Annotated in this window: 49 protein-coding genes and 5 pseudogenes (1 of these 54 cut by a window edge); 29 read left to right on the top strand and 25 right to left on the bottom strand. The window is 59.8% G+C overall.

All coding sequences use genetic code 11. The features are described from left to right. The 3 genes from QA640_RS32350 to QA640_RS32340 form a co-directional block, all read left to right on the top strand. Window positions 1-750, top strand: partial view of an NADP-dependent oxidoreductase gene (locus tag QA640_RS32350; protein ID WP_283036883.1) — the 3' portion only. The gene continues 255 nt to the left of window position 1, outside the view; 750 of the gene's 1,005 nt are visible here — the last part of the coding sequence; its start codon lies beyond the left edge, outside the window; it ends in the stop codon at window positions 748-750. Window positions 751-1,152: 402 nt separating this feature from the next. Beyond that, complete coding sequence (locus QA640_RS32345) at window positions 1,153-2,394, top strand: adenylate/guanylate cyclase domain-containing protein (RefSeq protein ID WP_283036882.1); 1,242 nt, start codon at window positions 1,153-1,155, stop codon at window positions 2,392-2,394. Then, on the top strand, window positions 2,385-2,921 hold the full coding sequence (locus tag QA640_RS32340; RefSeq protein ID WP_283036881.1) for a tetratricopeptide repeat protein: 537 nt from the start codon (window positions 2,385-2,387) through the stop codon (window positions 2,919-2,921). Before QA640_RS32345 ends, QA640_RS32340 begins: the two co-directional genes overlap by 10 nt. A gap of 42 nt (window positions 2,922-2,963) precedes the next feature. Here QA640_RS32340 and QA640_RS32335 read toward each other — a convergent pair whose 3' ends face one another. Then, window positions 2,964-3,605, bottom strand: coding sequence for a tyrosine-type recombinase/integrase (locus QA640_RS32335; protein WP_283036880.1), 642 nt, complete (start codon window positions 3,603-3,605; stop codon window positions 2,964-2,966). 336 nt (window positions 3,606-3,941) lie between these two features. Between QA640_RS32335 and QA640_RS32330 the strand changes: the two genes are divergently transcribed. Then, window positions 3,942-5,435: an adenylate/guanylate cyclase domain-containing protein gene (locus QA640_RS32330; protein WP_283036879.1), complete on the top strand. Its 1,494-nt coding sequence runs from the start codon at window positions 3,942-3,944 to the stop codon at window positions 5,433-5,435. 193 nt (window positions 5,436-5,628) lie between these two features. On the opposite strand, the gene QA640_RS32325 is transcribed toward QA640_RS32330, so the two are convergent. After that, a complete protein-coding gene (locus QA640_RS32325; RefSeq protein ID WP_283036878.1) occupies window positions 5,629-5,835 on the bottom strand; it encodes a hypothetical protein in 207 nt (68 codons plus the stop codon). Between the two features lie 4 nt (window positions 5,836-5,839). Further along, window positions 5,840-7,828 (bottom strand): hypothetical protein, encoded by a 1,989-nt coding sequence (locus tag QA640_RS32320; RefSeq protein WP_283036877.1) that lies wholly within the window; start codon window positions 7,826-7,828, stop codon window positions 5,840-5,842. Between the two features lie 581 nt (window positions 7,829-8,409). On the opposite strand from QA640_RS32320, the gene QA640_RS32315 reads away from it, so the two are divergent. The 8 genes from QA640_RS32315 (at window position 8,410) to QA640_RS32280 (ending at window position 15,506) form a co-directional block, all read left to right on the top strand. Continuing rightward, window positions 8,410-8,646 (top strand): hypothetical protein, encoded by a 237-nt coding sequence (locus tag QA640_RS32315; protein ID WP_283036876.1) that lies wholly within the window; start codon window positions 8,410-8,412, stop codon window positions 8,644-8,646. 124 nt (window positions 8,647-8,770) lie between these two features. Beyond that, a complete protein-coding gene (locus tag QA640_RS32310; RefSeq protein ID WP_283036875.1) occupies window positions 8,771-9,262 on the top strand; it encodes a DUF305 domain-containing protein in 492 nt (163 codons plus the stop codon). A 100-nt stretch (window positions 9,263-9,362) separates the two neighbouring features. Continuing rightward, entirely contained in the window at window positions 9,363-10,436 is a 1,074-nt protein-coding gene (locus QA640_RS32305; RefSeq protein WP_283036874.1) for an alpha/beta hydrolase, read from the top strand. Then, on the top strand, window positions 10,436-11,905 hold the full coding sequence (locus tag QA640_RS32300; RefSeq protein WP_283036873.1) for a YncE family protein: 1,470 nt from the start codon (window positions 10,436-10,438) through the stop codon (window positions 11,903-11,905). Before QA640_RS32305 ends, QA640_RS32300 begins: the two co-directional genes overlap by 1 nt. A gap of 35 nt (window positions 11,906-11,940) precedes the next feature. Further along, window positions 11,941-12,468 (top strand): RNA polymerase sigma factor, encoded by a 528-nt coding sequence (locus tag QA640_RS32295; protein WP_283036872.1) that lies wholly within the window; start codon window positions 11,941-11,943, stop codon window positions 12,466-12,468. Beyond that, window positions 12,465-13,238, top strand: coding sequence for an anti-sigma factor (locus QA640_RS32290; RefSeq protein ID WP_283036871.1), 774 nt, complete (start codon window positions 12,465-12,467; stop codon window positions 13,236-13,238). The genes QA640_RS32295 and QA640_RS32290 overlap by 4 nt, the downstream gene beginning before the upstream one ends. A 419-nt stretch (window positions 13,239-13,657) precedes the next feature. Next, window positions 13,658-14,035 carry a hypothetical protein gene (locus QA640_RS32285; protein ID WP_283036870.1) on the top strand — a complete coding sequence of 126 codons (378 nt, stop codon included), beginning with the start codon at window positions 13,658-13,660 and terminating at the stop codon, window positions 14,033-14,035. 550 nt (window positions 14,036-14,585) lie between these two features. Further along, complete coding sequence (locus QA640_RS32280) at window positions 14,586-15,506, top strand: radical SAM protein (protein WP_283036869.1); 921 nt, start codon at window positions 14,586-14,588, stop codon at window positions 15,504-15,506. 6 nt (window positions 15,507-15,512) lie between these two features. On the opposite strand, the gene QA640_RS32275 is transcribed toward QA640_RS32280, so the two are convergent. Next, window positions 15,513-16,352 (bottom strand): PhnD/SsuA/transferrin family substrate-binding protein, encoded by an 840-nt coding sequence (locus QA640_RS32275; RefSeq protein WP_283036868.1) that lies wholly within the window; start codon window positions 16,350-16,352, stop codon window positions 15,513-15,515. Window positions 16,353-16,425: 73 nt separating this feature from the next. Continuing rightward, complete coding sequence (locus QA640_RS32270; protein ID WP_283036867.1) at window positions 16,426-17,571, bottom strand: acyl-CoA dehydrogenase family protein; 1,146 nt, start codon at window positions 17,569-17,571, stop codon at window positions 16,426-16,428. A gap of 333 nt (window positions 17,572-17,904) precedes the next feature. Between QA640_RS32270 and QA640_RS32265 the strand changes: the two genes are divergently transcribed. The 5 genes from QA640_RS32265 to QA640_RS32245 are packed head-to-tail and all read left to right on the top strand — an operon-like array spanning window position 17,905 to window position 22,610. Next, on the top strand, window positions 17,905-18,717 hold the full coding sequence (locus QA640_RS32265; protein WP_283042949.1) for a nucleoside phosphorylase: 813 nt from the start codon (window positions 17,905-17,907) through the stop codon (window positions 18,715-18,717). Then, entirely contained in the window at window positions 18,714-19,418 is a 705-nt protein-coding gene (locus QA640_RS32260; protein WP_283036866.1) for a TIGR04282 family arsenosugar biosynthesis glycosyltransferase, read from the top strand. Before QA640_RS32265 ends, QA640_RS32260 begins: the two co-directional genes overlap by 4 nt. A gap of 5 nt (window positions 19,419-19,423) precedes the next feature. Beyond that, the gene (locus QA640_RS32255; protein WP_283036865.1) at window positions 19,424-20,788 is read left to right on the top strand and encodes a glycosyltransferase 87 family protein; all 1,365 of its coding nucleotides are present in this window, start codon (window positions 19,424-19,426) and stop codon (window positions 20,786-20,788) included. Continuing rightward, on the top strand, window positions 20,779-21,864 hold the full coding sequence (locus QA640_RS32250; protein ID WP_283036864.1) for a radical SAM protein: 1,086 nt from the start codon (window positions 20,779-20,781) through the stop codon (window positions 21,862-21,864). Before QA640_RS32255 ends, QA640_RS32250 begins: the two co-directional genes overlap by 10 nt. Then, on the top strand, window positions 21,828-22,610 hold the full coding sequence (locus QA640_RS32245; RefSeq protein ID WP_283036863.1) for a glycosyltransferase family 2 protein: 783 nt from the start codon (window positions 21,828-21,830) through the stop codon (window positions 22,608-22,610). Before QA640_RS32250 ends, QA640_RS32245 begins: the two co-directional genes overlap by 37 nt. Before the next feature lie 39 nt (window positions 22,611-22,649). On the opposite strand, the gene QA640_RS32240 is transcribed toward QA640_RS32245, so the two are convergent. The 3 genes from QA640_RS32240 to QA640_RS32230 all read right to left on the bottom strand — a co-directional run bounded on the left by QA640_RS32240 (window position 22,650) and on the right by QA640_RS32230 (window position 24,969). Beyond that, entirely contained in the window at window positions 22,650-23,393 is a 744-nt protein-coding gene (locus tag QA640_RS32240) for a methyltransferase domain-containing protein (RefSeq protein ID WP_283036862.1), read from the bottom strand. A 24-nt stretch (window positions 23,394-23,417) separates the two neighbouring features. After that, on the bottom strand, window positions 23,418-24,074 hold the full coding sequence (locus QA640_RS32235) for a DoxX family membrane protein (protein WP_283036861.1): 657 nt from the start codon (window positions 24,072-24,074) through the stop codon (window positions 23,418-23,420). Window positions 24,075-24,216: 142 nt separating this feature from the next. Next, entirely contained in the window at window positions 24,217-24,969 is a 753-nt protein-coding gene (locus QA640_RS32230; RefSeq protein WP_283036860.1) for a hypothetical protein, read from the bottom strand. A 726-nt stretch (window positions 24,970-25,695) separates the two neighbouring features. Here QA640_RS32230 and tenA point away from each other — a divergent pair. Next, window positions 25,696-26,370, top strand: a complete 675-nt coding sequence (tenA, locus tag QA640_RS32225; protein ID WP_283036859.1) for a thiaminase II — start codon at window positions 25,696-25,698, stop codon at window positions 26,368-26,370. Between the two features lie 1,022 nt (window positions 26,371-27,392). Beyond that, window positions 27,393-27,840: pseudogene (locus QA640_RS32220) on the top strand (MaoC/PaaZ C-terminal domain-containing protein). Window positions 27,841-28,027: 187 nt separating this feature from the next. On the opposite strand, the gene QA640_RS32215 reads toward QA640_RS32220, so the two are convergent. The 4 genes and pseudogenes from QA640_RS32215 to QA640_RS32200 all read right to left on the bottom strand — a co-directional run. Continuing rightward, window positions 28,028-28,489: a DUF3237 family protein gene (locus QA640_RS32215; RefSeq protein WP_283036858.1), complete on the bottom strand. Its 462-nt coding sequence runs from the start codon at window positions 28,487-28,489 to the stop codon at window positions 28,028-28,030. Window positions 28,490-29,447: 958 nt separating this feature from the next. Continuing rightward, window positions 29,448-29,972, bottom strand: a pseudogene (locus QA640_RS32210) (transposase zinc-binding domain-containing protein); the annotation flags it as partial. 9 nt (window positions 29,973-29,981) lie between these two features. Then, on the bottom strand, window positions 29,982-30,857 hold the full coding sequence (locus tag QA640_RS32205) for a tyrosine-type recombinase/integrase (RefSeq protein WP_283036857.1): 876 nt from the start codon (window positions 30,855-30,857) through the stop codon (window positions 29,982-29,984). A 230-nt stretch (window positions 30,858-31,087) separates the two neighbouring features. Then, window positions 31,088-31,234, bottom strand: a pseudogene (locus QA640_RS32200) (NAD(P)-binding protein); the annotation flags it as partial. Between the two features lie 602 nt (window positions 31,235-31,836). Between QA640_RS32200 and QA640_RS32195 the strand changes: the two are divergent. The 3 genes from QA640_RS32195 to QA640_RS32185 all read left to right on the top strand — a co-directional run bounded on the left by QA640_RS32195 (window position 31,837) and on the right by QA640_RS32185 (window position 36,635). Beyond that, on the top strand, window positions 31,837-32,610 hold the full coding sequence (locus tag QA640_RS32195; protein WP_283036856.1) for a 5-oxoprolinase subunit PxpA: 774 nt from the start codon (window positions 31,837-31,839) through the stop codon (window positions 32,608-32,610). 64 nt (window positions 32,611-32,674) lie between these two features. Then, window positions 32,675-33,247, top strand: coding sequence for a hypothetical protein (locus tag QA640_RS32190; RefSeq protein ID WP_283036855.1), 573 nt, complete (start codon window positions 32,675-32,677; stop codon window positions 33,245-33,247). A gap of 721 nt (window positions 33,248-33,968) precedes the next feature. Then, window positions 33,969-36,635 (top strand): EAL domain-containing protein, encoded by a 2,667-nt coding sequence (locus QA640_RS32185; protein ID WP_283036854.1) that lies wholly within the window; start codon window positions 33,969-33,971, stop codon window positions 36,633-36,635. Between the two features lie 490 nt (window positions 36,636-37,125). Here the strand turns inward: QA640_RS32185 and QA640_RS32180 are convergent, their stop codons facing one another. From QA640_RS32180 to QA640_RS32165, 4 genes are all read right to left on the bottom strand, one after another. Then, window positions 37,126-38,208, bottom strand: coding sequence for an adenylate/guanylate cyclase domain-containing protein (locus tag QA640_RS32180; protein WP_283036853.1), 1,083 nt, complete (start codon window positions 38,206-38,208; stop codon window positions 37,126-37,128). A 39-nt stretch (window positions 38,209-38,247) separates the two neighbouring features. Further along, on the bottom strand, window positions 38,248-38,577 hold the full coding sequence (locus tag QA640_RS32175) for a hypothetical protein (RefSeq protein ID WP_283036852.1): 330 nt from the start codon (window positions 38,575-38,577) through the stop codon (window positions 38,248-38,250). Window positions 38,578-38,796: 219 nt separating this feature from the next. Next, window positions 38,797-39,642 carry a Ku protein gene (locus QA640_RS32170; RefSeq protein WP_283036851.1) on the bottom strand — a complete coding sequence of 282 codons (846 nt, stop codon included), beginning with the start codon at window positions 39,640-39,642 and terminating at the stop codon, window positions 38,797-38,799. A 121-nt stretch (window positions 39,643-39,763) separates the two neighbouring features. Further along, a complete protein-coding gene (locus QA640_RS32165) occupies window positions 39,764-40,048 on the bottom strand; it encodes a hypothetical protein (RefSeq protein WP_283036850.1) in 285 nt (94 codons plus the stop codon). Between the two features lie 304 nt (window positions 40,049-40,352). Here QA640_RS32165 and QA640_RS32160 point away from each other — a divergent pair, with 304 nt between their 5' ends. The 5 genes from QA640_RS32160 to QA640_RS32140 all read left to right on the top strand — a co-directional run bounded on the left by QA640_RS32160 (window position 40,353) and on the right by QA640_RS32140 (window position 43,067). Then, the gene (locus tag QA640_RS32160) at window positions 40,353-40,598 is read left to right on the top strand and encodes a hypothetical protein (RefSeq protein WP_283036849.1); all 246 of its coding nucleotides are present in this window, start codon (window positions 40,353-40,355) and stop codon (window positions 40,596-40,598) included. Between the two features lie 174 nt (window positions 40,599-40,772). Continuing rightward, complete coding sequence (locus QA640_RS32155; RefSeq protein WP_283036848.1) at window positions 40,773-41,459, top strand: Crp/Fnr family transcriptional regulator; 687 nt, start codon at window positions 40,773-40,775, stop codon at window positions 41,457-41,459. A gap of 146 nt (window positions 41,460-41,605) precedes the next feature. Next, a complete protein-coding gene (locus QA640_RS48390) occupies window positions 41,606-42,028 on the top strand; it encodes a hypothetical protein (RefSeq protein ID WP_349253645.1) in 423 nt (140 codons plus the stop codon). Window positions 42,029-42,605: 577 nt separating this feature from the next. Next, window positions 42,606-42,800 (top strand): hypothetical protein, encoded by a 195-nt coding sequence (locus tag QA640_RS32145; RefSeq protein WP_283036847.1) that lies wholly within the window; start codon window positions 42,606-42,608, stop codon window positions 42,798-42,800. A gap of 117 nt (window positions 42,801-42,917) precedes the next feature. Further along, complete coding sequence (locus QA640_RS32140; RefSeq protein WP_283036846.1) at window positions 42,918-43,067, top strand: hypothetical protein; 150 nt, start codon at window positions 42,918-42,920, stop codon at window positions 43,065-43,067. Window positions 43,068-43,295: 228 nt separating this feature from the next. Here the strand turns inward: QA640_RS32140 and QA640_RS32135 are convergent, their stop codons facing one another. From QA640_RS32135 to QA640_RS32100, 8 genes and pseudogenes are all read right to left on the bottom strand, one after another. After that, window positions 43,296-43,685 (bottom strand): hypothetical protein, encoded by a 390-nt coding sequence (locus tag QA640_RS32135; RefSeq protein WP_283036845.1) that lies wholly within the window; start codon window positions 43,683-43,685, stop codon window positions 43,296-43,298. 51 nt (window positions 43,686-43,736) lie between these two features. Beyond that, window positions 43,737-46,865: a type I restriction endonuclease gene (locus QA640_RS32130; protein ID WP_283036844.1), complete on the bottom strand. Its 3,129-nt coding sequence runs from the start codon at window positions 46,863-46,865 to the stop codon at window positions 43,737-43,739. After that, window positions 46,862-48,193, bottom strand: a complete 1,332-nt coding sequence (locus QA640_RS32125) for a restriction endonuclease subunit S (protein WP_283036843.1) — start codon at window positions 48,191-48,193, stop codon at window positions 46,862-46,864. Before QA640_RS32125 ends, QA640_RS32130 begins: the two co-directional genes overlap by 4 nt. A gap of 23 nt (window positions 48,194-48,216) precedes the next feature. Beyond that, a pseudogene (locus QA640_RS32120) lies at window positions 48,217-50,051 on the bottom strand (class I SAM-dependent DNA methyltransferase). 509 nt (window positions 50,052-50,560) lie between these two features. Further along, window positions 50,561-51,574, bottom strand: coding sequence for a restriction endonuclease (locus QA640_RS32115; protein WP_283036842.1), 1,014 nt, complete (start codon window positions 51,572-51,574; stop codon window positions 50,561-50,563). 129 nt (window positions 51,575-51,703) lie between these two features. Beyond that, a complete protein-coding gene (locus QA640_RS32110) occupies window positions 51,704-52,114 on the bottom strand; it encodes a hypothetical protein (protein WP_283036841.1) in 411 nt (136 codons plus the stop codon). 76 nt (window positions 52,115-52,190) lie between these two features. After that, entirely contained in the window at window positions 52,191-52,745 is a 555-nt protein-coding gene (locus tag QA640_RS32105) for a TIR domain-containing protein (protein ID WP_283036840.1), read from the bottom strand. Continuing rightward, window positions 52,745-53,611 carry a macro domain-containing protein gene (locus tag QA640_RS32100; protein WP_283036839.1) on the bottom strand — a complete coding sequence of 289 codons (867 nt, stop codon included), beginning with the start codon at window positions 53,609-53,611 and terminating at the stop codon, window positions 52,745-52,747. Before QA640_RS32100 ends, QA640_RS32105 begins: the two co-directional genes overlap by 1 nt. A 1,100-nt stretch (window positions 53,612-54,711) precedes the next feature. Between QA640_RS32100 and QA640_RS32095 the strand changes: the two are divergent. After that, window positions 54,712-55,431: pseudogene (locus QA640_RS32095) on the top strand (IS630 family transposase); the annotation flags it as partial. 208 nt (window positions 55,432-55,639) lie between these two features. After that, window positions 55,640-57,025, top strand: a complete 1,386-nt coding sequence (locus QA640_RS32090) for an FAD-binding protein (RefSeq protein ID WP_283036838.1) — start codon at window positions 55,640-55,642, stop codon at window positions 57,023-57,025. Between the two features lie 127 nt (window positions 57,026-57,152). Here QA640_RS32090 and QA640_RS32085 read toward each other — a convergent pair whose 3' ends face one another. Next, window positions 57,153-57,575: a GFA family protein gene (locus tag QA640_RS32085; RefSeq protein WP_283036837.1), complete on the bottom strand. Its 423-nt coding sequence runs from the start codon at window positions 57,573-57,575 to the stop codon at window positions 57,153-57,155. Window positions 57,576-57,671 lie beyond the last annotated feature (96 nt).

Below are 57,671 nucleotides of genomic sequence, written 5' to 3'. Positions count from 1 at the left end.
CTTAGGCCTGGCGATCTAGTCCAGAGCATGTACGGTTGGCGGGAGGCCTTTAATGCTCCGGCCAACAAAGTCCGCAAGTTGGATGCTCACGGCTTGCCGGCCGAAGCCTTCTTGGGGGTAGCCGGGGTGCCAGGCTTAACGGCATATGTTGGCTTGCTGCACATTGCGGGCCTCCGAGAGGGCGACGTCGTCTTTGTTTCCGGTGCCGCGGGTGCCGTGGGTTCAATGGTCTGCCAGATCGCAAAACTTAAAGGCCATAAGGTAATCGCCTCCGCCGGAGGAGCAGAAAAGACTGCGTTTGTGAAAGACGAGCTCGGGGTTGATGAGATAATCGACTACAAATCCGTTTCAGACCTGACTGCGGCGCTCACCTTAGCCGCTCCAGACGGCATCGATGTCTATTTTGACAATGTTGGCGGTGAGCACCTGGACGCGGCGCTCGCTAACGCAAGGACATTTGGCCGGTTCGCACTGTGTGGCATGATTTCTGACTACAATGCTGCTTCGCAGCCGAACGGTTCGCGCAACTTGTTTATGGCTGTGACCAGAAGTTTGCGCCTGCAGGGCTTTGTCATCTTGAACCACATGAATTTGCAACCTGCCTTCGCAAGAGATCTGGCAGCTTGGCATGCAGCAGGTAAGATCAAGTGGCGGCAGACCGTCTTTCATGGGGTCGAACAGGCATCGAATGCCTTCCTTGGGCTGTTTAGGGGTGAAAATACAGGAAAAATGCTCGTCAAACTGAGTTGAACCAAACCCGCGTGAAGAGCCGCGACGTCTGCCCATGTGCCCTTCGCGCCGTATTGCACCGCCACCAAACCTCGATCGCTTACGGGGCATAGCGGACGTCGACGCGCGGTCGTCTATCGCAAAAGGGCGACGTTCGAAGCGGTCAAAAAATGCGGCGCGTCGAACATACTGCGGCGCGGCAATCAGGGTGACAGTGCTTCCCACCCAGATTGTCGCGCTATAAACATACACTGTGTCGAAACGCCGCGACGGTTTCGCATCCGATATTCTGCTGCCGTGATATCTTTGCTGGTGGGCCCTTGAGTTCCACGCAAATCGGCCCGACGTTCGCGCAGAAGCGGTGCTGTCCCCGTTTGCGTGCGGTGAGCCGCAGAGGGTTTATTCGCCGGGAGGGAAACCCGGATGGCTTCGGATCAGGTCAAGCGCAAGCTCGCCGCCATACTCGCTGCCGATATCGCCGGGTATAGCAGGTTAATGGGTGCGGACGAGGCCGGTACGCTCGCGCGCCTGAAGGAATATCGCCGAGAGCTGATTGATCCCAAGAACAAGCAATATCGTGGTCGCGTGGTCAAGACGACGGGTGATGGCATCCTCATCGAGTTTCCGAGCGTGGTGGATGCGATATCCTGCTCGATCGAGGTCCAGCTGGGCATGTGCGAACGCAATGCCGATATCCCTCCGGAGAAACGCATCGAATTCCGCATTGGGATCAACCTAGGCGATGTGATTGTTGAGGGTCGCGACCTCTATGGCGACGGTGTCAACATCGCGGCGCGATTGGAGGGAGTGGCCGAGCCCGGCGGCATCTGCATATCCCAGACAGTCCTCAATCACGCACGCGGCAAGATCGCCTTCGAGTTCGAGGATCTCGGCGAGCTAGCTCTCAAGAACATCGTCCGACCTGTGCATGTCTACCACCTGCTGCTCAATTCCAGCCGTGGCGACGTGGCATCTCGGACTTCGGAACCACCGCTGGCCTTGCCGGACAAGCCCTCGATTGCAGTGCTGCCTTTCCAGAACATGTCCGATGATCCCGGGCAGGAGTACTTTGCGGATGGGATGGTTGAGGAGATCACGACAGCGCTTTCGCGGTTCAAATGGTTGTTCGTAATCGCTCGCAATTCGAGCTTCACTTTCAAGGGCACTTCTGTCGATATCAAGGAGGTCAGACGCAGGCTCGGCGTGCGCTATGTCCTTGAAGGGTCTGTGCGCAAGGCCGGGGGGAAGGTTCGCATCACAGGACAGTTGATTGATGCGGCGACAGGCGCGCATCTATGGGCGGACAGGTTCGAGCGTGACCTGACGGACGTCTTTGCTCTCCAGGACGAAGTCACGGTCGCGGTTGTCTCAGCCATTCAGCCAAAATTGCTTCAAACAGAAATTGCAATAGCGACGCGGCGGCGACCAGAGAACCTCACCTCCTATGATTATTTTCTCCGAGCGATGCAGCAGTACTATCCGATCACCCGCGAAGGATTGGCCGAGGCGATAAGGCTGTCTCATCGCGCTTTGGAGCTGGATCCCCAATTCGGCTTTGTTGCCGCTCTGCAGGTGTCTGCCATACGCAAAACATCCTTCAAGGCTATGCTATCGATCCTCAATTCGAGCGCAAGGAGGCAGTCCGGCTTCTTCGCTTGGCATTGAGTGTCGATGATGGTGATCCCGACACGTTAGCAATGGCTTGCAATATTTCGACGTGGATGGTCGGCGATTGCGAAAGTACGATCGAAATGGCCGACAGGGCGGTCGCGCTCAACCCCAATTCATATTTTGCCTGGTACTCCAGAGGCTACGCCTATCTCAAACTTGCGGGGCTGCCGGAGGAAGGAGTCCGGAGCTTTGAGCGTGCCATTCGCATGAACCCGGTAGACCCGCAGCTACTCCACTTGTTTGCTGGGATGGGGCAGGCCCTTGTTGAGCTTCGTCGCTTTGACGAGGCCATTCTCGCAGGGAAGAAAGCGCTTCGCCAGCGCCCCGACTATACGCCAGCTTACCGCTGTCGCGCCGCCGCTTTCGCCCATCTCGGACGTGACGCGGAGGCCCGTGAGGCGGCGGCGCGTCTGCTTGAGGCCGACCCCGCCTTTACAATAAGCGGGTTCATCGCTCGGGGCGGGCAATCAAAGGCGAAGCTGTTGATTGAGGGCCTCAGCAAAGCGGGGTTGCCTGAATGAGCGCGCTCAGACTAGCGCCGAATGACCGCTTGGCCCATCGCGTCATTTCGCTGCGCTCCGGTATTTGGTCGGTATTGGGATGTAGCGGACATCGAGTAAGCCGCACCGTTTGGACGCGGTCGGCCGCAGCTTCCACCATTGCCGCAACAGCTTCACGACCTCCGGCGGCAGCATCACGTGCCGGTCCTTGCGGCCTTTCGACTGCACGATGCGGATGATCATTTGCTCGCTGTCGATGTCACCCGCCCGCAGCCGCACCACCTCGCCGGCGCGCAATCCGCAACCATAGGCCAGCGTCAGCATCGCTCGTGCCTTCAGGCTCGTTGCCATGGTCAGGACACGCTTGACCTCCTCAGGGCTCAGCACCGGCGGCAGCCTCTCGGGTTCCTTGATGTGCCAGACCTCGGCCGCCAGATCGTGGCGACGCAGCGTGACGCGGAATAAGAACCGTACCCCGGTCATGATCCGATTGCGGTTGCAGATGCTCGTTCCGCTCTCGATCAGGTACAGCTGAAATCGGCGCACCTCGTCGGGCGTTGCCGTATCGGGCGAGCGTTTGAGCCAGGCGGCGAACCGCTTGCAACTGTAAATGTGGCCACGCTGAGTGTGCGGGTTGAGCTTGCGCGCAGCCATGTCTTCGATCATACGCTGACGCAGCGGACTGACGGTGTTAGTCTTGCTCATGGGGAGCTCCATTCTGAGTGAGGCTTGCGACACCTCGATTCTCAGGACGGGGCTCTCCAGTGCTACTACTATCCTCTCAACCGGCTACCGGCCTCTCGGCTCCTGCTCCCGCGCAGCGGGCTGGAGCGCAGCGACTTTGTGCTTTGGAAGGGAAGCAGAAATCATGTGCTCCTTCCGAGCCTTGTTCGGCTGTGTGACTAAGCGGTCTTGGCCCCTCCCATGCCGGCACTGATGTGCTAGCTTTTGGTTCCACTTGCGGAGCCGGAGTTAAGCAGTGATGACAGGCTTGCCACCCGTCGGAGCTTGCTGGACCAGTACCTGCCGGGGAGCGCGGCTATGACTGTGCGCCGGCCCGAGAGGCCCAGGCTGAAGCGCCGTAAGCGGCCAACCGCTGCCGCCGGTCAACGGTCCTCGGCAGCCGACCTGCGAAAACATCTCCACCAGCGAACAATCGAACTTGCCAAGACGCGAAAGTTACTTGCTGAGGCGCTGCAGCAACAAAGCGCGACCGCTGAAGTGCTCAAGGTGATCAGCCGTTCGACATTCGATCTGCAGGTAGTGCTTGACACACTGGTCGATTCAGCCGTCCGACTTTGCGAGGCGGATATCGGACATATCGCACGTCCAAACGAGGCAGGTTATTTTCAGGTCCAGGCGCACTACGGGTGGACGACGGAGCTCAAAGAGGAGCTGGAGCGGATACCTTTCGAGCCGGGTCGTGAGAGCGTGACCGGTAGAGCTCTGCTCGAGCGCACAACTGTCCAGATTCTCGATGCGCAAACAGATCCGGAATACAAGCTGAGCAAGGCGCAGAGACTCGGCGGCTATCGCAGCTTGATGGGCGCCCCGCTGCTGCGCGGGGGAACCCCGATCGGCGTGTTCGGCATGGCGCGCTACTCCGTGCGCCCTTTCACCGACAAGCAGATGACGCTGCTCACCACGTTCGCAGATCAGGCCGTGATCGCCATCGAGAACGCGCGACTTCTGAAAGAACTGCGGGAGAGAACAGACGAGGTGGAGAAGCTCAACCATCAACTCGAACAGCGCGTAGCCGACCAAATTGGTGAAATCGAACGCATGAGCAGGCTCCGCCGGTTCCTGCCTCCGCAGGTGGCTGACCTGATCGTCGCGTCGGGGGCAGAGAAGCAGCTTGAGAGCCACCGCGGGGAGATCACCGCGCTGTTCTGCGACCTTCGCGGCTTTACGGGCTTCTCTGAAGCCTCGGCCCCGGAAGACGTAATGGCGCTGCTGCGCGACTACCACGCAGCGATTGGCGGAATCATTATCAAGTACAGCGGGACGCTTGAACGCTACGCCGGCGACGGGGTGATGGTGGTCTTCAATGACCCTGTCCCCGTTGACAACCCGGCGCTCCGGGCGGTGCTGATGGCGCTCGAAACGCGTGAGGCCCTGGGAGCCTTGATGGAAAAGTGGCGTCAGCTAGGCCACGATGTCGGCTTCGGCATCGGTATTGCGCACGGATTTGCCACGCTCGGCACCGTCGGGTTCGAGGGGCGCTTCGACTATGCTGCAATCGGCACGGTATCCAACGTAGCCTCTCGGCTTTGCGACGAAGCCAAGCCCGGTCAAATCCTAATCAGTCCCCGCGTTTTCACGGCGGTCAAAGACGCGGTCACGGTCGAGCCGGTGGGTGAGTTTATTTCGGTCTTTTCCGGCTCGCAGGTATTCAGGCCGCCGCCGCGAACGCCAGCGAGCGCGCCGTCCAGATCGAGGACAGCGCGAACTCGATGTCGCTGTCCAGCACGTTGGAGCCCAAGGCGTCGGGATCGCTTTCGATGGCGGCGGAGATGGTCGGGTTGGAGGAGATGACGTGCGCCGAAACCAGCTTCGGCTTCTCGTCGCCCCGGATCACCATCTCGGCGTAGCGCAAGCGGGCGGCGTGGTCGGCCGTCGCCGGGTCCTCGCTCGCGACGGCCTGCGCCACCTTGAACATGATCATCATGACGCGACCAGCGAACTCGTCGTTCGACGCGGTCCCAATGAGGTCGATGGCAGCCATGGCCTACTTCTCCACGCCGAGAATTTGTGCGGTTGTTCTGATGTTGAGGGGGTCAACGTCGAGCGGCGGCTTGTAGGGGTCGGGCACGCCGCCGTCCGCCAGCCACTGCTGATACGCTTCCCAATCCCGGTTGCCATCGGCGTTTGGGATCACCGCGCTATCTGCGGCGCGGATCACGCTGCCGTCCCCTTGGAGCTTGTAGTCCGCCATGAAATCAAATCCTGCTATCGAGCGTGAAGTGGACGCCAAGCGAGAGCACGCGGCTCGATCCGATTTGCGTCGAGAGCCAGCGGAAGCCGGTGGTCCCAATCGTGGCGAGAACCGCAGGCACATCCGCGCCCGCGACGAAGTCCGCCACCTTCCCGGCCGCGCCTGATTGCGGAGAGTAAGGGGTCACGGACGGCGGCACGCGCTTCGGCGTCTGGTACTGATAGCCCTTGCCGGATTGCGAGGTGCCGTCGAACGTCCCCGACGCCCCCAACGTGATCGCGATTTGATCGAAGCCGGAAGGCAACCCGGTCGAGCCGGGAAGCACGCCGTAGTCGTAGGTGGTCTCATAGTAGCGTTGCGCAATCTTCAACTCCTCGTCATAGGGCCGCGAGATGAACGGAGAGCGGAAGTCGGACGGAGCTTCGGTGCCGGGATAGATGCCGACGCCAGTGATCAGCACCGAGTTGTTGACGGTGGCGAAATAGTTCGTGGTGCCCGCGAGCCCAAGATAGCTTCCGGCTTGCCACGCATCCTGCGCAGGAGCGACGAACGATGGCCCGCAGCCGAAGCACCAGCACAAATTCAACCCGACGCCATTGGTGTAAAGCCAAGTGCCGGTGTTGTCGGGCTGGACGGTGAGCGTCTTGTACTCCCAAGTCTGCGCGGCATTGACGGTGAAGGGCGTGACATAGGAGCGCGAGCCGCCATTGTTGCGGCAGGAGAGCGCGCCAGTGAACGGAGCCACCGCCCAAATCCAAAAGGCGACCGTGAACGGCATGTTGCCAGATGCGCTGCCGAAGCCAAGCCGCTGCGCGCGATAGCCTTCGACCGTATGGAAGATGGCCGCATAGGACGTGGTCGTCAGCGCGGGCAGTGCCGTCGTGCACCAGAACTGCAAGGCGTTTTGATAAGCCTTGCCCCATGGAGGTGCGCCCGCTGGTGGCGTGAGTTGCGTTCGCATCGCGCCGCTGGTCGCATTGACCACGGCCTGGAAGCCGTCAGCGATGTAGACACCGGAGGCGTTGCCGAGAAGGACTGCCGTGTTTGCATATTGCTGACTGACATCCATGTTGCCGTTGAATTGAAGACCGTTGAAGGCCATCGCATCGAACGGCGCGGCATAGACGTTCATCCGTGCCCGCTGCGCCTGCGTGGTGGTCAGAGCTTGCGCGGCGTCGAAGCGCACGAAGGCACCGCCCGCATCGACCCACGCGCCATTGCGCCGCGTGTAGTAGACGCCATCGGTCGGTGCTTCGGGGATTGCTCCTGGCGGACCCTGAATGCCCTGCGGCCCTCTGATGTTGCCGACCGGCGCGCCCCACGAGCCTGCCGTCAGCGTGTAGACATCGCCGTTCGACGTGTCGAGATAGCTGTCGCCGTCGAGCTGGCCCGAGATCGTGCCGGGCGGACCGACGCCGGTATAGAACAGGCTACCGCGCGTCCCGGTATTGCCCTGGATGCCTTGGTTGCCCTGAATGCCCTGCGGCCCTTGCGGGCCGATCAGGGACGTGCCCGCAGGCCATGCACCGCCCGCTTTCGGGCCAAACATGAAATGCGTGGTGGTGTTGATGTAGAAATTGCCATTGACGCCGACTGCGCCGGTCGGATCGGTAGCGCCATAAAGGATTGTGTTGCCCGGGATGCCTTGCGGACCGATCAGCGACATCCCGGGCGGCCAGCCGGTCGCCGCCGACTTCGGACCGAACAGCATGTTCGTCGTGGTGTTGATGTAGCTGTCGCCGACGGTGCCGGTCTCTGGCGTCGGGTTGGCCGGGCCATAGAGAATCGTGTTGCCATCGACGCCGGGATAACCCTGTGGCCCCATCGGTCCCGGCGGACCGGGCACCGTCGAGGGCGGTCCCTGCGGACCCGGCGGGCCTTGCGCCAGCTCCTGGATAACCTCGACCTCGTAGTCGGCAACAATGGCGACGTCGCCCGGGCTTGCGCCGATGCTCGCGTCGAGGTCGTTGTTGTTGACCTCGACCTTGCTCATCGGCTCGGCCCCGCATTGTTGACGAGCGAGCCGGACCAGATGCGGTAGCGCTGCTCGGGATCGCCAGCGATGCGCACCAGCGAGTGCTCATAGGCGCCGACCTGCAAGCGCACGACATCGCGCTGGGCGCCATGGTCGGAGGAGAATTTGTGGGTAATTGAAAGCTGTGACGAGCGCTTACCTCCCGAGACGTTCTTCGGTGCCTTGCGTGGGCGCCGTCAGGTCATTGGGCCGATGGCAACCAACGCCATCGGCCTCTTTTTTTGCCAATGCAGCGACGCCCCGCTCTTTGCTAAGTTCTAGCGTTGCTCTGAATAAACACTTGGATCATCTTTCGGTAAGTTCGCGCCCAAGGCTAAGAGCCGGAAGTCTTCGCTAACGCTTATGTGATCAGGCGCCCTGGCGGTTCTTGCCTTTGTAACGGCTGCATTTTTCACGATTGCCAGCGACTGCTCCAGATTTTTTCGCGGTCCGACGGAATAGGGACGCCAGCTCCTACGTCCCACCCTCAAGCAACCCGCTCAGGCGTCGTCGAAGTCCGCCCAATCATTCGTCGAACGATCTAACAATGGAGAATTGAAATGACCGTTGAAAAATCACGTCGCACTGTTCTCGTCTTCACGACTTTGGTGCTCGGCGCCATCTTGCTTGGCGCTCCTGCCGCTTTTGCGGCTACCCCAAGACATATCCTTGCCGAGCCGCAGGTTCGGTCGCACGCGCAAGTTCACAGAATGGACAGCACGTCTACGCGGCACGCCTATGGGACGCAGCCTCAAACTCATGTCGATGATCCCTTGTCATCCCTGATCCTGGGATGACCATCGTTGGCGCCGCCGAGATTCTTTGTAGCGGTCCGGCGGAATAAGACGCGTCGCGATACGTCCCACCCCGAATGCAACACCTACGGAGTTCAGAATGTATCGGCCATCATTTCGCAGCGTCATGACGGCGCTCGGCGGCACGCTTCCGAGGCATGGTCTCGGCGTTGCGGTCCTTGGCGCTCGCCTTCTTATCGCGTTTGCGCTTCCGTCGCATGTGCTGGCGCACGAAGTCCACCCGTCCGCGCAGCCAGCGACGGCCGCCGACGAAGCTCCGTTCTGGAAGGAGAACGAGGCCGCAATGATCAAGATGATGAACGATATGGCGATCAAGCCGACCGGGGATATCGACCGAGATTTCGCAGCGATGATGATCCCTCATCATCAAGGTGCGATCGACATGGCGATCAGCGAACTGCGCTACGGCAGGAACAAACAGCTGCGACGCATCGCGCAGGAGATCATCGTCGATCAGATGCAGGAAATCGCGGCGATGAAGCTTGCGATTGGCGAATCCATAACGAATTCCACGCCTGCTCCGACGCAACAGGAACCGGCTTCCACTCCGGCCCAGCATCACCACTCCGGCATGCAGATCGACATGCCATTACGATGACGAGACCCACCACCTAGTGAGCTGATCGCGGCATTGCAAACTAAACCGGCCACGGCCCGATGAAATCGTCAGCACCTCGCGAACGAAAGGAGAAAACCAAATGTCAGACAAGATCAATCAAGATCGGCGTCGCTTTTTCGGCATAGCGGCCATGACATTTGCTGCAGCCCAGTTCGCCCTCAACGGTTTCGCCAACGCCCAACCAGCCAGCAAGAAGACCCCGGATACGCGCAATTTCAAGCCGAGCACGAACACCTCGTTCGCGTCGCTGAAGCAAGTCGACGCCGGGCTTCTCAATGTCGGCTACGCCGAAGCCGGTCCCGCCGACGGCGCGCCCGTCATCCTACTGCATGGCTGGCCCTACGACATTCACAGTTTTGCCGATGTCGCGCCCTTGCTGGCGTCGGCGGGTTATCGCGTGGTTGTGCCCTATTTGCGCGGTTATGGAACCACGCGCTTCCTCTCCGATACGACGATCCGCAACGGCCAGCCGTCGGCAGTCGCCGTCGATACTATCGCGCTGATGGACGCGCTCAGGATCGAGCAGGCGACGCTCGCCGGTTTCGACTGGGGCGCGCGGACGGCTGACATCGTCGCGGCGCTCTGGCCGGAACGCTGCAAGGCCATGGTCTCGGTGAGCGGTTATCTGATCGGCAACCCGGTAGCCGAAGAGAAACCGCTGCCTCCAAAGGCCGAGCTGCAGTGGTGGTACCAATTCTATTTCGCGACCGAGCGCGGCCGAGACGGCTATGACAAATATCGTCACGACTTCTCGAAGCTGATCTGGCAGCTCGCGTCGCCGAAGTGGGCGTTCGACGACGCCACCTTCGATCGCAGCGCGAAGGCATTCGACAATCCCGATCATGTCGCGGTCGCGATCCACAATTACCGCTGGCGGCTCGGCCTCGCCGAGGGCGAACGGAAATACGACGATCTGGAAAAGAAGCTCGCCCAGCGACCGGTCATCACCGTGCCGACCATCACCATGGAAGGCGACGCGAACGGTGCGCCGCATCCCGAGCCCGTGGCTTACGCAAAGATGTTCTCCGGTCAGTATTCGCACCGGACCGTCACGGGCGGCATCGGGCACAATCTGCCGCAGGAGGCCCCTCAAGCCTTTGCCGAAGCTGTGGCCGACATCACGAAAGTTGCCTCGCCTTTAACCAAGGGATGATGAAGATGAGCAAGCTGTTCTCGTTCGCCAAAAGCCTTCTTCTTGCAGGCACCGTGTTTGCGACCTGTGGCAGTGCCTGGGCAGGCCAGGCGCCCGGCGCGCTAGCCGCGCCTGACGTCCCGATCAGCCATCACGACCGCATTTACGCCGCGGAACAATTCTCCAATACGGTCTCGGTGACCGACCCGGTCGATAACAAGCTCCTCGGTGTTATCAGGTTGGGGGACCCGCAGCCGGCCAATTTTAGCCCTCTCTACAAGGGACAGGTTCTCGTCCATGGCATGGGTTATTCGCCCGATCATCGGACGCTGGCCGTGGTTTCGATCGGATCGAATTCCGTGACCTTCATCGACACTGCCACGAATGCCGTGAAGCATATGACATATGTCGGCCGCTCGCCGCATGAAGCGTTCTTCACCCCCGACGGCAGGGAGGTCTGGGTGACGGTGCGTGGCGAGAACTATATCTCCGTGATTGACAGCAAGACGTTCACTGAGAGGACCCGCATCACGACGCCCAGCGGGCCCGGCATGCAGATGTTCTCGCCCGACGGCAAGTACGGCTATATCTGCTCGTCGTTCAATCCGGAAACCGAAATCGTCTCCGTCGCCGACCACACGATCATTGCAAAGGTCAAGCAGGAAAGCCCATTCTGTCCGAACATCGCGGCGACGCCGGAGGGGAGCCAGGTATGGTTCACGCTCAAGGATGTCGGCAGGACTCAGGTATTCAACGCCAGGCCGCCGTTCAACCTGATCAAGACCATCGAGACGGGCCCGATCACGAACCACGTGAACTTCGCCCATACGGCAAAGGGAACGTTTGCCTATGTGACGATCGGCGGCCTGAACGAAGTCAGGGTATTCCGCACCGACGATTTTTCGGAGGTCGCAGCCATCCCGGTCGGGAGTCTTCCGCACGGCGTGTGGCCGTCCGGCGATGGGTCGCGTATCTATGTCGGACTGGAGAATGCCGATGAGCTCGCAGCGATCGACACTGCAACCAACACCGTGATCGCAAACATTCCGGTCGGACAGGCGCCCCAGGCGATCGCCTATGTGCCCAATGCTGCCCCGAATCCTGACAATCGCCAGAACCTGCAGCCTCTCGGTGTCGCCGGCCAGGTCTTGCATCTGGCGCTGGCGGTGAAAGACGCAAAGGACGGACAGGCGCCAACCAGCGTTTCGCTGTTTGATCAGGGACTGATCCAGGTGTTGCAGGCGTCCGTCACGGGGCTCGAGCCGAAGCAGAAGTACGTGCTCGCACTGGCCGATCGCGCGGACGGGGGCGGCACCCTGCAACCGCTGGCGGCCTTTGTGACCAATCCGGCGGGATCGGCGATCGTCAATGCGACCGGTCCGATCCGGCAAATCGTCCACGATCCCGCGACTTCGGAGCGGCGCTACCTGGTCATCGCCCCCGGAGATGCGACGACGTTCGGAGCGGCAGTACAGGTGCAAACCCGATAGTGGTAGATTGAGGTGGGCCGCAGGCGGAGCGCACAATGAAAGACATGCTGCTGCAGGTCGAACCGCTGATACCCGCGCTCCGCCGCTATGCCCGCGCCCTGGTTCGCAATCGTGCCAATGCCGACGACCTTGTGCAGGATTGCCTGGAGCGCGCCGTCAGCCGCTGGTATCAGCGGCGCGAAGGCGACGTTCGCGCCTGGCTTTTCACCATCCTCCACAACCTGGCGATCACTCAGTTTCGCCAATCGGCGACCCGCGGCGGGCATGTCCCGATCGACGAGACCAATGAGAACGAATTCGGCGAGGCCGCCACCCAGGAACGTAAACTATTGTGTCAGGATGTCCTGAACAAGCTCGCAAGACTGCCGGAAGACCAGCGCGCCGTGCTGCTGCTTGTCGCGATCGAGGACCTCTCTTATGCGGATGCCGCGAAGGTGCTTGACATCCCTGTGGGTACAGTGATGTCGCGGCTTTCCCGGGCACGTGAAAGACTACAGCAGGAGATCGAAGGGATTGCGGACAATATGTCCACCAACGTCGTGTCACTACGGAGGGGAGAATGAGCCCTCGACCAATCACGGAAGATGATCTCCACGCCTATGTGGATCATGTCCTTGAGTCGGAGCGGCAGGAAGAAGTCGCCGACTATCTGCGCGAACATCCGGACGTCGCCAAACGCGTCGCTGCGTTCACCGGCCAGCGGGAGCTGTTGCGCACGGCACTCGCGCCGATCGCCGAAGAGCCCCTGCCTCCGGAGCTGAATCTGTCGCGAATCATCGAGAACCGCGCGCGACGGCCTTCGATAGCCCGCTGGGCGATGGCGGCGATGCTATTCTTGAGCATTGGCGGTCTGGGCGGCTGGGCCGCGCGCGGCGCGCTAGAGGTGGCGCCGGGCGGACTGGTTGCGCTCGCGCAGGAGGCCACCGCTTCATACAACGTCTACGCGCCGGACCGCGTCCGACCCGTCGAGATTCGCGCCTCCGATTCTACCCAACTCGTACAGTGGGTCTCCGACCGGCTGCATCGGCCGGTGAAGGTGCCGGATTTGACGACTTCGGGCTACCGATTGATGGGAGGACGGCTTGTCGCCACCCCGCGCGGCCCCGCTGCAATGTTCATGTATGACGATGACCGCGGCAGCCGGATTGTCATGCTGACCCGGCCGATGAGCAGTGCGGACCATGATGCACCCATGACGCCCCGGTCGCAGGGCAATGTCGGAGGCTTCGCCTGGGCTGACGATGGCGTGGGCTACAGCCTGGTCGGGCAGGCCGCTCCGGAATCCTTGAGGCCGATTGCAAATGAGGTTCGCAGGCAGGCGCGCGCGATCTAAAGGCTAGATCGGTGAGGCGCCTTTCGGATTGAAACGTCGGAGGCCATGGGTACGATCAAGATCACCGGCGCAATGTACATCCTCGAGACGGGTGCAGTTGAGTTCTTCTGAAGCTCGCGCACTAACTTGGAAGTGCTAGGCAAACGTCAGAGGTTTCGAACGGCGGAGACTGAATACCGAGCTGGATGGCTGCCGTGAGCGAGGTGTCGATGTTCAAGAGATGGAGCCGTTGTGTTTGGGCAAGCCGACCGATCCCGGCCGCACAGGGGGCGATACCGCTTGTCTTCTCGAAGCAGTGCTGTGGATCGCCCGCACGGGCAGCCCTTGGAGAGATCTACCGCCGACGTTCGGCAACTGGAAGACGGTGTTCAAGCGGTATCGCGATTGGGTGAAGGCCGGCGTCTTCGGGCGAATATTTGATGCCGTATCGGATGATCCGGACATGGAGTTCGCCTGGTCGACGCGACAATCGTCAAAGATCACCGCCACGCACAGGGAGCAAAAGAGGGACCAAAAATCAGGCCATCGGCAAGTCGAAGGGCGGCTGGACCACCCTCGCGTCCGACGCGCTTGGGAATCTGGTGCGGTTCATCCTACTTCCGGCCATTAGTTCGACACCGTCGGCGTCGTCCCTGATCAAGGACATCGAATTCGGCGGCTTGATCGCCGACAAGGCTTTTGATTCCAACTGGATCATCGAAGACCCGAGCGCAAGGCCAAGGTCGTCATCTCGCAGCATCAAAGACGCGCTCAGTCTCTCGACATCGACAAGCACATTTACAGTTGGCGCCACCTGATCGAGAATTTCTTCGGCAAGCTCAAGGAATTCAAACGCAATCGCAAGAATCGGGCGTTGTGTGGCCCAGAACCACCACCTCTTGCGGTATCAGCGCAGCGACCCGTGGCTGGCTCTCAGTCTTACCGCGATGATATGGTTAATGCAGTGTCGCTGATGGACACGCACTCTCCACAACAAAGCCACGCGGCACCAGACTGGAGCGGTGGAGTGCTTGCTGCATGGCGCTGATTCTCCCCTAAAATCAAAGCGCCAGACATCCCTCGAACTGCATCACAAGTGAGTCAGAGCCAAATTTGGAAGCCGATTGACACACTATAACGCGAAGATTGATTTTACTGCATTTTCGTCGCAGATTGATCGCGTTCGTTGCGCCTTAGCGAGGTCGTTTCTGGTGCGAAACTGGTGCGGTAGACCGGAGGACCACGGATTTATGCATGAGAACGCCCGCGAACGTTGAACTCGACGCAGGCACCAAGACATTTGCCTCGGGCCTCCTGCCGGATTTGATAGCTGCGCTGCGCCGTAGCCGTAAGGGCGATCTCCTCGCCGTGATCAGCAGCGAGCCAAGTGTCGGCCGCGAGCTCGAGGCCTGGTGTCGCTTCACCCGTAACAGTCTGGTCGACGTAGCAGTCGAAGACGGGCGCACCCGATGGGTGCTCCGGTACGGAGAGGCTCCCGAGAATGTAGGAGAAGACCGGGCTGTCGGCTCTCGCCTATGGCTTTACACAAATTTCGACTGCAACCTGAGCTGCGACTATTGCTGCGTTCGCTCGTCACCCAAGGCGCCGCGGCGGGCGCTTGGTATCGAGCGGGTTCGACGGATCGCTGTCGAGGCGGCTGAGCTCGGCGTCAGCGAAATTTTTGTGACCGGCGGCGAGCCATTCATGCTGCCGGATATTGGTGAAATGATTGCCGCATGCGCTGCGGCGGCGCCGACCACGGTGCTCACCAACGGCATGCTGTTTGCCGGAAGTCGGCTCGCAACGCTGCGTTCGTTGCCGCGCGAGCGCGTGATCTTCCAGATTAGCCTCGACAGCCCGACGCCGGAGCGCCACGACAGCCATCGTGGAAAGGGGACATGGGCACGCGCCTGGAAAGGAATCGAGCTAACCCGCGCCGAAGGATTCAGGGTGCGATTGGCGGCGACTGTGTCGACTGACGCGGAGGCCGAGGAGTTTCGCAGCTTTCTTGACGCCCATCACGTCAGCGAGGAGAACCGGGTGATCAGGCGAATTGCGCTGCGGGGTTCCGCCACGCAGGGCGTCGCATTGGCAAGGGCGGACCTGGTTCCCGAGGTGACGATTACAGCAGAAGGTGTCTTTTGGCATCCGGTTGGAGCCGAGGATAACGACCTGTTGGTCTCCCGCGAGATATTTCCGCTCGCCGATTCCTTCGCAGCCGTGCGCCGCGCCTTCGATCGCGAATCCGAGCATCAGCGCCGCTTGGCAATGATTTTCAATTGCGCTTGACTGCGCTCAGGGCCGCTTTAGGAAGCCCTGCTGCGCCGACGCTTCCCGCAACTCGGCATACGCCTCAAGCTGCGGCGCTATCCATTGGCGCAGGCCTTCCGCCTCGAGCACCGGACGATGCGTTGGGTTGTCGTAGCTCATCCCGAAAAGCGCTTTGGCAAACCGCTGCTCCGACGCGGGGTCCAGATCGGCCCGGGCAGTGAACATGCAGTGATTATAGGGTCGCGAGGTCCAGATCTCGGTTAGCGCGCCTTCCGGTACCAGACGCTCGGTGCGCACAGCCTTCCAGAACGGGCTGCCTATTGCGCCCGCGTCGGCGCGGCCGTCGAGGACTGCGCGAATGACGTCGGACTCGCTTGTCCCCGTGTCACCGTGCTTGCCGAGGTCGGTGTTGAAGCGCAGCGTTTGGTAGTCTTGCCCTTCAGCCAGCCCCTCGCGCTGCAGAAAATAGACGGGAAGGATGGCCGCATGGCCGCTGTCGCGGCTGCCGAGGGCCAAGGTGCGGCCTTTAAGATCGGCAAGCCCGGCGACCGGTCCACCGGTGACGGCGACGATCTTGGTCATCCAGCCCACATCGGTATCGCGCATCGCGATAGGTCGGCAGCGCTTGTCGCTCCAGGCATCGGACTGGATATAGGCGAGGTTTGTATTCCACCCGATATCGATGCGCGGCAGCGGCTCACCGGGCAAGGCCAGGAGAGCGGCGACCTGCGCCTCGTAGCTCTGAAACAACACGACTTCGACGGGCAGAGCTGCTTCCTCGTGACAATAGCGTCGCATGCCTTCCCAGATGCCGACTACCTTCGGATCGTATGCGACGGCACCTACCCAGATCGTCCGGCTCATGGCTGCCTCCCGCTTCCCTGGCTCAATATTCGAACGTGACGTAAGCGCGGCCAAGCGACGGATGCTCTCGCGCTCAGAACAGCGGTATTCCCAAAACGGCTTTCCCAATGAATTCGCGCAGGACATCGCCCGTCGGTGCCATAACGGCGCCCGCATGCGCGTCGCGGAACAGTCGTTCGATCGCCATGTGCTTGGAGAACGCCGCGCCTCCGCACACCCGCATCGCCGTCGAGGTAACGGCGATAGCGACATCACCTGCGGCCGCCTTGCTCTCGAGTGCGCGCAGCATGGTGGTCTCTCGCGGGCGCTCAAGGTGATCGACGAGATCGGCGATGCGCGCCGCAAGTCCATCGGTGTCGATCTGCATCGTCGCAAGTTGTGCGCGAAGTGTGGGCAGGCTCTCGCCGAGGGTTTGGCCTAAATGCTCGAAACGGGCGCTGTTGAGATGAACCGCAGTCCCTGCCACTGCAGCCCGACAAAGGCCCAGCGCGACAGCTGATGTTCCGAGGTTGAACAATGGAAGCACGGTCTCCAGCATCGCCTTGAAGCCGGCGCCGTCATCAGTCAGCCGCAGACCAGGCTCGACCTCGCAATCCTCGAGGATCATCGGCGCGGAAGCGTTGGCGCGCATCCCAAGGCCATCCCAGGGGCCGGCAACTGACAGTCCGGGGGTACTGCTGGCCAAAATGTAAAGGGTGGAATCGGTTGGACCCGTCCCATCAGGAGCGAGGGCCGAGACAACATAGCTTTGCGCGTGACCGGCGCTCGTCACCCACGATTTTTTGGCCGTGAGGCGCACGTTGACGCCGTTGCGCTGCGCTCGGGATATGGGTGCCCAGAAGTGGCTGCGCGATCCAGCTTCGCTGAATGCCAGTGTGGAGAGATGCCGACCGGCCGAAATGTCCTTCAGCGTCTGCGCGACCGTTGCGCCTGGGCGGGCCGCCGCGATCGTCGCGGTCGCGCACATGTGCATCAGATAGACCATCGCGGCGGATGCGTCCGCCTCTGCGAGCGTCGTGACGACGGCAGCGAAGCTCCGCGGTCCGAGGGCCGAGCCGCCCACCTCGGTGGGCAGCATGATCCCCAGCAATCCGGCCGGACCGAGCGCCGCGACCGCCTCGGATGAAAATCGGGCATCCTTGTCGTTTTGCCTGGCCGCCGGCGCGAGGATGCAATCGGCGATCTCCTTGGCCCTCGAAACTGCTGTCTCGTGATCCATGTTGGCCCTCGACACCAAGGAACCATGGTGGTCGCAGATAATCGTTACGCCACAATGTCCCTTGCTATGATGAAAATATCGAACCGGCTTTCTGTACGACCGATGCTAAGCGATCCGCGCCGTTGGATCAACACGGCCAGTTTCTGGCATTGCAAAGCTTTCGCCGCGGACGCGGGCTAGCAATTACGCTGTTGAGGACTGGTTTGTTACATCACCCTCGCACTTTTTTTGTGACGTCGGCGACATTTCCGGCCAGCTCAGGCTGCGAACTTGCCCGCTGGCGACGAGCACGCTACCAATGACCGGCCACGGCGTAACGAGGCTTGTTTGGCGATGGCGATCAATGACGGCGGGATCCCGCCTATCCTTGCGCAAAAGCATTACACGGAGCCGTCCGCATTTACGCCGGAAAATCTGCTGCGCCAAGCGCGCCGGCAAAAGCAGATTGCGAGTTCCAGCATTCCGGACATCTGCCTCCTCGACCCCGACGGCGACATTGTGCGCAGCCTGCTTGCCCGTGGCGACGCCCGGCTTGAATCAGGGTGGGCCTGCTATCATACGCAGCTTTACGCTTTCAGTCGCGGCGGGATTGAATTCGGAATAGTCGGCTGCGCCGTCGGCGCCTCGTACGCGGTGCTGATCGCCGAGGAAATGTTTGCATCGGGCTGTAAACTGTTGATCAGCGTCACGTCATCAGGACAGATCGTGCCGATATGCCCTCCGCCTTATTTCATTCTCATCGAACGTGCGCTGCGTGACGAAGGAACCAGCTATCATTATATGGCACCATCCGATTATTCGCAGGCTGATGCCGGATTGATCTCGGCGCTCGATGGCGCATTCGCCGAATTTTCCGTGCCGGTGCTCACGGGCGCGACCTGGACGACCGACGCGCCGTTTCGAGAAACCCAGCGAGCGATCGACGCCATGGTCGAGAGGAGCCTGATGGCGGTCGAAATGGAAGCCGCTGCGCTTTATGCGTTCGCGCAAGTTCGGCGAAAGCCCGTCCTGTGTTTTGCCCATGTGACAAATCAAATGGGACGCGTCGACGGGGATTTTGAAAAGGGCGAAGCGGACGGCAGTCATGACGCGCTCCAATTGATCGCGATCGCCGCCGATCGCCTGCGGTCCCGGCGCCTGCCGTGAGCGTCGCAGCGATCGGAATCATATGCAAGGCGCCGCAGCCAGGCCGCTCAAAGACGCGACTTGCGACAGCCATAGGTGAGGTGGCCGCATCAGAGCTGTCGGCCTGCTTTCTTCGCGACGTCGCCGCAGCAATCGAGGCGGTCCCGGAGGCGCTCGGCAGGCGGGGCTACGGTGTATACGCTCCAGCGGGAGCCGAACACATCATGCGGCAGCTGCTTCCGGCGGGGTTCGGGCTGCTGCTGCAGGCTGGGGATGATTTGGGGCACGTCCTGTTCGGAGCGACGCGCGCTCTCCTGGATGCTGGACATGACAGTGTCCTGCTCGTCAATGGCGATAGCCCGACCTTGCCAACCCGTTTGCTGGTGCAGGCCGTTGAAACCCTGCGCGAGCCCGGCGACCGGATGGTGCTTGGGCCTGCTAGCGACGGTGGCTACTATCTCATCGGCCTGAAGCACCCGCACAAGCACCTGTTCACGCAGATCGCTTGGGGCACTGAAACCGTAGCTCGCAGTACATGCGAGCGTGCTGCGGAAATCGGGCTTGCCGCGACGCAGCTACCGGAATGGTACGATGTCGACGACGTTGAAACCTTGCGTTGGCTGCAGGAGGAGCTGAGCGGGCATTCTACCCGCTTCCGTGCAGGTGGATTTGCTCCAGCGAGCCGGGCCTTTCTCAACGCCGCGCCGCAGATAGGCTCGTGAAGCCAATGCCCGAGACTTTCGCAAGCCGATCTGATCAACGGGCGCGTTTCGCCAACTATGTGTCTTCGCTTCATCTGTTGGTCGGCGCGGGTCTTGTCCTGGTCGGCCTGACCCTCGTCACTCCCTTTGCCTTCGAGGCTTACGGCGACAACGCCTTCATCGCGCTGGCCATCGCCGGTGGTCTGCTGACGATTGTAGCGACACGCCTGGCCGAGAGCGCACCAACCCATCGCGCGCTATGGCTCATCTTCGGACTTGGGATTGCGCTGAGAGCCTACGTGCTGCTGTTCGATCCGCTGCTGTCCAGCGATATCTATCGCTATATCTGGGATGGCAAGGTTCAGGCCGCCGACATCAATCCCTATCGCTATTTCCCGGCCGATAAGGCGCTGGCGTTCCTGCGCGACGGCGCGATCTTTCCCCACATCAACCGGGCCGATACTGCGGTCACGATCTATCCTCCTGTAGCGCAGTTTTTCTTTTTCGTTGTCACGCGGATCGGTGAGAACGTGACTGTGATGCGTCTGGCGCTACTGGGGTGCGAGGCCCTAACCGTGACACTGATCATTCTCTTGCTGCGGCGGATGAACCGCCCGGTCACGCGCGTGATTGCCTATCTCTGGCATCCGCTTCCCTTGTGGGAGATTGCCAACAGCGGCCATGTCGACGCGCTGATGGTTGCGCTGATGCTGCTGGGCCTGTGGATTGCCCTGACCGGCCAGGCGCTACGTGGAGCGGCGGCGATCGCTCTTTCGGTGCTAGTCAAGCCGTTGGCCGTGCCGGTGCTTGCCGGGATCTGGCGCCCATGGGACGTCAAGATGCCGCTCGCCGTTGTTGCCACCATCGCGCTTTGTTATCTTCCTTATTTGTCGGTCGGCTGGGGAGTTCTCGGCTTCCTGACCAAGGGCTATCTGAACGAAGAGGGGGTCAGTGCCGGTAACGATCTCTGGCTGTTGTCGCTTTGGCGGCTCGTGTTTGGCGAGCACCATGGTGATGTTGTCGCCTATGTCGTACTGGCGGTGTTGGTCCTCCTGTTCAAGGGGTTCTCCGTAGCCCGCAGCCCGCAAGACAGCATCGCGTCCACGCTTGCCGACATCAACATGCTGTTACTGCTCGCGCTCCTGTTATTGTCGCCGAATTATCCCTGGTATTTTCTGGTCATCACGCCGTTCACAGCCCTGTGTGGCTCGGCGCCAAACTGGGTCGTTTCGATCGGCGCGGTCTTGCTATCCGAACAGCTCGACTGGGATTTCTACATTCCACGGATGGTGACAAAATCAATTCTGTTCGGAGGTCTCTTGCTGACTTGGGCCTTGGTGGCCTGGAGGACGCGCATGCAGCGGACTGCAGAAACGAGGGCATGGCGATGAGTCCTTCCGCAGGCTCGCAAGGCGCTCGAGCGCCCTTCGATCCGCGCCGCTACCACGAGTCGGTCAGGGGAGAGCGCACCGAGATCGCCCCGCGTCCGCCGGTCTGTCTTTATCTGGAAGTGACCAATCGCTGCAATCTGCTGTGCACCACCTGTCCCCGTACTTACGAGGAACTCGAGCCGCCCGCGGACATGAGCTGGGACCTGTTCACGTCGATTGTCGACCAGGTTCCTGATCTTGCGCGGGCGGTTCTGCACGGCGTCGGCGAGCCCATGCTGGTCGCGAACCTGCCTCAGATGGTCAGATACTTGAAGGACCGCGGCGTCTACGTCCTGTTCAACACCAATGGAACGGTGCTCAGTGAGCGCAGTGGCCGCGCGCTGATCGAGGCCGGTCTTGATGAACTACGTGTGTCGCTCGACGCGTCAAACCGCGAGAGCTTCAAGGCGATCCGGGGCAGGGACTATTTCGGTCGCATCATCCGCAACGTGCGCGCGTTTCGCGAGCTGCAGGAGCGGGAGGGACACTCAAGGCCCCAGGTTTCGGTTTGGCTCACGGGCCTGAGAGAGACTGTCGAGGAACTTCCGGCATTTGTGAAAGTTGCGGCGGAGATTGGTGTCAAGGAGGTATATCTGCAACGGCTCGTGTTTTTCGCTGATTCAGCGATTGGCAAGGCACAGCCGGATCAGACCCTGTTCGAACGTCTGACGCAGGAAGAAGCGGCCTATTTGAAGCAGGCCGAGGATCTGGCGCGTTCTCTTGGGGTGACCTTCAGCGCGTCGGGCGCGGCGACCGAGCCGGGGTTAAGTTTGAAGGGCAGCGGCGACGGTTCGCCGTGGTCGCTCTGCCGACGGCCGTGGTCGTTGATGTATTTCACGGCCAATGGCCGCGCCCTGCCGTGCTGTATCGCGCCGTTTTCGCAGCATGGTTACGACAACTATACGCTTGGTCATGCAGGGCGGCAGTCCCTGGAAGACATCTGGAACGGGCCCTCGTATCGGGACTTTCGTGCGGCGCTCCTTTCGGAAAAGCCGCTCAAATGCTGCGCCAATTGCGGCCTGCGCTGGAGCTTGTGAACGCGGTGATTGACGAGATCGGCTCGAGGCCGCCTGCATTGCTCCGTTCGCCCGTTATCTCCGCGATCATTCCCTGCCTCGACGAGGAAACTGCGATAGGGCAGGTCGTAACCGCGGTGCTAGCGCAGAATGTGGGCGAGGTCGTCGTTGTCGACGGGGGCTCGCGGGACCGTACGACCGAGTTGGCCGAGGCCGCCGGGGCTCGCGTGATTATCGAGCCGCGGCGCGGCTACGGTCGCGCGATCCAGGCGGGCATCGCCAAAGTGCGCGATGATGCCGACATTCTCGTCTTCCTCGATGGCGATGGTAGCGACCCTGCGGAATTCATCCCCGACCTAGTGTCGCCGATCGCAGCCGGGCAGGCCATGTTCGTTCTCGGCTCCCGCGTCCGCGGTTCGCGCGAGCCCGGCAGCCTGGCACCACAGCAACTGCTCGCTGCGCATGTCGGCGGGCTGCTCCTGCGCCTCGTCTATGGCGCAAGCTTCACCGATCTGTCGCCGTTTCGCGCCATCCGCCGGGACGAACTTGGGCATCTCGGTATGAAGGAGGAGACATATGGCTGGAATCTGGAAATGCTGATGCGGGTCGCGGCTGCTCGGTTGCCGGCATTGGAGATCGCCGTCGGGCAGCGGCGTCGGATCGGCGGCGTATCAAAAGTGTCCGGCGATCTCGTCGCGAGCGTCAAGGCCGCTTGGTCGATATTGGCGACGTTTATTCGCCTCGCGCTTGAGCTGCGACGTCAGTAAATTTGCAGAAAATAGTCTACCACCATTCCGGCAACGGTATCAACGACCGCTGGCACGATCCCGGCACGCAACAATATCGCGGGGGGATTTTCGACCCGCTTCCTCCGGGGGAGAGAAAACGGCGAGATATCCGCTGTCGCCTGCGAGCTGATATGCGGCTATTTCGCGATAGCCAACGGCAATGAGTTCGCAACGTAAGAGCGCAATTGGCGTGCCGTGCTCAGATGTCGGACGTTCGAGGTCGACAATTCCGACCCGCGCGCCCTGCTTCAAGGCGGGCGCGAGATTGTAAAGGAAGGCATAGGGTTGCGTTATCTCGTGGTACATGTGCACGAGGATCGCAGCATCCAGCGAGGACGCGGGCAGCCGCGGATCGTGCGGTTCGCCCAGCGCAAGTTTGACGTTTGTCAGCCTGAGTACCTCAATTCGCCTGGCGAGCTCGACCAGGTAATCCCGCGTGACATCCTCGGCGATGACCGAGCCGGTCGGGCCGAGGAAGGACGAGAGCCGGACCGTGTGGTAGCCACGGCCGGCGCCGATATCGCCGACCGTCATGCCTGGCTTCAGCTCAAGAAGACGGGCGATCTCGCCGGACTCATTCAGGGAATCTCGGTGCTTCTCGTCGGCGCGGCCCGGGCTGACAATCGGCGCAACCGGCCGCTGAGGCGAGGGAAACTCTATTGCTGGGGCTCCCGGCGGCGCGAGATAACCAATGTCAGCGGCGTATGCGCAAATTGCGTCGAGCCCTATAAGAAGCGCTACTGCACGGGCCAGCGCCATCATGTGTTCGTCTCTCGCAAAACCATGCTAACCCGCGATGTTGAAGAGCCAGCCTATAAGCCCCTTTCCGTCGCGCACGGGGGGTACTTCGCGGCGCAACCAGCCATCGAACCCGAGGCTGCGGCCAGCGCCCTCGACCGCAAACAGGAACATCAGCAGGACCAGGAACATATACGTCCACGGCCACTCGGATGAGTTGCCGTAGAGGCCGAGCCAGAGTTGCAGCGTGTAGATGGCGGCCAGCACGCCCACCAGTCGCACCGCGAGCCCGAGGATCATCGACCCGGCGAACACCAGTTCGGCCAGAAAGACCATTGGCCCAAAGAACATCATGTGAGGCAGCACGGTGTCCTTCAGGAAGGTGCGATGAAACTCGAAGGCCGCGCTGGTCGATTCCTGTTCGGTCCAGTATTGCAGGCCGTCCGACACTGGTAGCGGTAGCTTCCACAGCATGCCCTGGAACCACATGCAGCCGATCAGGACTCGAACCAGCAAGATGCCGAGGTGGCGGCCAGTCCGTTGTGTCGGATCTTCCCGCCAATTCCGGACAGCCACAAGAATGCTGGCGATCAGCAACGCCCAGAACAGCGCCAGGATCAGATAGCGCCAGTTTCCCTGATGGAGATAGTCGTTCGTCGTCGCGGTCAGGAAATGCCAGACGTCGGTGAATGGATTGGTGGGCATATGCGCGTGCTCCGGGACCTGGACAGTGACTTTTACGTATGGGTCGATTGAATCGTTACTCCGCGTATCGGTTAACTGACGGGCGCACCGCCGCGTGGGCGACTGAGCGGTGCGCCTCGGCTTCGCGATTAGGCGTTGAAGCTCATTTGGCGTCGATCCAGTTGTCGGATCCTGTCAGTTTAACCGACACGTCCGTAAGGGTAATCCGAAACGACTTTCCGTCCACCATGCCGGGATGATCCGTCGAGATCAGCAGCGGGCCAGCCTTCTTGTAATCCGTATATTTGGCTGTCACGAGGTGGGGCGGGTTGGCAGCACCCCGATGGTAGGCGATTTCCTCGATCCGCTTGTCGGCGCCGACGTAGAGGTCCCAGGTATCGCCGGGTTGATAGCCGCCGTCCGACGGGTATTTCGCCACGACGCGCTGAGCCGAAGCATCGCCGAGGGGTAGTTTCTGCATGCCGTCGTCGGTCACAGCCGCGCCGTCCCATACGATGTGGAAGGGAAGAAGCAACCAGTACTGATCGTTGGCGAATGCCGGATCGATCTCCTTCTTGACGGCATCGCTTTGGCTGGAGAGTTGCGAACGCTGATAGGTAGCCTTGACCGGGTTGCCTACCCTATCTTTCCCCTCGTAGGAGACCATGTCGGTCTTCGGTCTCCATTCCCATTTGTTAGAGAGATTGGCGCCCGGAAATTCCGCGTTCCAGGTGTAGCGGATTGCCTCGATTTGTCCGAACGAATCGAGGCCGTAGGTCTTGGCGATCTGTTCGGCAATCGATGGACTCTGCTCCGCCCTGGAAGCTGCAGAAGTGACCAGCAGCGTGCCGAAGGCCAAGAGGCAGATAAAACTGCGTGTAACTTCGCTGCGCGCCTGAGTACAAATATTGTTCATGTCGGGCTCCCTAGGTTTGAGTGCAATTCCGTTGGCTGTGCCGAGGCTCGGTTTCCAGATCACGTTCGCGCAGAAGCCAGCAAATTGCGCGTTAGCGGTCGTTAGCTGTTGCGATCCGGCGAAAAGGTCGACCGTTAGCGGACCGTTCGCTGAGAGGCACGCAGCGCCGGTCTTGCCGTTTCACGCGACAAGACCGCCGTAAATACGATCGAGAAGCGGAGACCATAGTCAGATCGGATGTGGCGCCTTAGTTTGCTCGCCCCCGAGGTATGCGGGCAAGTGACAAAAGTGGGGTTTTCCTGGTGCAGCGTTCTCGGCTCGATGATGCTGAGAACCTGACACCGCCGCCCTGATTTCGCGGCAGGACTCGAACCTGCAACTAGACCGTTATGAGCGGCGGGATATCGTTCAGCTTCGTTGATTTTCCTGCGCTTTTCGTGGAATTCGACCACGTTCGCTGCGATTCGTGCGGGTTGTTTCGGGTGCGAAACTGGTGCGGTTCGTCTGCAATCGAAACCTGGACTTAGGGCATGTGCCTTCTGTTCGTGATAATGTGAGAACGCAATCAGTCCCGGCAGTCCCGGCGAACGACGGCAAGCGAATTCCCTACGCCATCGTACCGGCTGATCGCGGCGGCCTGTCAAGGTCAGCGTCCACGCCGTTCGCAATGCGCTATCGGTAGCGAGCCGAGATGTTCATGGAAAAGCAAGTCAGGCGAAAAAGGTCGTGAGTTTCTTCGAGCGTCTAAAGACAGAAGCATCCGCTGAGTGGCGGGCCTACACCGAGCATCCCTTCACGAACGGATTGGCAGACGGCTCGCTCCCCGAAGCGGCGTTTCGGCACTACCTCGCTCAGGACTACCTGTTCCTCATCGAGTTTGCTCGCGCCTACGCGCTCTCGGTCTACAAGTCGCCCAAACTTGCCGACATGCGTGAAGCAGCGGCCGGCCTCTCGGCCATCCTTGATGTCGAGATGAACCTGCATGTGAAGCTCTGTGCCGGTTGGGGTCTGTCCCCGAGCGACCTTGAACAAACCCCTCCGGCGGTCGAGATGCTGGCCTATACACGCTACGTGCTCGAGGCAGGAATGCGCGGCGATCTGCTGGCACTCAAGGTGGCGCTTGCCCCCTGCGTGATCGGGTACGCGGAGATCGCAACGCGGCTCGCCTCGCGACCCGATGCGGGCGCTGCGACGAACTCCTATCGCGTTTGGATCGCCGAGTACGCCGGCGTGCCGTACCAGGAGGTCGCGGCGAAAGCGCGGGCGCACCTGGAGCATCTCGCCGATCTTTACGCCACACCGGCTCGCGAGGCAGAGCTGATTGCGATCTTCAAGGAAGCTACCCGACTCGAGGCAGACTTCTGGGAGATGGGCTGGCGCGCGGGCCAGCGTGTTGAATAACCCTTTCGGCAATCGTCAGGCTCATACCTGAAGGTCATAGGTTCAAATCCCATCCAGGATTTGAACCTATCGATCGATGGCCTTGAGTCGCAATTGACCCCGTAAAGTCAGAGTAGCGCGTGTTCAGATATCAGGCAGCGCAACGACTATGATCGTGCGACGAATGCCCATTTTCGGTCGGATAAGCCCAGGGGTGCGACCAGTAAGTCATTGACTGTTCTCTACCCGTCGCTATCAGCGGGTCCCAGGTTCGAGCCCTGGTGCGCCCACCATTGGAAATTCCTTATTTTCCAAGACCTTCGTGAAGAGATTGCCGAGAACAGAATGGGTCTCGTGCGACGTTTTTGGGGTCGGGCTTCTCCTTTGCTTCTGTGTCTTCACCCATTCGATACAGCGCGCAGGTCCGATGGTACACGTCGATTACGTGCTCGTCGTAGAATAGGATATTAGCGCGAGCAAAAAGGACAACGGCTACTGGCAGCGGGATCCATACGCCCGGCAACCTTGCGCGCATGTCGATTACCTATCAGGCCGGAGCATCGTGTGTGGATAGCGATGGATCGGCGGCGGTTTGCGCGTCGCCAGCAAAGCATTCCGACTGTGACTCAACTCGGCATCGGCATGAATCACAACCAGGCGTGCTCAATGGGACAGTACGCCGCGTTGTCTATTTCAGCCTTTCTGACTACACGCGATAGGCATGGGCGTCGTCGAGTATACCCCTTGCGTTATCCACGCGGGGCGGCTGGACGCCGTCGTCAGCTAGGCTTCGATCGCAATCGAACTTTCCAACTGCTCGGCCTTCTGCAACAGCTTCTTGCGTTAAGCTATTGAATCGCGACAAGTGCGTCCGCGCTCCGAGCGTGACGGCGGCCGGCTGTCTATTGGAATTCAGCACCACGATCGTGACCTGTGGGTTCGACTACCACTCTCTCCGCCATTTGCACGATTTTCTACGCCGAACTACGATTTTGCCGGGTTGGTGGCCTGTTGCCGTCTCTGCGCGTCGAACCGGGAGTTTCATGCCAATGATTGAATGGTTCGATGACCTTACCATAGGGATGAAATTCAAGACTGATGAGGCCGAGATCACCGCGCCAGACATCAAACGCTTTGCGGCGGAATTCGACCCGCAGCCGATGCATCTGGACGAACCGCTGAGACGCTTTTCAAAGGCCTTGCAGCATCGGGATGGCATACAGCCAGAATTGCAATGCGGCTGCTCGTTGAGACGCGACCGTTCGGTCCCCATCCCATCATTGGTCTTGGCGGTGGGTGCGTTGGATGGCCCCGGTCCGCCCGGGCGACGTCTGACGCATGGAGGGCGGGGTCAAAGACCTGACGCCCTCGAAGACCAAGCCCCAAGGCACCGTGGTCATGAAATGGACCATGTACAATCAACATGGGCAGGCTGTTTACGAGGTCACTCCCATCACGAGCAGCATCGGTTTGATGGCGGTCCATTCATAATCGCTAAGTTCGTAGCGCGTGATTCGAGGCTCCCGCGTCGGAGCTTGAACCATGTCCACGGTGGCGCCATCAAGCCGCAATAGCCCATCGCTGCGTCGCTAATGCTTGAATTTATTTCCGCTTTCGGTGGCACAGCTGACAGGGCCGGACTTGCTGCCGGCTCGACCGCGGTCGCGAATGCCCCTCGTCACTGCATAAACGACTCGACGTGTATCTTCGCCATCGCCAAGTCTACGGTGGCGAGACCCCAAATCTGCCTCGTGTTGACCCAATCATACTTCGGAGCTGCGGTGGTGAGACGCACGTTGGCAATGAGGTCCATCATCGGTTCATTCGTTCGCGGCGTTGCGACGCCCTCAATGTGCATTGCGATGCGATGGCCGTCTTCAGTTTCTATTGTGGCTCTGCCGTCGAGGTCAGTGCGTCTATCGGCACGCAGCTGGAGGTATTCGACACCACTACGAACTTTACCCGTGATGCGGCCTTTGATATCTCCCTCGAAAGCCACATCAATTCGTGCTCCCTGCAGGGGCACCTTTTCCTTGCCGCTTAGGAGTGCATCCAGCGTCACGCCGTAGTCGGTCATGCCGGTGATGTTGAAGTCGCACTCGTAAATCTTTTCGCCCCGCATTTTCTGAACCTCGGCCATCGTTCTCTCCTTTGGTTGGTAACGGTGTCGTTGTGCCGGATGGCGGCACTTCGCATGGCTTGAGCAGCATGCTGAACCAGCCACGCATCTCATTCGGAGAATTGGAGGGGACAGTCGACTTTGCCAACTTGCGGATGTGGAAGGAGCCCTGCCAAATCATGGAAGGCGGATCGGCTCGGGTCCCTAGACCCTCACCCTCGGGCGAAGAAGCCCCGCAAGGCCTATGGTTTATTGTCGCTGGAGAGTGGCTTGCGATGCAATCGAAACTGCTTGTGAGGACGGTAATGAGCACCAAGGGACCTGATACAATCTTCAGGCAGTTTCGGCGCTCCTGCGAACGATTGTCGGACTGAGGGGCTGAAGCACTGACTATCGCGCCACTGCGCAGCGCGTCGAGGATATGGGCCGCGAAAACACCGGTGCTCACCACGGCCAGAAATGCCGCTAGGAAGCCCATGAAGTCCATCCTCGCGCTATTCGAGGCTGCCGGCTTCGTGAGACAGAGCGCCAGACACCTACCTGGTCGAGGACAAGCACTGGCACCGCCCGCGTGAGGTTGGTGTCGCGGACCAACGTAAGTGTGCGATTGTCAAGGATCAGCCACTCGCCATCGACACGCGCTGCTACCACCGTATGATCCTCGTTCGGGAAGACCGTCGTTCATGAGAACGACCTGCTGTCGTGTGAAGCTTCAGCCGCATGACTGCGAGGACCGGAACAGGGTTGGCATTGCCCGGCATGCCAGGTGCTGCGATGCCCTTGGCCGGTCTTGGGCCACGCGGCCGCCGCCGCTCGGCGCCGATCCCTGAACCTCGACCGTAGCGGTAGCCCCGGCGACGAGTTCGTTGCGCTCATCGTCGCGGACGAGTTCGATCCGGACCGGGACCCGCTGGGCCAGCCGCACCCAGTTGAAGGTCGGATTGACGTTGGCAAGCAGGGTCGCGCCGGCGCTGCGCTGGCCGTCGGGTGCGATGCCGCCGCCCGGCACGATCATGTGCACATGCGGGTGATGGGTGAGCGCCGAGCCCCAGCTGTGCAGCACGGAGGTGATGCCGATCCTGGCACCAAGATGCTTCGGATCAGCGGCAATCGTCAGCATGGTCTCGGCCGACACCTTGAACAGGAGATCGTAGAGGGCGGCCTTGTTCTGGTAGGCGATGTCGGCGATCGCCACAGGCAGCGTGAACACGACATGATAGTACGGTACCGGCAACAGGTCGGCTTCGCGGTCGGCAAGCCATTCCTTCGCGGCGGCGCCTTGGCACTTCGGACAGTGCCGGTTGCGGCAGGAGTTGTAGGCGATGGTCGTGTAGGCGCAGTCCGCGCAGCGCGCGACATGGCCGCCGAGGGCTGCCGTGCGGCAGCGCTCGATTGCCGACATCACCTTGAGCTGGTCGAGGCTGACGTGACCGGCATGGGCCTTGCGCCACGCCGGACCATGGCTGCGGAAGATATCCGCAACCTCCAACGCCGAGCGCGACATTGCCGCGCGTCAGTTGGGCGGCCGGATCTCCTTGAGCTTGAGCGCGACCTGCTCCAACGGGCTCATGACCTCGCTGATCGTCTTGGTGGCGACGCGGGTATAGAGCGCCGTGGTGTCGAGCTTGGCGTGGCCGAGGAGGACCTGGATCACACGGACATCGATGTTCTGCTCGAGCAGATGGGTGGCGAAGCTGTGCCGCAAGGTATGCAGCGAGACGCGCTTCTTGATCTCCGCCATCTGGACCGCGGCGTGACAGGCACGATTGAGCTGGCGCGTGGTCATCGGCTGGGCCGGGTCGCGGCCCGGGAACAGCCAGCCCTGCGGGCGCGCCGCCTTCCACCAGGCGCGCAGCAGGTCGAGCAGGCTGGGCGAGAGCATGACGTTACGGTCCTTGCCGCCCTTGCCCTGCTCGACGCGAATGATCATGCGTTTGCTGTCGATGTCGGAAACCTTGAGCGAGACCACCTCGGTGGCGCGCAGGCCGGCGCCATAGGCCACGCTCAGCGCCGCCTTATACTTCAGCCCCGGTGCGGCATCGAGCAGGCGCGCCACCTCCTCGACGCTGAGCACCACCGGCAGCTTGCGCGGCTCGTGGATGACATGGGTGTGCTCGACGATCTCGTGGCGCCTGAGCGTGACCTTAAAGAAGAACCGCAATGTCGAGACGGTCTGGTTGATGGTCGGCGCGCCAACACCGCTCGCCGCCAGATGCAGCTGGTAGCGGCGCACGTCCTCGAAGCTCGCCGTATCGGGCGAGCGCCCGAGGAACGCCGCGAAGTTCTTGACCCTTTGCACGTAGTCATGTTGGGTCTTCGGGGCCAACTTGCGGATCGTCATGTCTTCGATCATGCGCCGGCGCAATGGGCTCACTGCCTCGTCGGTCATGGGGATGCTCCTGTCTTGAGTGAGGTTGTTGCAACCCCTCAATCTCAAGACAGGACGCCCCTTGGCGCTATCGGCTTGGCCGCCCCGCTTGCCGCAGCGCCTTACCGCGCGAGCGGTTTAGTCCCATGACCCATGTCAGACATCGACGAACCCTCTCGGTGACCAATGCCTACTGTGAACCGTCGGTCGTTCTAAGCCCTTGTGCGCAGCCAAAAATGACTGTCGTACCGCAAACCGTCCCACCGTTCCGAGCGCCAGCGTTCTGCGATGCGCTGCCGTTCCAGCACGAGATGCGCGCGGCCGCGCTTGCTGAGCTGGGCGCTCATCGCAATTCCCGCCTGGCCTCCGCCGATAATCAGTGTCTCAATTTGTTCAATCGTTGCCCGCCCTTAGTTCGTGTTTGGTGGGTCCATTCCCGCTGCACGAAATCAATAGCCGTTAGCGTTTGCTAGCTTCGCTAACTCCAAACCGTGTGTGCGACCCTCCGCAATGCCCTGGGCTATCGCCCTGGCAACGATTTCAGCCTCATCTGGAGGGAGCTGGTCGAGGAGCTTCCACGTGCGCGCGATTTGCCAAGCGCGCTCCAAGTCCCCGTATAAAGCGACAGGAGGAGGCGGTTTGATTGGCATTTCCGTAACTCCACAACCGCAGTGTGATGAGCCTACATTGAGTTGGACGGGTTGAGGTATGCGTTTGCTCGCCGATTTTCGCACTTTGCCTTTCGCAGATGCATGAGTCCGGATTTGTGCCCAAATGCGAAGTCCGAGTGGGCTTTGAGATGGTCCGCCAATCGGGGTAGAGGGGAAGTCACGGGCCGCCGACCTACGGCCCGTGGCGCCTGTCTTGAAGGCAAGGCCGGGGCACTCCCTTGAACCTCCAGTTCGCTATCGCGACCCACAGGTAGGGACAACGCATCCCCTCTCGAGAGAGCGTTGTTTTGGAATCGCACTAATTGATCGTTTTCCGGAGGCGACAAATAATGATCAGAATCAATCTAAATGCCGATATGGCAGAGGGCTTCGGCGCATACGACATCGGTGATGACTTTGGTATCCTCAAGGTAATCGGTTCTGCGAACATCGCTTGCGGCTTTCATGCTGGTGACCCGAGCACCATGCGTCGAGTTGTGACAGAAGCCAAACGGCAAGGCGTGAGCATAGGCGCTCATCCTGGCTTCAACGATTTGTGGGGCTTTGGTCGGCGTCGGATCGATACAAAACCAGCGGACCTCGAGTACATGATTGCGTACCAGATTGGTGCTCTACAGGCGATCGCCGCTTACGCAGATGCCAAAGTCACTCATCTGAAGCCGCATGGCGCACTCAACAACATGGCTGCCGAAGACGCGGATTATGCATTGGCCATCGGGCGCGCGATCAAGACGGCAGATCCCAGTATCATTTACGTGGCATTGGCCGGTTCAGAGATGGAGAAAGCCGGAAGACATCTCGGCTTGCGTGTTGCCTTGGAAGGATTTTGCGATCGGCAGTACGAAGATGACGGCAACCTGACTTCTCGCAAAATTCCAGGATCGGTCATCAAGGATCCTGCTGTTGCAGCGAAGCAGGTTCTCGACATGGTCATGAACAATTTCATTACGTCTCGGCATGGGAAGAGGGTTCCGTGCAAGGTTCACACTTTGTGCGTACATGGTGATGAGCCGACAGGCGTGACTACGGCACGTGCCGTCCGAGACGCCTTGGAACAAGCCGGCGTCAGGCTGGTAACCTTGCCGGAAATGCCCCTCGAATAGTTATCGCCGAGTCTCCCTGAACCCTGAATCGACGCAGTGGTCGTAGGGCAAACTGGCGCGCCGCATGCAGCGGCGGCTCGACGCTCGGCAAGGCGGCGCTCTTCGACAGCGGGCTGAAAACGGAATTTGCCGGTTTCGACACTATGATCGTGCTCCGTCGCAGCTCGGCCGTCTTGATACTGAAAAACCTGCCCCCGCTGTCGTGTTCGCGACGCTATTCTTTCTGGAAACGTTCTTCCCCGAGCGGCTCACCATCCCCATCACCGCCATGCTGACGAGCGCGGTGCTGCCCCTGACGATCGACAACCAGCTCGGCGATGTTGGCTACACGGTCGCGGTCGAAAAACTGTTCTACGTCTTCCTCGCGCCGTGCTTGATGACGATGTTGGCCGGCTTCGGCCATGAGCGATTGCGGCACGCCGGGAGGAAGCGCCTGTGCGGCGGCCCGGATCGCACCGCCCAGATCCTCTATGTCGGAACGGCGCTCGCGGCTACCGCCTTGTTCTGGTGGCGCTATGCCCTGGGATTCTCGCCAATCGTAGGGTACGGACAGAGCAGAGATGGCGTCGACTTGCTGGGGCGTCGCTCCATTGGCAAAAAAAGAGGCCGATGGCGTTGGTTGCCATCGGCCCAATGACCTGACGGCGCCCACGCAAGGCACCGAAGAACGTCTCGGGAGGTAAGCGCTCGTCACAGGTCCCCCGTCGCGTGCGCGTTCGGGGTTGACGCGTGGGGGAGCGACGAGACCAATCTATATCACCGCTATTAAGGCTTCTGGTACGGAGTTGCCGTGAACTTCCCCGGCTGCCGCCGGGAACGGATTTTTCTCGTCAGAGACAGGCGCCCCAAAACCTGCCTAAGAGACGAGACCTATGCGCAGAGACGCAAGAGCCGCCCTCACCGATCGCGAAAACCGGCTGAAAATAGGCCTTTCCGCAGGTTGGTCTTCCACGGCGAGTTTCGAACCTGGGACCCACCGATTAAGAAGTTCGTTGGACTTGCATTTGCCATGGCTCGACGATCAGTGGGCGTCCGGCTGTCGCAACGGGGCTGACCTTTGGCGCCGTTTAAAGGCGCGTGGCGTCGCACGGACGACGGCTCGGACCGGCAGCTCTTTCTCCCGGACATCGGATGTTGTCGGATATCCCTTGTTATGGAAGAACTCGGCCATCGAACCGACTTCAGAACTGGACGTCGAACCGACGCTTTTTTTGATGTCAGCTGTGCACTGTCAATCATCGTTCTCGAACGCCGACTCGAGCAGCACCGAAGTCATGTAATCGTTTACGATTTCGTTACCTTCGATGGTAACGAGCTCTTGTGGAGTCTTGTGCATTTTGCATCCCACAGGGGGCTGCATGAGCACATCAATCCGTTTCAAGGCGCGCATGCGCGCGCTGGTTCGTCACTGGGGCGGGGCGCCGCTAACTTGGCTGATCGTTGGCGGGTTCGTGCTAATGGCCGCGACCGCGATCGGCACGGCGCTGACTGTCGATCGCTTTCGTCGGAGCGCGATCGAAAGCGGCCGCGACAGCCTCGAGAGCACCGTGCGACTCCTTGCGCGGCATTTTGACCGTGAGTTTGCAGATTTCTCGGCACTGCAGAAGAGCATCATCGCGGAGCTCGAAAGCCGTGACATCGATTCCCCGGACACGTTCCGGAGCGAAATGGCGACGCTCGCCATGCATGAGGTGCTGCGCGCCAAGGCCAGCGGTTGGTCCGATGTCGCCGGGGCCAATGTGTTCGATTCCAATGGCGTGTTGATCAACTCGTCGAAGTACTGGCCGGTCGCCGATATCAAGATCTCCGATCGAGGCTATTTCAACCGCCTGAAAAATGATCCGGCCTCGCAGCAAGAGGTCGAGGTCGTTCCCGGTCGTTTCGGCAGCGGGCAAGCGATTGTATTCGCCCGACGCATCTCTGGCCCGCGCGGAGAATTCCTGGGCGTTGTGTCCCGCGCGATCACACCGGACCTGCTGGAAGAGTTCTTCGCCTCGACAGGTCTTAGCGGAGAGTCTTCCATCGCGATGCACCATCAGAATGGGCAGTTGCTCGCACGCGTTCCACATGTCGAAGCGATGATCGGCCAAAACTTCCATAGAGGTTCGGCTGAGCAGATGGCTGTCTTCGACCGTCCTTTCGTCACCACCCAGCTCGCAAGCCCGGTCGACGGCAAGGATCGACTGGTCGCCTCGCAGATGCTCACTGACGAGCCGCTGGTCGTGGTTGCGACCAGGACATTAGATGCGACGCTCGTGACCTGGCGCACGCAGACAAAATTCTTCGTTGCCGTGGCGGTGGTATCGATCTTGCTATTGGTCCTAACGCTCTATTTGATCTTCCGCCAGATGACGAGGCGGCTTTCAATCGAGAAGCAGCGATTGGATACCGCGATGAACACGATGACGCAGGGTCTCCTGATGTTCGACCAGGACGAGCGGCTCATCGTCTGCAACCGTCGTTATATTGAGATGTACGGGCTGTCGGCCGACGTGGTGAAGCCGGGCGCCTATTTCCGCGACGTGATCAAGCACCGGCACGACACCGGCTCATTCTCCGGTGACGTCGATTCCTATTGCGACGGCATCTTGGCTGCCGTCGGCCGCTTGCAGAGCTCCGTCGTGGAAACCCGTGACGGTCGGCTGATCGAGGTCAGGAACCAACCGAGCGCCTCGGGCGGATGGCTTGCCACCCATGAAGACGTCACCGAGCGCGTCCGCGCCGACGAACGAATCGCGCACATGGCGCATTACGACGCACTGACCGATCTCCCCAACCGCGTGCTGATGCGCGGGCACCTGGAACGCCGGGTGGCGGAGCTCGCCGAGGGCAAGCCGTTCGCGATCCTCTATATCGACGTCGACGAATTCAAGGGCGTTAATGACTCGCTCGGGCACGAGATCGGCGACGAGCTGCTGCGCCAAGTCGCAAACCGCCTGCGCAGCTGCGTTGGCCCACACGATCTTGTCGCGCGACTTGGAGGCGACGAATTCGCGGTCATCAAGGCGGACACGGGCGACCGAGCCGAGTTAACGGTGTTGGCGGATCAGATCTTGAAAACGCTGCGCGCGCCCGTGAACTGCAAGGGTCAGGAGATTCCGATCGACGCCAGCATCGGCATCGCAATCGCGCCGGAACATGGCGACAATCTCGACGAATTGCTTAAGCGTGCGGATCTGGCGATGTATGCCGCAAAATCCGATGGCCGCCGCACATTCCGCTTTTTTGCAGCGGAATACGACGCCAAGGTTAGGCAGCGACGTCAGCTCGATTTCGATCTGCGGCAGGCGCTCGCCAATAGCGAATTCGAGGTGCACTACCAGCCGCTGGTCGATCTCGCGGCGAATGTCGTGACAGGCTGCGAGGCGCTACTCAGATGGCACCACCCCGAACGCGGCATGGTTTCGCCTGCAGAGTTCATCCCGCTCGCCGAGGAGACCGGACTGATCGGCGAGATCGGCGAATGGGTGCTGAAACAGGCCTGCACCGAGGCGGCGAACTGGCCGGGCCAGATCCGGGTCGCAGTCAACGTTTCGCCGGTGCAGTTCCGCTCGAAGACACTGGCGCTCAAGGTCGCCGCTGCACTGAACGAATCCGGCCTGGCGCCGGGACGGCTGGAGCTTGAAGTTACCGAAACAGTCTTGATCCGCGATGACGAAGAGGCACTCACCATCCTACAGCAACTGCGCGAGCTCGGCGTGCGCATCGCGCTCGATGATTTCGGTACCGGCTATTCGTCATTGAGCTATCTGCACCGCTTTCCCTTCGACAAGATCAAGATCGACCGTAGTTTCATCAGCGATATCGGTGAGCCCGAAGATTCCTCGCCGATCGTCCAGGCCGTTGTGCATATGGCCGCGGCTCGCCACATGGCAACCACCGCCGAAGGCGTTGAGACCGAGGCGCAGCGCGAGATCCTGCGACGGCTCGGCTGTAGCCAAATGCAGGGCTATTTGTTCAGCCCGGCCATCCCGGCATCCCGGCTGAAGCGGCTGCTTTCGGCTCACCAAGCCTCAGCGGCCTAAGCCCTTCAGGACTGGTGACCGCGTCCGATCAGACGCGAACACAGGTGTTATGGAAGGCCATTGGCCGATTTGATACGTTCAGCGGACCTACAGCATTTGGGTCGGACATCAGGGCCAACAGGAAACAGCGCTGCTTGACCGCTCACTGAACTTGCACGTCCTTGTGGCCTCTGGCGCGGCTCAAGCCTGGAATGCCTCAGAACAAGATTAGCGGAAAAGCCGCCGCCCGGTTTAGAACGGCGACGGCTTCTTCTTTGCGCGCTCAGACGGCCGCGACTACCCGCCGCGTCGCATGAAGGAAACGGTTAGCGGGCGCTGCGACGCCATCAATTGGATGGCGCTCCTGTTCATCGACTAGACGTTCGAGGTAGGGCGGCAGAGGCGATGCCGCGGGAGCTTCAAACGGCGCCCACTCCTTGGCACTCTCGTGCCGGTGGAGGAGTCCACAGCATCAACAGCAGACCTCCTCAAGCTCGATGTTGTTTGCCTTTCAGAAAGGATCAGGCGGCTCATTGTCGAGAGCAACTTCGCACAGTCGATACACTGCGATCCCGACAAGTGGTGGCTTTGGCAAAGGTTGTAGGGCGACAGGCTGGAGTCGGTTGTGCCATGGCGTGCCAAAGAGCGCACTGTAGACGGCGTCGGTTACGAAGATCCCATTCTCACTGTCCGACAAGAGCTTGCTCGATGCGCTCTGCAATTGCGACGCAATCCAGACATCGCGACCATAGAGAAAGGAACGGAATGCGTAGAGTGTGCCGCGGTGCAACGCGATACTGATCGTGCAGTCGAACTGCTCCAGGTGCCGGATTGCGTCCCACTTACAGATCAGGCGCTCTACCCCCGCCATGGCCTGCGCAGCCTCGGCAAATGTTATGCAATAGGAGTCGCCTTGGTTGAAGCGAACCGTGCCCCCGAATTCTTGTGCCGTCCCGTAGGTCACCGCATCGAGCATGTCGAGGATGCGCTCGATTTTGGTGACATGCCCGGCATCCATGATCTTGCCGAAGCCGTGAAGATCTACGAAGAGGATGTAGATCCCAGGAATGACGCGTGTGCGATGCCGCTGCTCGATGCGGTAGACCGGCATCGGCTCGACAAAGCCCTTCAGCACAAAATTCTCAACGAGCGCGGTCTGGACCTCCGCTGATGCTAAGGCGAGCCGAGCTCCAGCCGTGAGATAGATTTCATCGGGCGGCGTGATCGCTTCAACGCGGGTCGCGAGCGCAAAAACGTCGCCGATGAAGTCGTCGTCCTGAACAGCGATGTCACCGAGCGCAATAACGATGCGAATCGAGAGACGATCCTGGGCTCGGTTTGGCTGCGCCAGTCGTAACTCTTCCTGCACTGCTATCGCAGCTTTGGCAGCACTAGTGACACTGAGGAATTCCAGCCAATACCCGTCTCCCGCGGGTTTGATGATACGGCCGCCGTGTTCGGCGGCATGGCGCGCCAGAAACGTGCGATGTTCGCCCAGTAGCGCCTGAAGATCGGTGGTCAGCAGTTCACGGAACCGCGACGTCGAGCCGCTGATGTCAGTCTTCATAACGACGGTGGTTCGAAGCTGATTCATCTCTGACGATCCTCTACGCCGTGAGCAGCCTACGACAATTCAGCGCTGTTTGGCAGAGGAGCGGCGCAAGATCTGATCCCACCGCCGCTTATGCACTGACGACCATTCCCCACCGCGCGCAGCCGGAATGCCTTGATCATTCAGCCCCGCCGCAATGGCTCTCAGACTCGTTTTCCCGGTCGCCTGCAGCTCTTTGATGATGGGGGCAAGGTCAGCAACCCTTGCCTCGGTGCGTGCCTGTAGCGCCTCGGCAGACAGCTTGCGCATGCGTACAGTAGGCATTGCTCCGCGAAAACCACCAAGCTTTGCGCCGCGCAGCTTCGCGGCTTGTAGGTGGCGTCCATGCTGGGGCGGAGTTAGGCGGTTCATGGACGCGCCTCTTTGCGCCATTTGAGAGCTGGAGGCGGCCCGTGACGCCCCCGTCGACCGTCGCGTCGATTACTTGATTTTCAGCGGTGGCCGGCCAGGTCGCCCCCCGTCGGCGACACGGCTTGGCTTCGGTACTTGATCTCGTGGAGCCAGTCCTTTCCGGCGGGAACGGATATGCCGCGGGTGGGAATACAGGGCTGAAAGATGTGCGCGGGCACGTTAGCCCGCCTTGCGCTTTTTCGCCGCCTTCTTTGCTGGCGTCTTGGTCCGCCGTGCCGCCGGCGCGCCCTTCTCGGAGGAGAGGCTTTGGCGAAGCGCGTCCATCAAGTTGATGACGTTACCGGGCGCGGCCCTTTTCACCGCGGCGATCGGCAGGCCCTTCTGCTTCTTGGCGAGCAGCTCGGCAAGCGCCGCCTCGTAATGGTCCTCGAATTTCTCCGGCTCGAAATGGCCGCTCTTCTGCTCGACGATGTGCTTTGCGAGGTCGAGCATATCCTTGGTGACCTTGACGTCCTGGATGTCGTCAAAATATTCCGCCGCGTCGCGCACCTCATAGGGGTAGCGCAGCAGCATGCCGACGAGACCCTTGTCGCGGGCTTCCAGCGCAATGACGTGCTCGCGGTTAGTCAATACCACACGGGCAAGCGCGACCTTGTCGAGCGAGCGGATGGTCTCGCGGATCACGGCGAAGGCGTCATGGCCAACCTTGCCGTCGGGGACGATGTAATAGGGACGCACGAGGTACAGGTCGTCGATCTCATTCCGCGGCACGAACTCGTCGATCTCGATGGTGCGGGTGGATTCCAGCGCGATGTTCTCGATCTCGTCCTTGCTGACCTCAAGATAGCGGTCCTTATCGACCGGGTAGCCCTTGACGATGTCTTCGTTGGAAATTTCCTCGCCGGTCTCGGCATCGACCTTGAGGTAACGAATTCGGTGCCCGGTCTTTTTGTTGATCTGGTTGAAGCTGATCTTTTCGGATTCCGAGGTCGCTGGAAATAACGCGATCGGGCACGTCACCAGCGACAGCCGCAAAAACCCCTTCCAATTGGCGCGCGGGGCCATGAACGCAAAACTCCACCTGTGCTGAATAGACACAATATAGGCGGAGGCGGGGGAAGTGGAGTCTTCGGAGAGACCGTCAACTAAACCGGTCTTGTGCTTTGCAGCACAATTGAGCCCTTCCTCAGTCGCTCCTGCAGTCCGGGCAGCTTTCGCCAATGCTGAACCTGATCTCCTCCAGCGCCGCCATGCAGGCCTCGGGCGTGGCGCCGGGGAACGCGGTCCGCCAAGCTTCCTCGCGCGCTCGATTCCAGGCGTCGGGATCGGCGCGGTCGCTGCGATGGCCGTGGTGCTCGCATTCGCTCACTGCGCCTTGCTCGATCAGCGTACCGAGCGCCCAGCCTTGCAACGTGCGATAGGCGGTGCGGGTGGCATTGAGCGGCAGCTTGCGTTGCGAATGGAGCGGCATGGTCGTGGCCTCGAATCAACTACACCGCTCAACTATACCATCGACGTCAACCTCGCCGCGCGAGCAGCCGAGTTATGCCCGCTGTTTGATCTGGGAACAGGCCCCGAACTTTCCCGGGGCGACATGATCGTCGTGCGTTATGCCGACGATCTAGTGATCGGCTTCGAGCATAAGGACGACGCACAGCGTTTCCTCGATGCGATGCGTGACAGGCTTAGGGAATCGACGGCGGCGACTTCACCAATTTCGAATGGAAGTTCGGCGGAGGCGTCACCTATCCGCCGGAAGCGAGATGGAGGCAATGATGGGCCGCAAGGTCCTCGTCGTCTTCGACGAGCACGATTTCGAGCAGCTCGAGATGCTGGCCAAGCTGCGCAAGATCAGCATTGCCGAACAGGTCAGGCGCATGTGCCGCGCGCCCAGCTCGACCGCACTGCCTGGGCGGATCAGAAGGCAGGCGTGCGATGCGCGATCCCGGTCCCGCCGTCGATTGCTTATTGCGAGCCGTCTGGACCTTCGCGGAGTGGTGACAGCAAATCCATGTGGATGAGCGCACGAACGCCTGCCTGGACCCCCCTTGTGCTTGCATGGCAACATAAGAATTGCGAGGAACGGATCGACCTCGTCCGACTTTGTCGTCACGTACCCCTTCCGTGGTAACGCCCTCGGAGCGTTGATTTACCCCCTGCGGACCGGCCCGACCGATCGGGCGATAGGTGCGCAAGTGGACGATCCTCTTCGCAACAAGCTCTTGGCCCTTCTTTCCCTCCGGGACCTCAAGTCTGTAAGGGAGAGGTCGTCGGTCGTCGGGTATGCACAAGGTGATGTTGTTCAAAAGGAGGGGCAGGAAATCACGGCCGTTCACTTCCCGCTATCGGGCATGTTCTCGCTTTTGGTCGTGCTGAAAGATGGTCGGACGGCCGAAACCTCCGTCGTCGGGCGGGAAGGCATGATCGGAGCCCGTGCGGGCCTTGGCCCGCCGCACGCATCCCTCGTTCGCATCGTCGCCCAACTACCGGTTCAAGCCTTGAAAATTTCAGCGAAGGAGTTTCGGAACTTGGTGACGGTCAGCGCGCCTATGGCGAAGCTGTGTGTCAAGAGTACTGACGTATTGCTCGACCAAACCAGGATGACAGCTGCCTGCAATTCGCTGCATGGCGTCGAACAGCGCTTCTGTCGGTGGTTGCTCCACACGGCGGACCGCGCGGAAAGCGATCACTTCGTACTGAAACAGGAGCTACTGTCCGAGATGCTGGGCGTGCACCGCACATACGTCACGGATGTCGCAAACAGGCTGCAAAAACGAGGAGCCATCGCCTATTCGCGGGGAAAACTCCAGATCCTGGATCGCAGCCTCGTGCGAGGTTTATCGTGCGAGTGCTATGGCCTTCTCAAGCGAAATAGTTCCTAGCATTTCTTTCGAGTTGGCGAATATTTACGTCGACAACCAGACATAACGGGTATCTACTTCTTCGATCACCGCACCGTCCTTAAGGCAGTTATCGGTGATGAGAACGCCGGTTGCGCTCCCGCCCCAACTCAAATGGAGCAGCGCCGATGCGACGCCGTTTCAAACAAACCAGCACCCTCGAACAGCGGCTGCTCGAACAGGCAGAACGTCTGCGGCAGCGGGCCCAAGCCACTCCGCCCGGCGTTGAACGCGAAGGACTTTTGCGTCGTGCGCGCCAAGCCGAGACCGCTTCCCACGTCAACGACTGGCTTCGTCCAAGGAATTGCGGCCGTCAACCTAGCGCGGAGCAATTCAATATGGTCGGATACCGAGCATTTATTATCGGCGAGGATGGTCACATCTGCGATGCGCGGGTGATTGAGGCGGCCAGTGATGAAGCCGCCGTCAAGGCCGCACGGCGCTTCATCAATCGCCACGGCACCGAGATATGGCAACTCGATCGCAAGGTTGCGATCCTTGACGCCGATGATGCAGCGCCGAGTGCTGCCGCCACGCTCCCGCCTGCTTGATAGCGAAGCAACGCGATGTTCATTCTAATCGACAATCCGGAGCGCCGCGCCGAGCTGATCTCGCGAGTTCGGGCCCGTATCGATTGCGAAATTGAAGAGGCGAGCGAAGCGCTGTGCGAAGGTCGCCCAGCGACCCGCGCCTTACGCTTGCTTGAGACGTTCACAAAAATTCTGGCAGCGCTTGAGATGCAAAAGTGATCCGGCCTCGATTGGCTTCCTTTGGCATTGCCGAATGTCACCTGTTGGCTCAACTCGAACCTCTGGTGAGGTCCGGTATTGCGCCGCTATCAGGGCACTGCGGACCACATACGCGCCCTGAATCGCGAAGGCGAACTGCCGAGTAGTCCCGCCCCAAGCGAAGGAATATGTGGGGAAAGGGAATACGACGCTTGGCGCGATCTAGAGGTCGTCGAGCTAAGGCCGCTTCTCACCTGAGAGAGTGGCTGACCTCGCCCGGACTACAACCACCAAAATAGGCGCAGTTGGACCAAAATAGGCGCAGTTGGACATGGCTTTGATCGACTGCTGCAAGAGCACGTAGACCTGGGCCCATGAGGATTAGCGTAGGAGGTCTCCCATGATACTTACCGGCTCTGGTGTATCTACGGGCTCGTTCGTCGTTCTGGAAATTGCCGATGAAGAAAAGGCCTTTGAGGTAGCGCGACGGATCGCTGAAAGCACTGGACGTGAAGTGACTGTCCGCGATGCGAACTGGATAGAGTTGGCAATCATTCCGGGTGGAAAGAAGCACTGGGAAAGGCTCGACCCCTAAAAGTTCAGAGATGGGCGAGCCAACCCGAGTGAGCGCCTTAATTCTGGCCAATATTTTTCAAGGTTCCTAGCAACCATGGACCGCGTTCGGCGTCATTGCTCAATTGCGGAGCGCGCTGTGGCCGACCACGAGGAACAGCAACAGCTTCAAGATCAGATCATGCGCTACCGCATGATGGAGCGCGACGTGACTGATCCGCTTGCGCTTGCCCTGCTGCACGACGTCGTTGCAGAATTAGAGGCGGCACTGCGGCTGGCTGACGAGTAGCGTTCCGTTCGCCGACGCCCGCACCAATTGATTTGCGCTTTCTTTCGCCGTTTCTTCGTCGGCGCAGTACAGGGCAAGACCCTTGTCCAATTCGAGCAGTTCGACCTTGAGCGCATGGTAAAGCCGAGTGAGATCAGCGCATTGTGGGCGTCGGTCCATGACATCGCGCGAGAGACGTATATCGACGATGCTGCGATAGTAGGCGCGCCAGTTTCTCAGAGTACGCCATTACTTGGCCCTCCGTAATCGGCGCAGTGCCACGTTGACGTCATGTATGAGCTTGCGGCCCTTTGGTGACAGGTAGGCCCGGCGCTTGCGCAGATCCCACGGGTCGCGCTCCTGAGTGATCAACTCCAGACCCTTCTCGCGTTGGCGATTGAGGTCGCCGATGTCGAGCAGGTTGCGCGTCATCACGGTTGAGCTGATGTCGACCTGATCGGCGTACTCGGACACGCCTAGGCCCTCCTTCTTGCAGACCAGCAGGAACGCCCTGATGTACGCGGCAGGTAGCACAGCGTGCTCCAGCTCGAAGAAGGGTTTGAGTGCCAGGAACAGCGTCTCCGCTGCCTCGATTTCTTCTTCGCTGATCGAAGGCTTGGTCTGGCTAGTAGCGAGCATATGGGGCCTCTTATGGTCAACCGTGATAAATGAAGGACAGTCCAGCAGGAACTATCCGCTCTCCAAACCCTGCTCGCGTGCTTTTTCTCTCAATGCTTCATAGAGCTGGGCAGGCCCGAGCAAGATGTCTTTAAGCCCTTCGCGCACTCTTTCACTCTCGATGGCTTGCCTTCCCATCGTTGTATGAGCAGCGAGCGTATCCATCAAAGCGTTCATGAGTTCTTTGTTGATGGTTGGCGAATTATCGAACTGGGCCTTGGTATTGTTAATGGACTGAAGGATAAGTTCCTGCGACTCTAGCAGCTTCCCCTTGATGACGTTGTTCACGTACACGAGCTGATCGCTATCTGACAGGTCACCCTCGAACAGATCGTTGACCTTGGCAATGATCTCTTCCAGCCGCGCCTTCTCCTTCTCGTGCAGCGAGCCCGAACCGGCCTCCGACAGCGGCGGCAGTTTGGGCGCTTCACCATCTTCGAGCGGCAACTGCCGTTTGCCTTGATCCTTCAGGCTGTGGTGCGTGAGCTTGACCTTCGAGAGGTCAATGCCTTCGCGCTCCCTGCCGAACTCTAATAACGGGATCAGCCGACGGTAGAACATGAACCGCTTTTCGATAGCAGTATTGCCGTAGTCGAAGATTTGCGACAGGAAGCTGTACATCCGCTGGAACGCGCTCATGTCGCCCTTGAACAGGACCAGCGCATTGATATCGCCATTAGCCTCTTCAGTGGCCTTGGCGTCGTTCTTCGATTGTGCTGCCCGCAGTTTCTCCTGCGCCTGCTTGAACCGCTTCAAGAGACGATCCACCACCGGCTCAAGGGCTGCGATCAGGTCACCCTGCTTGGCCTTGGGGTTCATCTCGACAGTCACGACGCGATCGACTTCGAACTCGTCGTAGTACCCGGACGCATCCAGCTTGGCCCGCAGGTCGTAGACGAGGTTCGGATCAGTGACGCCCTCCAGTTCGGCTGTCTCGTAATAGGTCTTGAACGCCGCCAGCACCTCTTCCGAGCTGTTGACGAAGTCCAGTACGTAAGTTGTGTCCTTGCCGGGATAGGCACGGTTGAGCCGCGACAGTGTCTGCACCGCCTGAATGCCCGCAAGACGCCGGTCCACATACATGCCGCAAAGCAGCGGCTGGTCGAACCCGGTCTGAAACTTGTTTGCGACTAGCAGTATTTGGAATTCATCACCTTTGAAGGCGTCACGAATGTCGCGCCCATTCAGGCCGGGGTTCAGCGACTTGCTGGCTTCGGTGAAAGGATCAGTGCCGGACTCATTGTCAATCACCTCGCCTGAGAAGGCGACCAGCGTCCCGATCTTGTAACCATGGGACTTGATGTACTTCTCTATGGCGAGTTGCCAGCGCACTGCCTCAAGACGGCTCCCAAGCACCACCATGGCCTTGGCACGGCCCTCCAGCAGCGGCGCGACACTCTCGCGGAAATGCTCGACGACGATCTGCACCTTCTGGCTAATGTTATAGGGATGCAGCCGCACCCAGCGCATGATCCCCTTCAGCGCCGCATCGCGCTCGACCTCCTTGTCGTCCCATTCCTTGCCGTTGTTGGCGAGGCGGAAGGCCAGCCGGTAAGGCGTATAGTTCCTCAGCACGTCGAGGATGAAGCCTTCCTCGATGGCTTGCCGCATCGAATAGACATGAAACGGGGCAGGCAGATTATCATCACCAATCGGCTGATCGGGTTTCGGCGGACGCCCGAACAATTGCAGCGTCTTGGCCTTCGGGGTGGCGGTGAAGGCGACGTAGGTGATGCCCTTGTCGTTCGCGCGAGCCGCCATCTGTGCCGCCAGCATGTCCTCAGTGCTGACCTCGCCGCCGTCTCCCAGTTCTGCCAGTTCCTCGAGCGATAACACCTGCTTGAGTTTTGCGGCGGCTTCGCCGGTCTGCGACGAGTGCGCCTCGTCGGCGATCACCGCGAACCGCTTGCCTTCAGTAGCCGCAAGCCTGCGGACCTCCTCCAGGGCGAACGGAAAGGTCTGGATGGTGCAGACGATGATCTTCTTGCCCGCCGCCAGCGCCTCCGCGAGCTGCCCGCTCTTGCTCGCCCCTTCGGACTTGATGGTCGCAACCACGCCAGTGGTGCGCTGGAAGTCGAACAGCGCGTCCTGAAGCTGGGCGTCAATCACGTTGCGGTCGGAAATGACGATGACAGTGGAAAAGAGCTTCTCGTTGTTGGCGTCGTGCAGGTCGGCGAGAAAGTGCGCGGACCAGGCAATCGAGTTGGTCTTGCCAGAGCCTGCCGAGTGCTGGATCAGGAACTTGCCGCCCGCGCCCTCGTCAAGAACCTTGGCTTGCAGCTTCCGGGTGGCGTCGAGCTGGTGATAACGTGGGAAGACGATGCTGGTAATCTTCTTCTTGTCGTCGCGGCGGGTCACGAGATAGCGGCCAATTATCTCCAGCCAGCTATCGCGTTGCCAGACCTCCTCCCAGAGGTAGCTCGTGCGGTGACCGGCCGCGTTCGGCGGGTTGCCCTTGGCTCCGTGGTCGCCCTTGTTGAAGGGCAAAAAGGCAGTCGCCGGACCGGCAAGCTGCGTCGTCATGTGGACTTCGCTGTTGCTGACGGCGAAATGCACAAGCGCCCCGCTGGGGAAATTCAGCAGCGGCTCGACACCCTGTCCCTTGGGGCGCGGGTGGCGGTCGAAGCGATACTGGTCGATAGCGTCGTCGATGCTCTGGGTGAAGTCGGTCTTGAGTTCGACGGTCGCGACCGGAAGCCCGTTGAGGAACAGCACGAGATCGATGCAGTTCTCATTCGCCGAGGAGTAACGCACCTGTCGCACCACGCGCAGTCGGTTGGCGGCGTGGCGAGCGAGGATGTCGGCGTTCATCGCTAGGGCAGGCTTGAACTGTGCCAGCGCAATGGGCTGGCGGAGCCCGATCAGTTCGACGCCGTGACGCAGTACATCGAGGGTGCCGCGATCATCGAGCTGCTTGCGAACGCGATCCAGCAAGACGCCTTCGGCGGTCGTGCCGTGGTTCTTTGAGAGCGTTTGCCAGGCGATCGGCTGCGTGGCTTGCACCCAGGCGACAAGATCAGCAGGCAGGAGAGCGCGAGGCCGATCGTAAAGGGCTGCATTGCCATCCGCGTAAAGCCAGCCGTGCGCAGACAGGTGGGCGCAAATCTCGTCCTCGAAGCTGATCTCCTTGTGGATGCTCATGCGGCGACCACATCTGGAATTGGCGGCTCGACCTCGCCCAGCCCGCGCACGTCGATCTTGCCAGTTACGGCGGCGGAGATCAGCGCGGCGCGGCGCTCCTGGAGGAGGGTAATTGCTTGCTCCGCCTTTGCGGTTATGTCGCGAAAAGTGCCTGTTGTCTTTTCGACATACTGGTTGATCGCAACCTGTTCTGAGATGGGAGGAACAGGCACCATGATGTCAAAAAAATCTTCCGGATAAAGGCGTAACCGTGAGCTCCAGACGCCGTTGGATCGAGAGCCAACAAACCTCACGAACGAGCCTATCCGGCAAATCAACTCCATGTAGTCACAACTGAATCGATCGCCTCTCAATGCGTAGACGTGATAGTTAGGGCTTGCGATCCCATCGCATTTGCTAGAGCCCATCGCGCCCATCCATGCCCAAAGCGTATTGATCACGAAATCGGTCTTGTAGACCTTCTTGTATCCCTCGGTCGTTTCGGCCTCGAACATATTGACGGTCTTCTCACTTCGAGGTGTCACTCCCGTCAGATGGGACACAGTAAGGAGTTCTTCATTGCCGTCGGTGGATCGCTCGTCACGCTCCCGATAGACCGCCTTGGTGCGAAGGACCTCCCAGTGTTGAGGAACTTCGCCGAGCCACTCGACGCCGGACTGCTTCATCGGGGCATTCGCGTCGAGTCCCTTAGTGACGGCGTAGGAAATGACGACCTGCCGCTTCTCCTTGAGCAGCTCGATCAGCCGTTGCTGCTCTTCTACCAGCGCGTCGATCTTGGCGGTCTCGCCCTTGACGAACTTTAGGATCGAGACCTGCTCATCCAATGGTGGGATCACACAACGGAATGCTTTGAGTGCTGACTGGGGTAGGTTGTTGGCCAAGCCGTCTGCGCCGCTGATAGATCGTTCAATCTGGAGTCTGAGGGGGCCGGAGCCCAGCAGAATTGCGAGGTACTGGGGGAGCACTTCATTGGTTGGATAGAGCCGAAAAATCTTGTCCGACAGCAGCAGGTGTGGTCGGGTCCGCTCAACGAACGCCGTTGCTCCCACATTCTCCGGCGAACCGTTGGCCCGAGACATCAATACGTCCCCAGCTCGCACTTCGTACTGCGTCAGGGGCTCTAAGCTTGATGGGAGAGCCTTATTCTCTTCGTCGCGGAACACGCCCCCGTTGGCGCAGCCTGCCTTGAGTACTCCCCATTCCTCGTGTGATGCGGGCCAACTATCGCACTCCGGACTCCAGCCCTGTTCAATTTTCGACAACAGGCGGCGCACGGAAGTTAGGCTCCAATGATCCGGCACCTCGCCGAGACCGTCCAATGAGTCCATATATTTCCCGTACCTCGGGAAGCTCATGCCGCCAGCCCCTCAATCATCGCCTTGATACGGGCCGTGACCCGCGCCAGATCGGCATCGATCTTTTCAAGCGATCGCGGCGGCTCGAACACGTAGAAGTGCCGATTGAAGGGGATCTCATATCCCGTCTTGGTCTTCTCCTCATCGATCCACGCATCGGGCGCGTGGGGCAGCACGTCACGCCTGAAATACGCATCTACGTCTTCCGAGAGCGGCACGTTCTCGGTATCGCGCAGTGCGCTGTCCGCCTGCGGCCTGCCCTTGGCTTTACCCTTGGTGCCGAGAACGACATTACCCTTGTCGTCGCGCAACGGCCGCTCCACCGTGACCGTGCGATAGCCGAAGGCCTCGTTCGGGAAGATGCGGGACAGCGGCGCGAGCTTCACCTTGCCGTCGTTGGGAGCAACCGGGGGCTTGTCGCCCTCCTGGACAACCTGCCGCGCGATCTCCTTGCCCTCGGCATCGAACACCGTCGCAAGCTGCGCCTCGACGAAGGAGCCGAACAGTTTTGTCACCTCGACGATGTGCGCCTCACTCATTTCCTTGCGCTTGGAGCCGAGGCTCTTGCGCATCTTCTGCCAGAATGACGACGCATCGATGAGTTGCACCTTGCCCTTGCGCTGGACTGGCTTGCGATTGGAGACAATCCAGACGTAAGTGGAAATGCCAGTGTTGTAGAACATATCGGTCGGCAGACCGATGATGGCCTCGACCAGGTCGTTCTCAAGCAGGTAGCGGCGGATTTCGCTCTCCCCGGAGCCTGCGCCACCAGTGAACAGTGGCGAGCCATTCAGCACAATGCCGAAGCGGCTGCCGCCGTCCTGCGCCGGGCGCATCTTTGACAGGAGGTGCAGCAGGAAGAGCAGCGAGCCATCTGAGACGCGCGGCAGTCCTGGACCGAAGCGACCATTGAAGCCCTGGGTCTCGTGTTCCTTGCGGACCTCCTTCTCGACCTTTTTCCACTCCACCCCGAACGGGGGATTGGAGAGCATATAGTCGAACTTTGCGTGAGCGTGTCCATCTTCCGACAGCGTGTTGCCCGCGACGATGTTGCAACGTCCTGGCCTTTGATCAGCATGTCTGCCTTGCAGATTGCATAGCTCTCGTCGTTCAGCTCCTGACCGAACATAGTGAGCCGAGCCTTCGGGTTCAGCGCAGTAAGGTGTTCGCCCGCAACCGACAGCATGCCGCCCGTGCCAGCCGTGGGATCATAGATGGTGCGGACTACACCTGGCTTGGTGAGAACGTCGTCGTCCTCGACAAACAACAGGTTGACCATCAATCGGATGACTTCGCGCGGTGTGAAATGTTCACCAGCAGTTTCGTTCGACAGTTCGGCGAACTTGCGGATCAGCTCCTCGAAGGCCAGCCCCATCTCATGGTTGTCAACGGCCTCGGGATGCAGGTCGATACCCGCGAACTTTTCGGTGACGAGGTAGAGCAGACCGCTCTTCGCCAGCTTGTCAATCTGGTTGGAGAAGCTGAACCGTTCGAAGATGTCGCGCACCGCAGGTGAGAACGCCTGAACGTAGGCGTAGAGGTTCTGGCTGATGTGGTCCTGATCACCCATCAGCTTGCGCAGATCGAGGTCGGACTTGTTGTAGAAGCTCTGGCCTGACGCGCGGAGCAAGAACGGGTCCGGGTTTAGCCCGGCTTTCTTCTTTGCCGCGAACTCGGCAAGCACCTTTGCTTTGGTTGGCTCAAGCACACAGTCCAGACGACGAAGGACCGTAAACGGCAAAATGACTTTGCCGTAGTCGGATTGTTTATAATCACCGCGCAATAGATCGGCGACCGACCAGATGAACGACGACAGATTTTGGTGGTTCACGAATTGCCCCCAGGGTACGAGACCAGCCCGCTCCCCGAAGCAGACTGCAAAAGTGGATCATTGTGGGATCAGCTCGCGATAACATGCGCGACTCGAACATGCGGTTCAAGCTATTCCTTTGTACAATCTGAGGGTTATAGCACGCCGGCGGTCGGGTGACAGTGATGTTGCATTGATATTGCTTGATCCCTGGCGGGGCCGCCTCTAGAGGCTACCGAATTCCGCCACACCCACGTGAGCAAATGGACGGATGACTGAAGCATCCCACTGCGATCACTGCGAAGATGAGTTCCTGCCAGACGAGCTGACCTTCCTTCCGCCACCGCATGGGGACGGCGAGTTGATCTGCGGCCGGTGCATCGAAATCATTTTCCGTCAAGAGATCGCAAAGCTACCGAGCGGTGATAACTGACGCCCAGCGTATCAGTGTCATTTCGGTTGTGGCCTGCTTGTTGCGGATCACGAGCATCAAATGTCCAGGCGAAGAAGTCGGCGCATTTCGTTCGGGGCTACTCTTCGACTAACAGCCAAATATGCTTTAGCGGTAACTCCGCTTGCACCTCTTCACTGAGCTTTGAGTAATTATTTTGAAGAGCGGATACTAGTGCTCCAGCGTCCCAAAGGCGCACTTCAAAGAACAGTTGCCTCGCTTCACGTATGACACTGTCCTTGAAGCCCGCCCACGATACGATAAGCCCATGTTCTGCTCCAAAGCGCGGCATCACGCCCTGCAATTCTCGCAATACCCCAACGTCGGCGGGCGTGTCTCCGGACTTCACTTGCACTGCTATTCGCGGACTTCCAAAGCCCATTGGGCCACTTCCAGCAATGATATCGACGCCGCCGTCGGCACCAGGGCGCGCTACTTGGGTTTGATAACCCTCAGCTTCCAGGATTGCGCCAACTAGACGCGCAAGCTCATGGCCTCGATACTTCCGACTGATGAAACTAACTATCTGGTCAGCAGCGATCTGTTCAATGTCGATCCCACCCTCGTCTTCATCGCTCGCCTCCGCCTCGACTGGCTGGCTGATTGACGGTGGTCGTCTGTTCTGCGCCATTGCTGCGAGGCGTTCTTCGGCGTTGTTCCTCCGGACGCGAAACACCGTTAGGGTGCTTCCGAGCGAGTACAAGAGGTCCTGATCGACTTCAGACCTGGGGAGATCAGTCCGTATCCATTGCACGGGCCGTTGGTGTACAGCTCCTTCGGGTGCTTCTCCATTATACTGATAGGGTCCAGTCACGCGGCCAACAGCGATTGCAGCCCTGGACTTCAGCGGTATCGCAACCCAGTCCCCCACCTGAATGACTTCGCGAAAGGCCCAAAGTTCACCGGTCCATACTCTGGTAGTTCCAATCGTCTCGTTCGGGTAAGTTGCAGTCACCACCTCTTGCAGAGCGCTCCGACTAGTGATCGACGACATGTCGGCAATATCGTCCCACCCGACGGCAACTCTGTTGTTTTCGATGGAGTAGCTTTCAACCTGGCCGTACTTGCCAGCGCGAACCACCCAGAACGTCATGTGCCCCCCTTGTGCTTCGCTTTCGGTTCAATCAGTGCCATATTTCATCCAGCCAACAATACGAATGGATCACATTGAAGTCTTAATGCGCCGAAATCCGACGCTGTGGTCTGTTGGCCCAGGGCTCGATCACATTGCGTATTTGGTCAGTTGCAGGCGCGCGAACTCCGCTACGCGGCCAATCACCTCATGTGCGCGATGATCGGTAGCCTCCGTGTCGATCCAGACTTGCCCGGTATCAAACGCTGTTGGGCTAAACACATTAGGTGCAAATGCGCCCGGCATGGTGAAGAGCTGATCGGGCCGCCGTACGATCCGTGGCTTCTTGCCAAGGTTCAACTGTCCATGCTTGAGCGTATAAGCCAGATCACGTAGCAATCTGTAATCATCGCTTCGGCCAGCGAGATCTTCTTTCCAATCATCGTCACGTCGCAGGGCTACATTGCCAGCGCGATGGAGTTCAGCATGAAGAACTCCGAAGAAGGCATCTAACGTCATGGCCGCGTTGATTGCTTTCCTCAGATCGCCGCGCGCCGCCATGGCAGAGCGCGCGTTAGGTTCTGCGACTTCGTCAAAAAAGTGTCGAGGCGTCAACTTCAACCTCTCTAAGCTCGTCTCACCGTATGTCTATTCCGAACGACCTATGAGCTTCAACGGTGTAGTAGTTCAAAGCAGTCGCGGGCAGGTTCTCGTGACTGAATTGCTTAATCGCGTCATCTATCGCTCCTTGCTTGAACGGAATGTGGATGGCCCTGAGGGTGCCATTGTCAATTCGCGATGCTAAGGCAGGCGGCCACAGGGGGCGTAGTTCTTGTGGCTGCGTAATCCATTCATAGCCTGTGTAAGTGGCAATGATCGGAATTTTGCACTGGTCTACAGCATAGGCGATTTCGAAGGGCACCCAATCAGTATCGAGCCTCGTTGTCGGACCGATGATCAAGACCATATTTTTGGAATTGTTGAGTCGTTCAACGAGGCTGCGCCTCAGCGTCTCTTTTTTGCTTGTGTCTCGGACGCCTGCGACTTTGTCGTGGCTGTTTATGAATTGGAAGTCGATGTCGTCATGCTCGTGCCAAGCCTTAAGCATCCTATAGTACTTGATATCGGAGGCTGTCGGATCGGTGCTGCCTCCGGCGTGGAAGGCGATATAACTGCCGTTTCGGTAGGCCATTATCGCTTCCTCCAATCTCGCCGAATTTCTCTCAGGTCCAAGGCTTCGAAGCAGTCTTCTGGTAGGACGATTGCGACTTGCTTTGGCAGATCGAATTTGCGGCCATAGTCCACCAGCGCTAACACTATGAGGCGCAGTAGATGTTGGGGCTCGATGTTGACACTCGAACGTCCATTGCCAATTAACGGCAGTGAAATCGGTGCGCCATTCCCGTGATTGCGGATCGCAGCTAGTGCGCCCATAAGGGCGCGCCAAAGGGTGGGAACATCAGACGAAGCCTTAAACGTGGCTAGGTCTACTCTCGACATTGCGACGAGGAAAACTCTATGTTGTCCGCGATCTAGTACGGCCGTCGTGCCAATGTCGTATCTGGTTTTTGGAGAAATCGGTCTCTGCTGAACTCTTGTGCCGTCGGCGTTCGCTAGTGCAGCGTCAACTACCGTCCTGAACCGAGCGCTATCACCGTTGAACGTGCTGATGATCAGCTTCCCATGAAGAGAGTGCTGCGAGACTACGTCTCCAACTTGGCTGTCGAAGAACTCGCCGACCCCGATTAGCCAGTCAGTCGGTTGAGCAAACAAGTCGCCGTACTCTATTTTTATGTTGGTATCGGTCGTCGGCAGACGGAACGAGACAGCTCGAACTTCATAGACGTGTCTGATGAACCAAATCACGGCCGCCGCAAGGACGATTGCGAGGTAGCAGTTGCCGTGCTGCTTGATCCATTGATCTAGTGGATCGGACACCTTGGTTGCTATCTCAGTAACTAACCAGACCGCGCCCGCAGCACTCAATGCCTGGGTGATCCCGGCGCTCCAACGCCGTTTGATACCGACCCGTAGTGATTTGAATATTTCCTCAGTCATCCGACTCCCCCCGCCATCTAAAACCATAGCCGTGGGGGCGGTCGCTTCCAAGTTGCAGGAGGCGAGAGATCACCCATTTTTAGAGGGTATCCCCATTCTCCGGCACAGGTATTATTCCGGAGATGTTCCGGCCCTCATTGCGATGGCCAAAGGGACACTATAAGGACACCGAACTCCTAAGTTATTGAAATAATGTAGTAAATGTCCCGCCGCCTTCTCCCACAAGGGGAGAAGGAGAGGGCGCTTCCCACAAGCGGGAGCGCTACGCGGACACTAAGAACTCCGCGGACCGGTCGGGGTGAGCGCTCCATAGACTCGAACCCCCGACGCCTGACTGCGGCTCCGACATGTTGGATACTAGGTACGCCGCACTGCAGCATACTGTTCTTGCAAACTGACCGTCTCCACCTCGCGCCTTTGGGCGATCACGGCTATTCTTTCCTCACTTGATCCTAGTTTCGGCGAACCGCATGAAGCTTGGCCCCGTACCGTTGGCCTCTTCCCGCCTGCGAGAGATTAGGTGCCCAGCTTTCGTAAGTGATCAAATGACGCATGGTGGCCAAAAGGGTTTCGGCATGACCAAGCACGGCCGATCGGGGCACGCAACCCGGTCGCCCCGTTTCCGCTTCCTGCAGAAGATCGAGGCACAGAAGAACGAGCGCAAGGATCGCTCCCGGATCAAGGACCCGAAGCAGTCCGTCGACGAGCTCTTCCATTCCCGGAAGCCAGCGCGAACCTAACGGACTATTCGGTCAACCGACCATGCCGAGAACGCGCAACGAAATCGCAACGAATTGGGTGAAATGACCGTGAACAAAGCGGGACGGAAACGACGGTCACGTCTAGAAAAATCAACAGCTTGGAAGATGCTCACTGCGTTCGGGACGCAGGGGTCGCAGGTTCGAATCCTGCCACTCCGACCATTCCTTCCAAAAATTGACGTTTTGCAGAGGCTTGGCGGGACAACTGGCCCCGCCTCGCGGGACCTTTTTGCACGGATTTTCGAGGCGGGTCCACGGCGGATTTGGATGGGCAGAGGGGGCTGTTTCAATGGCATGGCTCGCCCTCATCACGAAGCTAGAGCTTATTGCAACCTACAACAGCGGACGTTGCCCACGACGCCGGCCGATGCGACGCACTGGTCGATCCGCTCGATGGCCGAGGAAACTGGCTTTTCCCACACCACGATCCGCCGAATGTGGATGGCGTTCGGTCTGCAGCCTCACCGGAGCCAGACATTCAAGCTGTCGAGTGATCCGCTGTTCGTCGACAAGATGCGCGATATCGTCGGCCTTTACCTGTCCCCGCCGAACCGAGCCCTTGTCCTCAGCATCGATGAGAAAAGCCATTTCAGGCACTGGATCGCGAGCAGCCGGTCTTGCCGATGATGCCCGACATCCCGGTGCGTCGTACGCACAGCTATGTGCGGCATGGTACGACCACGCTGTTTGCCGCGCTCGATGTCGCCTCGGGGTTCGTCATCGGCAAATGCTACAAGCGCCACCGGGCAGTCGAGTTCTTGAAGTTTTAAAAGAGATCGATGCTCAAGTTCCTGAAGGCCTCGATGTCCATATCGTCATGGACAACTACGGATCAAAGCGTGACTCGCCCGTCGGCCGCATTATCATGTCCACTTCACGCCGACTTCCGCGTCATGGATCAATCAGGTCGGACGCTGGTTAGCTGAACTCACCCGAAAGCAGATCCAGCGAGGTGTTCACACTTCTGTCAGGCAACTCGAGGCCGACATCCGTACCTTCATCGACCTGCACAACAAAAATCCCAAGCCCTTCAAATGGACCAAGTCTGCTGACCAGTGAGAGGCGCGCGCCGTTCGGTCGCCGCCCTCTCAGATCGCGGTAGTGTGGCACGGCACCCTCGGACCGCCGGAGGTAAAGCCGTTGTAGATTTGTGATGGCTATCGCGCCGCGCTTGATCTAGGTTTCCGGAACGGGCGGAGAACGCTCGGGGACGTCATGAGTAGACCTCCGACCCAATGACCGATCATGGGTGGAATAGGAGGACATCATGCAGGCCATGGCCACCGAAACCTTCATCGGCAATATGCGCGGCCCGGTAATCAGGCGAATGGATTCCGACTATGACGCTGTGCGGAGCCTCTACAACGGGATGATCGATAAGAGTCCCGTAATGATTGCGCGATGCGCCGACGTCGCTGACGTCGTCGCGGCGGTCAATTTTGCAAGGGAGAACGATCTCCAGGTCGCGATCCGCGGAGGCGGGCACAATGGGCCGGGCCTTAGTAGTATCGACGACGGGCTGATGATCGACTTGTCGATGATGAAAGGCGTGCGGGTCGATCCGGGCGCTCGTACCGTCCGCGTCGGTCCCGGTTGCACGCAAGGCGATGTCGACCACGCCACGCACATCTATGGACTTGCCGTTCCGGCCGGCATTGTCTCGACCACGGGGATCGCCGGCCTCACGCTCGGCGGCGGCACCGGATACCTCACCCGCAAGCATGGCCTCACAATCGACAATCTGCTCGAGGCGGATGTCGTGCTCGCCGATGGTCGCATTGTCACCGCTAACAAGTCTGAGAACGCTGACCTCTACTGGGGCCTGCGCGGCGGCGGCGGCAATTTCGGCATCGTCACAAGCTTCCTGTTCCAGGCTCATCCGGTGAACAAGGTCTATGCCGGTCCAGTATTCTGGGATCTCGAAAATGCTCGGACCGTCATGCAGAAATACAGGGATTTCCTCCCCAGCGCTCCTGAGGAGCTCGGGGCCTTTGTCGGATTGAAGACTGTTCCACCGATGGACCCATTCCCGGCGGCGCATCAGGGCAAGCGCGCCTGCGCCATAATCGCCTGTTACAATGGTCCAGCAGAAGATGGTCAGGCGGTCATAGCCGAGTTACTCGGTGAGCTGCCCCCGCCGCTCTTCAACTGGATGGGCGAGATGCCCTATCCGGCCCTCCAATCCATGTTCGATCCGTTTTTCCCGAAAGGCCTTCAATGGTACTGGCGCGGCGATTTCGTGAAAGAACTGACCGACGAAGCAATTGACGCCCATATCGAGCAGGCCCGGAATGCACCGAGCGCGCTTTCGCTCATGCATCTTTATCCGATCGATGGCGCCGTCCATCGCGTTGGCAAGAGCGACACCGCCTGGAACACGCGCGAGGCGACTTGGTCGATGGTCATCGCCGGCATCGATCCAAACCCGCAAATGGCAGGCGAAATCACGCGCTGGACCAAGGGCTATTGGGAAGCCGTGCATCCTTACTCGGCCGACGGCGGCTATGTGAATTTCATGATGGAGGATGGGGATGACAGCAGACTCAAGGCTACTTACGGCGACAACTACGACCGCCTCGTCGCCTTGAAAACCAAATACGACCCGACGAACTTCTTCTGCATGAACCAGAACATCAGACCGCTGCACTCGTAGACGTCCACGTCTGGTGCACGGTTCAGTCGCGTCCAAAAGTGCTTGTCGAAGCGTTCTTTCGCTTCGGGGAACGAAGGAACGCTCGGGCTATCTCTCAGTCGTGAGTCACGCGATGCATTCGTCATCCTTATTCCGGGAGGACTTCTCCTGAGCCACCGAACTCCTTCGGAAAATCCTTGAGCTTGGGAAGGCCGTCTCGCATCGGCAGAACAGTCTCGGCGTAGTTTACGTGTACACCGGGCGTAAATTCTAACGTAGGAAGTGTCGCCGCGAAAACATCAACCAGCCCCAGGGGCGGATGATTGGTCATCAGGTGCCCGCCGCATTTCGCGCAATACTGACGCTGGCTGAGCTCAGTTTTCTGGAACATCGCGACATGCTCGGCTCCCGATGTGACCCGTACCGCTTCCGGCTTCCAGAGGCTGAAGGCATTTACAGGTCCGCCGGACCACGAGCGACAGGAACTGCAATGACAATAGCCCATCGCCTCCGGTGATCCCATGACCTCCAGCTTGACTGCACCGCAAAAGCAGCTTCCAAGGTGAGACATTGGCTACCTCCCTTGAGTTCATTCTTCATCGGCAACAAACGCATTACATTAGCAAAGGAAAGGACGCGCCGCAGCCCCCGATCGGCGAATGCAATG

The organism is Bradyrhizobium sp. CB82 (genome assembly GCF_029714405.1).
In the GTDB taxonomy this organism is placed as follows: domain Bacteria; phylum Pseudomonadota; class Alphaproteobacteria; order Rhizobiales; family Xanthobacteraceae; genus Bradyrhizobium.
This window is presented reverse-complemented; position numbering and strand designations above follow the sequence as displayed.

Excerpts from the sequence above, each read along its gene's own strand:
- QA640_RS32325 (WP_283036878.1), bottom strand. The coding sequence starts at position 5,835 with ATGGCGGACTACAAGCTCCAAGGGGACGGCAGCGTGATCCGCGCCGCA.
- QA640_RS32090 (WP_283036838.1), top strand. The coding sequence starts at position 55,640 with ATGCAGGCCATGGCCACCGAAACCTTCATCGGCAATATGCGCGGCCCG.
- QA640_RS32290 (WP_283036871.1), top strand. The coding sequence starts at position 12,465 with ATGAGCCCTCGACCAATCACGGAAGATGATCTCCACGCCTATGTGGAT.
- QA640_RS32250 (WP_283036864.1), top strand. The coding sequence starts at position 20,779 with ATGGCGATGAGTCCTTCCGCAGGCTCGCAAGGCGCTCGAGCGCCCTTC.
- QA640_RS32315 (WP_283036876.1), top strand. The coding sequence starts at position 8,410 with ATGACCGTTGAAAAATCACGTCGCACTGTTCTCGTCTTCACGACTTTG.
- QA640_RS32335 (WP_283036880.1), bottom strand. The coding sequence starts at position 3,605 with ATGAGCAAGACTAACACCGTCAGTCCGCTGCGTCAGCGTATGATCGAA.
- QA640_RS32195 (WP_283036856.1), top strand. The coding sequence starts at position 31,837 with ATGATCAGAATCAATCTAAATGCCGATATGGCAGAGGGCTTCGGCGCA.
- QA640_RS32175 (WP_283036852.1), bottom strand. The coding sequence starts at position 38,577 with ATGAACCGCCTAACTCCGCCCCAGCATGGACGCCACCTACAAGCCGCG.
- QA640_RS32115 (WP_283036842.1), bottom strand. The coding sequence starts at position 51,574 with ATGACGTTCTGGGTGGTTCGCGCTGGCAAGTACGGCCAGGTTGAAAGC.
- QA640_RS32130 (WP_283036844.1), bottom strand. The coding sequence starts at position 46,865 with ATGAGCATCCACAAGGAGATCAGCTTCGAGGACGAGATTTGCGCCCAC.
- QA640_RS32145 (WP_283036847.1), top strand. The coding sequence starts at position 42,606 with ATGATACTTACCGGCTCTGGTGTATCTACGGGCTCGTTCGTCGTTCTG.
- QA640_RS32295 (WP_283036872.1), top strand. The coding sequence starts at position 11,941 with ATGAAAGACATGCTGCTGCAGGTCGAACCGCTGATACCCGCGCTCCGC.
- QA640_RS32170 (WP_283036851.1), bottom strand. The coding sequence starts at position 39,642 with ATGGCCCCGCGCGCCAATTGGAAGGGGTTTTTGCGGCTGTCGCTGGTG.
- QA640_RS32320 (WP_283036877.1), bottom strand. The coding sequence starts at position 7,828 with ATGAGCAAGGTCGAGGTCAACAACAACGACCTCGACGCGAGCATCGGC.
- QA640_RS32275 (WP_283036868.1), bottom strand. The coding sequence starts at position 16,352 with ATGAGCCGGACGATCTGGGTAGGTGCCGTCGCATACGATCCGAAGGTA.
- QA640_RS32105 (WP_283036840.1), bottom strand. The coding sequence starts at position 52,745 with ATGGCCTACCGAAACGGCAGTTATATCGCCTTCCACGCCGGAGGCAGC.
- QA640_RS32100 (WP_283036839.1), bottom strand. The coding sequence starts at position 53,611 with ATGACTGAGGAAATATTCAAATCACTACGGGTCGGTATCAAACGGCGT.
- QA640_RS32185 (WP_283036854.1), top strand. The coding sequence starts at position 33,969 with ATGAGCACATCAATCCGTTTCAAGGCGCGCATGCGCGCGCTGGTTCGT.
- QA640_RS32345 (WP_283036882.1), top strand. The coding sequence starts at position 1,153 with ATGGCTTCGGATCAGGTCAAGCGCAAGCTCGCCGCCATACTCGCTGCC.
- QA640_RS32255 (WP_283036865.1), top strand. The coding sequence starts at position 19,424 with ATGCCCGAGACTTTCGCAAGCCGATCTGATCAACGGGCGCGTTTCGCC.
- QA640_RS32125 (WP_283036843.1), bottom strand. The coding sequence starts at position 48,193 with ATGGACTCATTGGACGGTCTCGGCGAGGTGCCGGATCATTGGAGCCTA.
- QA640_RS32230 (WP_283036860.1), bottom strand. The coding sequence starts at position 24,969 with ATGAACAATATTTGTACTCAGGCGCGCAGCGAAGTTACACGCAGTTTT.
- QA640_RS48390 (WP_349253645.1), top strand. The coding sequence starts at position 41,606 with ATGCGACGCCGTTTCAAACAAACCAGCACCCTCGAACAGCGGCTGCTC.
- QA640_RS32135 (WP_283036845.1), bottom strand. The coding sequence starts at position 43,685 with ATGCTCGCTACTAGCCAGACCAAGCCTTCGATCAGCGAAGAAGAAATC.
- QA640_RS32305 (WP_283036874.1), top strand. The coding sequence starts at position 9,363 with ATGTCAGACAAGATCAATCAAGATCGGCGTCGCTTTTTCGGCATAGCG.
- QA640_RS32235 (WP_283036861.1), bottom strand. The coding sequence starts at position 24,074 with ATGCCCACCAATCCATTCACCGACGTCTGGCATTTCCTGACCGCGACG.
- QA640_RS32270 (WP_283036867.1), bottom strand. The coding sequence starts at position 17,571 with ATGGATCACGAGACAGCAGTTTCGAGGGCCAAGGAGATCGCCGATTGC.
- QA640_RS32285 (WP_283036870.1), top strand. The coding sequence starts at position 13,658 with ATGCCGTATCGGATGATCCGGACATGGAGTTCGCCTGGTCGACGCGAC.
- QA640_RS32245 (WP_283036863.1), top strand. The coding sequence starts at position 21,828 with ATGCTGCGCCAATTGCGGCCTGCGCTGGAGCTTGTGAACGCGGTGATT.
- QA640_RS32160 (WP_283036849.1), top strand. The coding sequence starts at position 40,353 with ATGGGCCGCAAGGTCCTCGTCGTCTTCGACGAGCACGATTTCGAGCAG.
- QA640_RS32085 (WP_283036837.1), bottom strand. The coding sequence starts at position 57,575 with ATGTCTCACCTTGGAAGCTGCTTTTGCGGTGCAGTCAAGCTGGAGGTC.
- QA640_RS32205 (WP_283036857.1), bottom strand. The coding sequence starts at position 30,857 with ATGACCGACGAGGCAGTGAGCCCATTGCGCCGGCGCATGATCGAAGAC.
- QA640_RS32165 (WP_283036850.1), bottom strand. The coding sequence starts at position 40,048 with ATGCCGCTCCATTCGCAACGCAAGCTGCCGCTCAATGCCACCCGCACC.
- QA640_RS32215 (WP_283036858.1), bottom strand. The coding sequence starts at position 28,489 with ATGGCCGAGGTTCAGAAAATGCGGGGCGAAAAGATTTACGAGTGCGAC.
- QA640_RS32310 (WP_283036875.1), top strand. The coding sequence starts at position 8,771 with ATGACGGCGCTCGGCGGCACGCTTCCGAGGCATGGTCTCGGCGTTGCG.
- QA640_RS32240 (WP_283036862.1), bottom strand. The coding sequence starts at position 23,393 with ATGATGGCGCTGGCCCGTGCAGTAGCGCTTCTTATAGGGCTCGACGCA.
- QA640_RS32190 (WP_283036855.1), top strand. The coding sequence starts at position 32,675 with ATGCAGCGGCGGCTCGACGCTCGGCAAGGCGGCGCTCTTCGACAGCGG.
- QA640_RS32265 (WP_283042949.1), top strand. The coding sequence starts at position 17,905 with ATGGCGATCAATGACGGCGGGATCCCGCCTATCCTTGCGCAAAAGCAT.
- QA640_RS32330 (WP_283036879.1), top strand. The coding sequence starts at position 3,942 with ATGACTGTGCGCCGGCCCGAGAGGCCCAGGCTGAAGCGCCGTAAGCGG.
- QA640_RS32110 (WP_283036841.1), bottom strand. The coding sequence starts at position 52,114 with ATGGCGGCGCGCGGCGATCTGAGGAAAGCAATCAACGCGGCCATGACG.
- QA640_RS32180 (WP_283036853.1), bottom strand. The coding sequence starts at position 38,208 with ATGAATCAGCTTCGAACCACCGTCGTTATGAAGACTGACATCAGCGGC.
- QA640_RS32300 (WP_283036873.1), top strand. The coding sequence starts at position 10,436 with ATGAAGATGAGCAAGCTGTTCTCGTTCGCCAAAAGCCTTCTTCTTGCA.